Source organism: Stenotrophomonas sp. TWI273, assembly GCF_039674765.1.
Taxonomy (GTDB): domain Bacteria; phylum Pseudomonadota; class Gammaproteobacteria; order Xanthomonadales; family Xanthomonadaceae; genus Stenotrophomonas.
This window is the reverse complement of record NZ_JBDJOA010000001.1, coordinates 229,086-286,756: the sequence shown is the minus strand read 5'-3', so window position 1 is coordinate 286,756 and position 57,671 is coordinate 229,086. Positions and strand designations below refer to the sequence as shown.

The 57,671-nt window shown below is 67.2% G+C and carries 42 protein-coding genes and 1 pseudogene (2 of these 43 cut by a window edge); 32 read left to right on the top strand and 11 right to left on the bottom strand.

From position 1 onward, the window contains the following. From ABE571_RS01095 to ABE571_RS01070, 6 genes are all read left to right on the top strand, one after another. Positions 1-1,980: the 3' portion of a DNA translocase FtsK gene (locus tag ABE571_RS01095; RefSeq protein WP_121036781.1), read on the top strand. Its footprint begins 378 nt before the window's first position; 1,980 of the gene's 2,358 nt are visible here — the last part of the coding sequence; its start codon lies off the left edge, out of view; it ends in the stop codon at positions 1,978-1,980. Between the two features lie 78 nt (positions 1,981-2,058). Then, positions 2,059-4,032 carry a DUF3857 domain-containing protein gene (locus ABE571_RS01090; protein WP_346493118.1) on the top strand — a complete coding sequence of 658 codons (1,974 nt, stop codon included), beginning with the start codon at positions 2,059-2,061 and terminating at the stop codon, positions 4,030-4,032. Between the two features lie 107 nt (positions 4,033-4,139). Next, entirely contained in the window at positions 4,140-4,778 is a 639-nt protein-coding gene (gene lolA, locus ABE571_RS01085) for an outer membrane lipoprotein chaperone LolA (RefSeq protein ID WP_070471577.1), read from the top strand. Positions 4,779-4,899: 121 nt separating this feature from the next. Beyond that, the gene (locus ABE571_RS01080; RefSeq protein WP_313211037.1) at positions 4,900-6,201 is read left to right on the top strand and encodes a replication-associated recombination protein A; all 1,302 of its coding nucleotides are present in this window, start codon (positions 4,900-4,902) and stop codon (positions 6,199-6,201) included. Continuing rightward, positions 6,201-6,599: a fluoride efflux transporter CrcB gene (gene crcB, locus ABE571_RS01075; RefSeq protein ID WP_313211036.1), complete on the top strand. Its 399-nt coding sequence runs from the start codon at positions 6,201-6,203 to the stop codon at positions 6,597-6,599. Before ABE571_RS01080 ends, crcB begins: the two co-directional genes overlap by 1 nt. Before the next feature lie 95 nt (positions 6,600-6,694). Then, positions 6,695-6,967, top strand: a complete 273-nt coding sequence (locus ABE571_RS01070) for a hypothetical protein (protein ID WP_019184750.1) — start codon at positions 6,695-6,697, stop codon at positions 6,965-6,967. On the opposite strand, the gene ABE571_RS01065 is transcribed toward ABE571_RS01070, so the two are convergent. Beyond that, positions 6,960-7,853, bottom strand: coding sequence for a LysR substrate-binding domain-containing protein (locus ABE571_RS01065; protein ID WP_313218297.1), 894 nt, complete (start codon positions 7,851-7,853; stop codon positions 6,960-6,962). The genes ABE571_RS01070 and ABE571_RS01065 overlap by 8 nt on opposite strands. A gap of 51 nt (positions 7,854-7,904) precedes the next feature. Next, complete coding sequence (locus tag ABE571_RS01060) at positions 7,905-8,900, bottom strand: WYL domain-containing protein (RefSeq protein ID WP_346481034.1); 996 nt, start codon at positions 8,898-8,900, stop codon at positions 7,905-7,907. Between the two features lie 114 nt (positions 8,901-9,014). On the opposite strand from ABE571_RS01060, the gene ABE571_RS01055 reads away from it, so the two are divergent. Next, positions 9,015-9,620: a glutathione S-transferase family protein gene (locus tag ABE571_RS01055; RefSeq protein WP_346493036.1), complete on the top strand. Its 606-nt coding sequence runs from the start codon at positions 9,015-9,017 to the stop codon at positions 9,618-9,620. Positions 9,621-9,733: 113 nt separating this feature from the next. Continuing rightward, positions 9,734-11,179, top strand: coding sequence for an amidohydrolase family protein (locus ABE571_RS01050; protein WP_346493035.1), 1,446 nt, complete (start codon positions 9,734-9,736; stop codon positions 11,177-11,179). Between the two features lie 170 nt (positions 11,180-11,349). Here ABE571_RS01050 and ABE571_RS01045 read toward each other — a convergent pair whose 3' ends face one another. Next, positions 11,350-11,955, bottom strand: a complete 606-nt coding sequence (locus ABE571_RS01045) for an NAD(P)H-dependent oxidoreductase (RefSeq protein WP_313211031.1) — start codon at positions 11,953-11,955, stop codon at positions 11,350-11,352. Positions 11,956-12,074: 119 nt separating this feature from the next. Here ABE571_RS01045 and ABE571_RS01040 point away from each other — a divergent pair, with 119 nt between their 5' ends. The 7 genes from ABE571_RS01040 (at position 12,075) to ABE571_RS01010 (ending at position 19,013) form a co-directional block, all read left to right on the top strand. Then, the gene (locus tag ABE571_RS01040; RefSeq protein ID WP_313211030.1) at positions 12,075-12,635 is read left to right on the top strand and encodes a TetR/AcrR family transcriptional regulator; all 561 of its coding nucleotides are present in this window, start codon (positions 12,075-12,077) and stop codon (positions 12,633-12,635) included. Between the two features lie 27 nt (positions 12,636-12,662). Beyond that, positions 12,663-13,496 (top strand): hypothetical protein, encoded by an 834-nt coding sequence (locus tag ABE571_RS01035; protein WP_346493034.1) that lies wholly within the window; start codon positions 12,663-12,665, stop codon positions 13,494-13,496. 82 nt (positions 13,497-13,578) lie between these two features. Then, positions 13,579-14,586: an alpha/beta hydrolase-fold protein gene (locus ABE571_RS01030; RefSeq protein ID WP_313211028.1), complete on the top strand. Its 1,008-nt coding sequence runs from the start codon at positions 13,579-13,581 to the stop codon at positions 14,584-14,586. A gap of 121 nt (positions 14,587-14,707) precedes the next feature. Continuing rightward, positions 14,708-16,090, top strand: coding sequence for an ATP-binding protein (locus ABE571_RS01025; protein ID WP_313218306.1), 1,383 nt, complete (start codon positions 14,708-14,710; stop codon positions 16,088-16,090). 69 nt (positions 16,091-16,159) lie between these two features. Then, positions 16,160-17,194, top strand: coding sequence for an ABC transporter substrate-binding protein (locus ABE571_RS01020; protein WP_313211026.1), 1,035 nt, complete (start codon positions 16,160-16,162; stop codon positions 17,192-17,194). A 20-nt stretch (positions 17,195-17,214) separates the two neighbouring features. After that, entirely contained in the window at positions 17,215-18,249 is a 1,035-nt protein-coding gene (locus tag ABE571_RS01015) for an iron ABC transporter permease (protein ID WP_313219192.1), read from the top strand. Next, positions 18,246-19,013, top strand: a complete 768-nt coding sequence (locus tag ABE571_RS01010) for a heme ABC transporter ATP-binding protein (protein ID WP_313211025.1) — start codon at positions 18,246-18,248, stop codon at positions 19,011-19,013. The genes ABE571_RS01015 and ABE571_RS01010 overlap by 4 nt, the downstream gene beginning before the upstream one ends. Before the next feature lie 30 nt (positions 19,014-19,043). Here the strand turns inward: ABE571_RS01010 and ABE571_RS01005 are convergent, their stop codons facing one another. Then, positions 19,044-21,242 (bottom strand): TonB-dependent siderophore receptor, encoded by a 2,199-nt coding sequence (locus tag ABE571_RS01005; protein WP_346493033.1) that lies wholly within the window; start codon positions 21,240-21,242, stop codon positions 19,044-19,046. 567 nt (positions 21,243-21,809) lie between these two features. On the opposite strand from ABE571_RS01005, the gene fusA reads away from it, so the two are divergent. The 4 genes from fusA (at position 21,810) to ABE571_RS00985 (ending at position 28,407) form a co-directional block, all read left to right on the top strand. Beyond that, positions 21,810-23,852 (top strand): elongation factor G, encoded by a 2,043-nt coding sequence (gene fusA / locus ABE571_RS01000; RefSeq protein WP_346493032.1) that lies wholly within the window; start codon positions 21,810-21,812, stop codon positions 23,850-23,852. 165 nt (positions 23,853-24,017) lie between these two features. Further along, on the top strand, positions 24,018-24,944 hold the full coding sequence (locus ABE571_RS00995; RefSeq protein WP_121036800.1) for a M14 family metallocarboxypeptidase: 927 nt from the start codon (positions 24,018-24,020) through the stop codon (positions 24,942-24,944). A gap of 118 nt (positions 24,945-25,062) precedes the next feature. Continuing rightward, complete coding sequence (locus tag ABE571_RS00990) at positions 25,063-25,620, top strand: ECF-type sigma factor (protein ID WP_313218314.1); 558 nt, start codon at positions 25,063-25,065, stop codon at positions 25,618-25,620. 33 nt (positions 25,621-25,653) lie between these two features. Beyond that, complete coding sequence (locus ABE571_RS00985; RefSeq protein ID WP_346493031.1) at positions 25,654-28,407, top strand: serine/threonine-protein kinase; 2,754 nt, start codon at positions 25,654-25,656, stop codon at positions 28,405-28,407. A 13-nt stretch (positions 28,408-28,420) separates the two neighbouring features. On the opposite strand, the gene ABE571_RS00980 is transcribed toward ABE571_RS00985, so the two are convergent. Continuing rightward, entirely contained in the window at positions 28,421-29,974 is a 1,554-nt protein-coding gene (locus tag ABE571_RS00980; RefSeq protein WP_346493030.1) for a thioredoxin family protein, read from the bottom strand. 306 nt (positions 29,975-30,280) lie between these two features. Here ABE571_RS00980 and ABE571_RS00975 point away from each other — a divergent pair, with 306 nt between their 5' ends. Next, on the top strand, positions 30,281-33,274 hold the full coding sequence (locus tag ABE571_RS00975; RefSeq protein WP_346493029.1) for a TonB-dependent receptor: 2,994 nt from the start codon (positions 30,281-30,283) through the stop codon (positions 33,272-33,274). A gap of 80 nt (positions 33,275-33,354) precedes the next feature. After that, the gene (locus ABE571_RS00970) at positions 33,355-34,050 is read left to right on the top strand and encodes a hypothetical protein (RefSeq protein ID WP_346493028.1); all 696 of its coding nucleotides are present in this window, start codon (positions 33,355-33,357) and stop codon (positions 34,048-34,050) included. Between the two features lie 6 nt (positions 34,051-34,056). Here the strand turns inward: ABE571_RS00970 and ABE571_RS00965 are convergent, their stop codons facing one another. Next, a complete protein-coding gene (locus ABE571_RS00965) occupies positions 34,057-35,454 on the bottom strand; it encodes a sensor histidine kinase (protein WP_346462309.1) in 1,398 nt (465 codons plus the stop codon). Further along, positions 35,447-36,121 (bottom strand): response regulator, encoded by a 675-nt coding sequence (locus ABE571_RS00960; RefSeq protein ID WP_346493027.1) that lies wholly within the window; start codon positions 36,119-36,121, stop codon positions 35,447-35,449. The genes ABE571_RS00965 and ABE571_RS00960 overlap by 8 nt, the downstream gene beginning before the upstream one ends. Positions 36,122-36,183: 62 nt before the next feature. Between ABE571_RS00960 and ABE571_RS00955 the strand changes: the two genes are divergently transcribed. The 4 genes and pseudogenes from ABE571_RS00955 (at position 36,184) to ABE571_RS00940 (ending at position 42,541) form a co-directional block, all read left to right on the top strand. Further along, positions 36,184-37,443, top strand: coding sequence for a TolC family protein (locus tag ABE571_RS00955; RefSeq protein ID WP_346493026.1), 1,260 nt, complete (start codon positions 36,184-36,186; stop codon positions 37,441-37,443). After that, positions 37,440-38,618, top strand: coding sequence for an efflux RND transporter periplasmic adaptor subunit (locus ABE571_RS00950; RefSeq protein WP_346482316.1), 1,179 nt, complete (start codon positions 37,440-37,442; stop codon positions 38,616-38,618). Before ABE571_RS00955 ends, ABE571_RS00950 begins: the two co-directional genes overlap by 4 nt. Beyond that, a pseudogene (locus ABE571_RS00945) lies at positions 38,615-41,718 on the top strand (CusA/CzcA family heavy metal efflux RND transporter). Before ABE571_RS00950 ends, ABE571_RS00945 begins: the two are co-directional and overlap by 4 nt. A 91-nt stretch (positions 41,719-41,809) precedes the next feature. After that, positions 41,810-42,541: a hypothetical protein gene (locus tag ABE571_RS00940; protein ID WP_346493025.1), complete on the top strand. Its 732-nt coding sequence runs from the start codon at positions 41,810-41,812 to the stop codon at positions 42,539-42,541. Positions 42,542-42,562: 21 nt separating this feature from the next. Here the strand turns inward: ABE571_RS00940 and ABE571_RS00935 are convergent, their stop codons facing one another. After that, positions 42,563-43,420 (bottom strand): IclR family transcriptional regulator, encoded by an 858-nt coding sequence (locus ABE571_RS00935; protein WP_346493024.1) that lies wholly within the window; start codon positions 43,418-43,420, stop codon positions 42,563-42,565. Positions 43,421-43,484: 64 nt separating this feature from the next. Then, positions 43,485-44,156 carry a hypothetical protein gene (locus tag ABE571_RS00930; RefSeq protein WP_313211010.1) on the bottom strand — a complete coding sequence of 224 codons (672 nt, stop codon included), beginning with the start codon at positions 44,154-44,156 and terminating at the stop codon, positions 43,485-43,487. A 147-nt stretch (positions 44,157-44,303) separates the two neighbouring features. Here ABE571_RS00930 and ABE571_RS00925 point away from each other — a divergent pair, with 147 nt between their 5' ends. The 7 genes from ABE571_RS00925 to ABE571_RS00895 all read left to right on the top strand — a co-directional run bounded on the left by ABE571_RS00925 (position 44,304) and on the right by ABE571_RS00895 (position 50,827). Further along, positions 44,304-45,566, top strand: a complete 1,263-nt coding sequence (locus tag ABE571_RS00925; RefSeq protein WP_313211009.1) for an MFS transporter — start codon at positions 44,304-44,306, stop codon at positions 45,564-45,566. An 18-nt stretch (positions 45,567-45,584) separates the two neighbouring features. Beyond that, the gene (locus tag ABE571_RS00920) at positions 45,585-45,788 is read left to right on the top strand and encodes a tautomerase family protein (protein WP_346482322.1); all 204 of its coding nucleotides are present in this window, start codon (positions 45,585-45,587) and stop codon (positions 45,786-45,788) included. Continuing rightward, positions 45,785-46,579, top strand: coding sequence for a fumarylacetoacetate hydrolase family protein (locus tag ABE571_RS00915; RefSeq protein WP_346493023.1), 795 nt, complete (start codon positions 45,785-45,787; stop codon positions 46,577-46,579). The genes ABE571_RS00920 and ABE571_RS00915 overlap by 4 nt, the downstream gene beginning before the upstream one ends. A 39-nt stretch (positions 46,580-46,618) precedes the next feature. Then, positions 46,619-47,557, top strand: a complete 939-nt coding sequence (locus tag ABE571_RS00910) for an acetaldehyde dehydrogenase (acetylating) (RefSeq protein ID WP_346493022.1) — start codon at positions 46,619-46,621, stop codon at positions 47,555-47,557. 10 nt (positions 47,558-47,567) lie between these two features. Next, positions 47,568-48,608, top strand: a complete 1,041-nt coding sequence (gene dmpG, locus ABE571_RS00905; RefSeq protein ID WP_346493021.1) for a 4-hydroxy-2-oxovalerate aldolase — start codon at positions 47,568-47,570, stop codon at positions 48,606-48,608. Continuing rightward, the gene (gene dmpH / locus ABE571_RS00900; protein WP_346493020.1) at positions 48,605-49,393 is read left to right on the top strand and encodes a 2-oxo-3-hexenedioate decarboxylase; all 789 of its coding nucleotides are present in this window, start codon (positions 48,605-48,607) and stop codon (positions 49,391-49,393) included. The genes dmpG and dmpH overlap by 4 nt, the downstream gene beginning before the upstream one ends. A 90-nt stretch (positions 49,394-49,483) precedes the next feature. Next, positions 49,484-50,827 carry a DcaP family trimeric outer membrane transporter gene (locus tag ABE571_RS00895; protein ID WP_346493019.1) on the top strand — a complete coding sequence of 448 codons (1,344 nt, stop codon included), beginning with the start codon at positions 49,484-49,486 and terminating at the stop codon, positions 50,825-50,827. A 27-nt stretch (positions 50,828-50,854) separates the two neighbouring features. Here ABE571_RS00895 and ABE571_RS00890 read toward each other — a convergent pair whose 3' ends face one another. Both ABE571_RS00890 and ABE571_RS00885 read right to left on the bottom strand, forming a co-directional pair. Continuing rightward, positions 50,855-51,115 (bottom strand): hypothetical protein, encoded by a 261-nt coding sequence (locus tag ABE571_RS00890; RefSeq protein ID WP_346464960.1) that lies wholly within the window; start codon positions 51,113-51,115, stop codon positions 50,855-50,857. Then, positions 51,112-57,671: the 3' portion of a glucoamylase family protein gene (locus ABE571_RS00885; RefSeq protein ID WP_346493018.1), read on the bottom strand. 2,152 nt of this gene lie beyond the right edge of the window; the window shows 6,560 of its 8,712 coding nt (coding positions 2,153-8,712); its start codon lies beyond the right edge, outside the window; it ends in the stop codon at positions 51,112-51,114. Before ABE571_RS00885 ends, ABE571_RS00890 begins: the two co-directional genes overlap by 4 nt.

Below are 57,671 nucleotides of genomic sequence, written 5' to 3'. Positions count from 1 at the left end.
CTGCGCCTGGTCGGCCTGGTCGGTTTCCTGATCGCCGGCACCGGCTTCCTGCATCTGCGCCTGTTCGTGGCCGATGTAGCCCATGCCGGCGGCATCCTCGGCAAGCTGGTGGGCAGCTCGCTCAGCGTCGGTTTCGGCGCATTGGGCGCCAACCTGTTCGTACTGGTCCTGCTGCTGGCCTCGATCACCCTGGCCACGGGCATCTCCTGGTTCGTGGTGATGGAGAAGATCGGCAACTGGGTGCTGGCGCTGCCGCCGCTGTTCAACAAGAAGAAGGAGCAGGCCACCGAGTGGCAGCAGACCCGCGCGATGCGCGAGGAGCGCCAGGAAGTGCGCAAGGTCGACGCCGAGGTCCGCGCCAAGCGCGAGCCGGTCAAGATCGAGCCGCGCCCGGAGCCGGTGCTGGAGAAGAGCGACCGCGCCAAGCGCGAGACCCAGATTCCCATGTTCCGCGGGGTCAATGGCGATGGTTCGGATGTGCCGCCGCTGGCACTGCTGGACGATCCCAAGCCGCAGCCCAAGGGCTACGACGAGGGCACGCTGGAAACGCTGTCGCGCCAGATCGAGTTCAAGCTCAAGGACTTCCGTATCGATGCGCAGGTGGTGGGTGCCTATCCCGGCCCGGTCATCACCCGCTTCGAAATCGAGCCGGCCCCGGGCATCAAGGTCAGCCAGATCAGTTCGCTGGACAAGGACATCGCGCGCGGGCTGTCAGTCAAATCCGTGCGCGTGGTCGATGTGATTCCGGGCAAGTCGGTGGTGGGTCTGGAGATCCCCAACGTCACCCGCGAGATGATCTATCTCTCCGAGCTGCTGCGCTCCAAGGAATACGACAAGTCCGCCAGCGTACTGACCCTGGCGCTGGGCAAGGACATCGCCGGCCGCCCGACCGTGGCCGATCTGGCGCGCATGCCGCATCTGCTGGTGGCCGGCACCACCGGCTCGGGCAAGTCCGTGGCGGTCAACGCGATGGTGTTGAGCCTGCTGTACAAGGCCTCGCCGAAAGACCTGCGGATGCTGATGATCGACCCGAAGATGCTCGAGCTGAGCGTCTACCAGGGCATCCCGCATCTGCTGGCGCCGGTGGTCACCGACATGAAGGAGGCCGCCAACGGCCTGCGCTGGTGCGTGGCCGAAATGGAGCGGCGCTACAAGCTGATGAGCGCGGTGGGCGTACGCAACCTGGCCGGCTTCAACAAGAAGGTCAAGGATGCCCAGGACGCCGGGCAGCCGATGATGGACCCGCTGTTCAAGCCCAATCCGGAACTCGGCGAGGCCCCGCGCCCGCTGGAGACGCTGCCCTTCATCGTCATCTTCATCGACGAATTCGCCGACATGATGATGATCGTCGGCAAGAAGGTGGAAGAACTGATCGCGCGCTTGGCGCAGAAGGCGCGTGCGGCCGGCATCCATCTGATCCTGGCCACCCAGCGCCCCTCGGTGGACGTGATCACCGGCTTGATCAAGGCCAACATCCCGACCCGCATCGGCTTCCAGGTCAGCTCGAAGATCGATTCGCGCACCATTCTGGATCAGTCCGGCGCGGAAACGCTGCTCGGCCATGGCGACATGCTGTACCTGCCGCCGGGTACCGCGTTGCCGGACCGCGTGCACGGTGCGTTCGTCTCCGATGAGGAAGTGCACCGCGTGGTCGAACATCTCAAGGCCAGCGGCCCGACCGACTACATCACCGGCGTGCTGGACGAAGTGCAGATGATGGGCGATGGCGTCGTGGTCGGCCCCGGTGGCCTGCCCGAGGCGGGCGGCGGTGGCGGCGATGAGTCCGATCCGCTGTACGACGAGGCCCTGCGCATCGTCACCGAAACCCGCCGTGCCTCCATCTCCGGCGTGCAGCGTCGCCTGAAGATCGGCTACAACCGTGCTGCGCGCCTGATTGAAGCGATGGAGGCGGCTGGCGTGGTCAGCCCGCCCGAGCACAATGGCGACCGCAGCGTGCTGGCGCCGCCCCCGCCCAAGTAACGCCGGGCGCGGCCTGGCTGTATGGAACCCGGGCGCTGCCCGGGTGTTGCCGAGCACAAGGAACCTGCAATGAAGCCGATGATCTGGACGATGCTGGGCGCCATGACGCTTGCGCCGGCAGTGGCGTGGGCCGATGCCCAGCCCGTACCGGCACCCGCGACACCCGCGACACCCGTTGCACCGACCACCCCGGGCGGGCAGGGCGGCCCGGCCGCGGGCGCTGAAGCGCAGGCCAGCAACAACTTCAGTTTCGTACGCTATCGTGCCGACTACGTGGTGCGCCCCGATGCGGGCAATACGCAGACCGAAGAGTACGACATCCTGCTCAAGACCAAATCGGCGGTCGAGCAGTTCAGCCAGGTGCGGCTGAGCTACAGCGAGAAGATGGAGACGCTGGAGGTGCTGCAGGCCTACACGTTGACGGCGGACGGCCAGCGCCGCGACGTGCCGGCCGACCGCATCTATACCCAGGAAAGCTATTCCAGCGCGGCCGCGGCGATGTACGCCGACCGCAAGGTGCGCGTGGTGGTCTTCCCGAATCTGGCGCCCGGTACCCGCGTGGTCTACCAGACCCGGCGCACCCAGAACACGCCGTATTTCCCGGGCTACTTCGGCCTGTGGGAAACCTTCAGCGTGTTCACCCAGTACGACGATGCCCGCGTGACCCTGAGTGCGCCTGCCGATCTGCCCATGCAGGTGGAACAGCGTGGCGTGCAGGGCAGCCAGGCGCCGCGTGTGCGCAATGGCATGGCACGCTGGGAATGGACGTACCGGCGCACGGATCCACTGAAGGCGCAGAACTGGTCCGCCGCCGCGTGGGAGTACAGCCCCACCATCATGGCCAGTACGTATCGTGACTGGTCGCAGGTGGCGCAGGCCTATCAGCTCAAAGGTGGCGAGGCCGCCGCGGTCACGCCGCAGATCCAGGCGCTGGCCGACGAGCTCACCCGTGGCATCACCGACCGCCGCGAGCAGGCTGCCGTGCTGTACCGCTGGGTGGCGCAGAACATCCGCTACGTGGCGGTGTACCTGGGCAACGGCGGGCTGGAGCCCAACCCGGCGCAGAGCATCCTCGACAGCCACTACGGCGACTGCAAAGACCATGTCGTGATCCTGGAGGCGTTGTTGGCTGCGCGGGGCATCCAGAGCACGCCGGTGCTGATCGGTGCCGGCGGCGGGCCGACGCTGCCGGCGATTCCGCTGCTGGGCCGTTTCGACCACGCCATCACCTACATCCCCGAGTTCGATCTTTACCTGGACTCGACCGCGCCCTATGCGCGTGTTGGCCAGTTGCCCGAGGGCGATCTCGGTGCGCCGGTGCTGCATACCCGCCAGGCCGTGGTGGCGCGCACCCCGGCCAACGATGCCTCGCGCAACGGCACCGGGATCGAGGCGGCGTTCCGGTTCGATGCGGCGGGCAATCTGTCTGGCCAGACCGTGCTGCACCCCAGCGGCGTGACCGAAATTGGCATGCGCGGCGCCTTCGCGCGGCTCAACGCGCAGAACCGGGCGCGTGCCGAAGAATCGATGATGGCCGCGTCCGGCTTCGACGGCAGTGGCGCACTGACACTGCTGGGCGACCCGCAGGACCTGACCCGGCCGTTCAACTTCCGCTATGACTTCCAGGCCAGCGACTACGTCGATTTCGGCGCGGTCGGCGGGATGGGGGTGCCTGACGCACCGGGGAGCCAATCGTTCCGCGACCTGTACGCCAGCACATCGGCGCCGGACAATGCCACGCCGTTCTACTGCAACGACAGTCTGCGCGATGAGCGCTACCAGCTGACCTTCCCGGCCAACGTGCCGATCGTGGCGATTCCGCGCAGCCAGCACTTCGCCAACGCGGCCGGTGAGTATCAGGTGGAGTGGACGCGCGACGGGCAGGTGATCACCGCGCGACATCGACTGCACCAGCGCGCCGTGCGCGGGGCCGATGCGCTGTGCCTGCCGCAGGACTATGCCGCCTTCCGCGAGCTGTACCAGCAGGTCCGGCGCGGGTTCCGTGGGCAGGTGGTGTACGGGGATCTGAAGACGGTGCAGGCTGGCCCGTGAGGGCGCTGGATGGATCTGGTTTCCAGCGCATAATGTGTCCCTGATCGCCCATTCAGGATTGAATGGGCACACTGCCTCCCATCCTTCCCATTCGCCTGGATACCCGCATGCACACCACTTTCCGCCGCTCCCTGCTTGCTGCCACCCTGGTTGTCGCCAGTGTCGGTTCGGCGTCGGCCTGGGCGGGCGCCCGTGATGAGCTCAACCGCTTCACCCAGGGTCTGAAGGGCCTGGACGGGCAGTTCAGCCAGCAGGTGTTCGACAGCAAGGGCAAGGTCAAGGAAACCACCAGCGGCCGTGTTGCGTTGTCCGCGCCGCGCCTGTTCCGCTGGGAGTACATCAAGCCGCACGAACAGTTGATCGTGGCCGATGGCAAGAAGGTCTGGGTGTATGAGCCGGACCTGGAGCAGGCCAGCGTGCGCCCGCAGGGCCAGGAAGAGCAGAACAGCCCGCTGACCGCCCTGATCAATCCGGCGCTGCTGGACAAGCAGTACGACGTCAGCGAAGAGGCGGCCGTGCGTGATGGCCTGCAGTGGCTGGCGCTGAGCCCGAAGCGTGATACCGATACCGCCTTCCAGTACGCCGCACTGGGCTTCAATGGCCAGGGCCTGGCCCGCATGGAAGTCGTGGATGCGGTTGGCCAGCGCACGGTGATCAGCTTCACTGGCTGGAAGCGCAACCCGAGCTTCGCCTCGGGCACCTTCAGCTTCACCCCGGCCAAGGGTGTGGACGTCATCGGCGAATGACGGTGTAGTGCCGGCCGCTGGCCGGCATGCCCGCTGCAATCTGCCGCGATACACTAGACACGTGGCCAGAAACCGAACGACTTTCAATGGGCCCGATCTGCTGACCGTGGATCGGGACAACATGCGTCCGCTCGCCGAGCGGATGCGCCCGCAGACGCTGGACGAGATGGTGGGCCAGAAGCGCCTGCTCGCACCGGGCAGCGCGCTGCGCCGGGCGGTCGAGTCCGGCCATGTGCACTCGATGATCCTGTGGGGCCCGCCAGGCTGCGGCAAGACCACGCTGTCGCTGCTGCTGGCGCATTACGCCGATGCCGAGTTCCGCGCGATCTCCGCCGTGCTGTCCGGCCTGCCGGAGGTGCGCCAGGTGCTGGCCGAGGCCGCGCAGCGCTTCGCCGAGGGGCGCCGCACGGTGCTGTTCGTGGACGAGGTGCACCGCTTCAACAAGGCCCAGCAGGATGCGTTCCTGCCGCACATCGAGCGCGGCACGATCGTGTTCGTGGGCGCCACGACCGAAAACCCCTCGTTCGAACTGAACTCGGCGCTGCTGTCGCGCTGCCGCGTGCACGTACTGGAGTCGGTGTCGCCAAGTGACATCGTCGAGGCGCTGGAACGTGCGCTGCAGGACACCGAGCGCGGTCTGGGCGCGGAGCATCTGCAGGTGGCACCCGAGGCGTTGCTGGAGATCGCAACCGCAGCCGATGGTGACGTGCGCCGTGGACTGACGCTGTTGGAGATCGCGGCCGAACTGGCCAGCGGCGACGGCGGGCGGATCAGTCCGGAGATGCTGGTGCAGGTGCTGGCCGATCGCACCCGTCGTTTCGACAAGGGCGGCGAGCAGTTCTACGACCAGATCTCGGCGCTGCACAAATCCGTGCGCAGCTCCAACCCCGATGCCGCGCTGTACTGGCTGACCCGCATGCTCGATGGCGGCTGCGATCCGTCGTACCTGGCAAGGCGCCTGACCCGGATGGCGATCGAGGACATCGGCCTGGCCGATCCGCGCGCGCAGTCGATGGCGTTGGAGGCGTGGGATATCTATGAACGCCTGGGCAGCCCGGAGGGCGAGCTCGCCTTCGCGCAACTCGTGCTTTATCTGGCCAGTACCGCCAAATCAAACGCCGGCTACGCCGCCTTCAACAAGGCCAAGCAGGAAGTGCGCGAGACCGGTACCCAGGAGGTTCCGCTGCACCTGCGCAACGCGCCGACCAAGCTGATGAAGGAGCTGGGCTACGGCAAGACCTATCAGTACGATCACGACGCGGACGGGGGAATTGCGCTGGATCAGACCGGCTTCCCCGATGCGATGGGTGAGCGCGTGTATTACGAACCGGTGCCGCGCGGGCTGGAGATCAAGCTGAAAGAGAAGCTGGACCGCCTGCGTGCGGCGCGGGCACAGGCGCGGGCAGAGAAAGGCGCTGACTGATGGAAGGCCTGGGCCTGTGGTGGCAGCAGCTTGGGCTGGTGATGGCCGGTGGCGCACTGGGCGCGGCGCTGCGTTTCATGATCGGCGATGCGATGCTGCGCCAGTTCGGGACTGGCTTCCCGTGGGGCACGCTGACGGTGAACCTGGTCGGCGCGTTCGTGGCGGGTTACGTGATGATCTGGCTGCAGAGTCGGGGCACGGCCGCAGTGTACTGGCGCGCCTTTCTGATCGTGGGGATCGTGGGCGGGCTGACCACGTTCTCCTCGATGATGCTCGAGTCGCTGGTGTTCACCCGTACCGATCGCAGCCTGATGGTGCCGCTGTACCTCGGGGTGAGCCTGGTCGGCGGGATGCTGCTGGTGTGGGCGGGCGCGCGCGTGGCAGAGGCGTGGCGCTGACGCTTGCGTCGCAAATGCAGAAATCCACGGAAAACGCTGGATTAAAGTGATGTCTCACGATATCGTGCGCGCCCCCGTTTGCATCCTCGTCCGTCATGCGCGATGAACAAGACCCCGGAACACTGGAACTGACGCTGCCGCGCAAGCGCGGCCGTCCGCCCACGTTCGGCTACGCGATGACCGATGCGCAGCGTGCGGCCCGCTACCGTGCGCGCCGCGCCGGCCAGGCCGGTCACGCCGATGTGCGCAACTGCAGCGACATGGTGCTGCTGGACAAGATCCGTGCCTCGATCACCAGCAAGGACCCGGAGCTGACCGGTTTCCTGGTGCACGTGCTCTGGCAGCGCTACCCGCTGCAGCTCAAGTAGGCGCGCCCGCCCGCTCCTGGTTGAGCAGCTTGGCCAAGCGCAGTGCCAGCGCCTTGACCAGCGGGTCGGCGGTGGCGCGATGGAGCAGGGCGATCTCGAACGTATCGATCGGCGGCAGGCCCTGTTCGGCGCCGAGCACGGTGTGATCGCGACTCAGGGCGCGTGCCGGCAGCAGGCTGATGCCCATGCCATCGGCTACCGCGCCCTGGATGCCACTCAGGCTGGAGCTGGTGAAGCTGATCCGCCAGCGGCGGCCGAGTGCTTCGATGGCATCGATGATGTCGTCGCGATACAGCCCGCGCGGCGGGAAGGTGACCAATGGCACCGGATCCAGGCCGATGCAGCCATTGCGGGCACTGTCGATCCAGACCATGGTCTCCGGCCAGCAGGCAACGGCGGCGCGGCTGTTGCGGCGCTGCTTGACCAGGATCAGATCCAGTTCGCCGTGATCGTAGCCATTGGCCAGGTCGCGGCTGAGGCCGCTGGTGACTTCGAGCTTGACCTGGGGGTGCTCGCGGTTGAAGGCGCCCAGCAGCTGGGTGGTCGCGGCGCTGACGAAATCCTCCGGCACGCCCAAGCGCACCGTGACGGCCACCGTGGTGCCGGCCAGCGCTTCCAGCAGCTGATCGTTGAGCGCCAGCAGCTGACGCGCGTGGCCCAGGACGAGCTGCCCGGCATCGGTGGGGTGCACGTCGCGGTTGCCGCGCACCAGCAGTGGATGGCCCGCCATCTCCTCCAGCCGGCGGATCTTCTGGCTGATGGTGGATTGGGTGGAGTGCAGGCGTGCGGCGGCGGTGGTGAAGCTGGCGCAATCGGCCACCATCACCATCGCGCGCAGCAGATCAAGATCGAACAGGGTGCGATTCGGTTTTTCACTGGCGGTCATGCTGCCATTGTGGAGCGCAATGGCAGCGGCCGCCATGGCAATGCAGGGCGGCTAATCGCCCGTGGGCATCGGCTCGGCATCGGCAGGGCGCTGCGTCAGGCTGCGGGCCACCCGTTCGGCGGTCTGGCGAAGTCGCTCGATGAGCGCTGGTGGTCCCAGTACCTCGAACTCCAGGTCCATGGCCAGCAGCCAATAGATCACCGAGCCAAGCGGGTTGGCGCCGCAGCGCAGCAGGCAACGCCCCGCATCCACGACCTCCAGTACGCCAGTCGATGCGGGAATCTGCTGACGCAGGGCAGCCAAGGGCGCGTGCAGGATGATCCGCGCCTCGTCGGGGTACTGCCCGAGCGACAGTGCCTGGGCGACCCACCGGCGCAGATCGCCTTCGCCGGGCCCGGCGCGCGGCGCGAAATGCGCGCCCACCACGGGCGTGCTGGTGATGCGATCGATGCGGAAGGTGCGCCAGTCGTCGCGTGCAGGATCCCAGGCGACCAGATACCAACGCCGGTCCGTGTGCACCACGCCTTGGGGCTCCACCTGGCGTGAGCTTGGCTGGCCATCGCGGTCGATGTACTCGAAGGCCAGTTGCAGCTGGTCGCGGCAGGCGGCAGCCAGAGTGGTCAGCCGGCCGGCATCGACCAGCGGGCCGATCTGGTCCGTCGGCAGGATCGCCGAGCGCAGCGCGTCCAACCGGGGGCGCAGGCGCGGGGGCATGGCCTGCTCAAGTTTGACCAGCGCGGTGATCGCGGTCTGCTCGATGCCGCTGATCGTGCCGGTCACGGCCGTCCGCAATGCGATCGCTGCTGCGAGGGCTTCCTCATCGTCCAGCAGAAGCGGGGGCAGGGCGCGGCCCGGGCGGAAGGCGTAGCCGCCGGCGACACCGGTGCTGGCGTGGATGGGATAGCCCAGCTGGCGCAGCCGGTCGATGTCGCGGCGGAGCGTGCGTGGATGGATGCCCATGCGCTCGGCCAGCATGCCGCCGCCCCAATGCGGGCGCGATTGCAGCAGGGACAGCAGGCTCAGCAGGCGGGCGGAGGCGGTCAGCATCGAGAAAGCGTAGCAGCCATTGCGGGCGGGTTCTGTCCGCAAAGGCCGTTAGCCTTGAGGCCACGGTGCAGGACCACTTCGGTCGCACCCCTGACCACCCTCAAGGAGTTCCAGATGTCCCTCGTCTTCTATTGGCACCCGATGTCCAGCGCCACCCCGATCGCCTGCGCCCTGGCCGAACTGGCCGTCCCTCATGAGCGGGTCAGGATCGACATCCGCGCCGGCGAGCAGCGCACGGCCGACTACCTGGCCATCAATCCCAACGGCAAGGTGCCGTGCCTGGTGGTGGATGGCACGCCGATGTTCGAAGCCCTGGCGATCCACCTGTGGCTGGGCGAGCACTTCGGCGTGGCCAAGGGTCTGTGGCCGCACGACGGTACGCCGGCGCGCCTGGAGGCGATGTCCTGGTGCACCTGGGCGTATGTCACCTATGGCGCGGTGATCGGTCGCGTGTGGCTGGCCACCTCGGACGATGCGCTGCGCGATGCCGACCATGCCGCCGCCGCAATCCGCACCGCCACCGCGCTGCTGGACCTGCTGCAGGCGCGCCTGTCGCAGCAGCCTTGGATGCTCGGTGAGGCCTACTCGCTGGTGGATCTGGTGGTTGGCCAGGTGGTCGGCTATGGCACGTATCTGGGCGCTGCGGTGGAGGCGCACCCGGCGGTGGCGGCCTGGCTGCAACAGGTGCAGGCGCGGCCGGCGATGCAGGGCACGGTCTGAGCGGGGCACTGTGTATCGGGAATGTGCATGACGCGCATTCCAAAATTTAACTGGTGAATGGACCGGGCCCGACCGTAAGGTGGCCCGGTTCTCCATTTTCCGGTGCACTGCCCATGTCCCTGCGTCTTGCCCTTCCCGTGCTGCTTGCACTGGCCCCTTCCGCGTTCGCGGCCGAGCAGGCCGATCTGATGATCCGGCATGTCACCGTGATCGATGTCGAGCACGCTACCACCGTGGCGGACCAGACCGTGGTGGTGCGGGGCCAGGACATCGTTGCGATGGGCAGCGATCGGGCCATGCGCAAGGCCTGGCAGGCCAGGCAGCAGGTGGACGGCAAGGGCCGCTACCTGATTCCGGGTTTGTGGGACATGCACGTGCACTTCGGGGGCGGCCCGGATCTGATCGAAGAGAACAAGGCGCTGCTGCCGCTGTACATCGCCCATGGCATCACCACCATCCGTGACGCGTCCGGCGATCTGCCCGAGCAGGTGCTGCAGTGGCGCGGCGAGATCGCCAGCGGCCAGTTGGCCGGCCCGCAGTTGTTCACCTCGGGTGCCAAGATCGAAGGCATCAAGCCGGTCTGGAAAGGCACCATCGAAGTCGGTTCGCAGGCGGATCTGGATGCGGCGTTCGTGCGCCTCAAGCGCGACCGCGTCGATTTCGTCAAGATCACCGACAGCACGCTGACGCCTGAGTTGTTCCTGGCCGCGGTACGTGGCGCGCGCGCCAACGGGTTGCGTGCGTCCGGGCATATCCCGATGGCACTGACCGTCCAGCAGGCCGTCGATGCCGGCATCAGCTCCATCGAGCATCTGGACTATGCCTACAAGGCCGGCGTCAAGGACGAGGCCGCCATTGCGGCGGACTTCGCGGCCAAGCGCATCGATCGCGCGCAGGCCAACGCACGATTGGATGCGGGCTTCGACCGTGACACCGCCATGGCCGCCTATCGCGGTTTCGCAGCGAAGGGGGTGTTCGTGACGCCGACCCTCAATGGCGGGCGCATCCTGGACTTCCTGGACCAGGACGACCATCGCGACGATCCCTATCTGGCCTACATCGGCCCAAAGCTGCAGGCCACCTACGCCTGGCGCGTCGAGCGTGCGGCCAAGGCCACGCCGGCACAGATCCAGGCGCGGCATCAGGAGTACCACCAGGTCGCCGCGGTGCTGCCGATGCTGCAGCAGGCCGGGGTCACGATCATGGCCGGCACCGATGCGGGCTTCCTCAACTCGTTCAACTACCCCGGCATCGGCCTGCATGACGAACTGTCACTGTTCGTCAAGGAAGGGCTGACCCCAGCGCAGGCACTCTCGGCGGCCACGCGCGCGGGCCCGGCCTGGTTCGGCACGCTGGATCGTTACGGTGCGGTCGCGCCGGGCAAGGCGGCCGATCTGGTGTTGCTGGAGCGCAATCCGCTGGAAGACATCGAGGCCACACGCAGCATCCAGTACGTGGTGCTGCGTGGCCAAGGCTATGACCGCAAGGCGCTGGATGCGCTGCTGGCCCAGACCAGGGCGAAGGTCGCGGCCTGGAAGGCGGAAGAAACGAAGGAGTAATGGAGGCGAGCGCGCTCACCGGCGTGGTGGGCGCGCTCCGGCCTGGACAATGCGCCGGGCTGCGGCAATGTCAGCGAGGTGCAGTTGACGGTGCGGCCGTCGGCAAAGCGCGCGGTCGCGCTGCCATCGGCGAGCGTGGTCTGCTGCACCTGCCGTTGCACCGGATCGGCTCAGTGGGCTGCCGCGCCGGGCGTGATGGCAATGCGCTGCCCCAGCGCATGCGCCGTCTGCAGATGGGTCTGTGCATCGCCCGCATCTGTTTCCAGCAGCAGCGTGGAGGACAGCACCGGCGCGCCGCAGTAGTCGAAGATGCCGGTGTCGATCTGGGTCTTCATCGCCTCGGTATAGCCGCGCTTGTGCCACGTGCGCTCATCGGCGCCACCCAGGCCGACCAGGTGGACAGGCAGGTGCCCGAGTTTCTTGAGTACGCCCTGGCCGCTGCTGTCGTCGTAGGCCCAGCCACCGGTAAAGACCCGGTCGATCCAGCCCTTCATCAGCGCCGGCATGCTCCACCAGTAGACCGGAAACACAAGGACCAGCGCGTCAGCCCGGTCCAGGCGGGCCTGTTCGGCCAGAACATCGGCGGGAAAGGGCGCCTGACGATGATGGCCCTTCAGGTCGTCCTGGGTGAAGCGGGGGTCGAAGCCCTCTGCAGTCAGGTCGGCCAGTTCGATTGTCGCGCCGGCGGTTTCGGCGATGCCGTCGGCAATGCGGCGGGCGACGGCGTGGGTCAGCCCGTCGGGGTCGGGATGGGAGGTGACGATCAAGGTGTGCATGGGATTCCAGAAAGAGGCGGAGGCTGTATACTTTTGGTAAGTTACGACTCGTAAGTTACGATTGGTATATAGCAATGTCAAGTCCGCACGATCCTGGCTCTGCCACCCCTCGTCGCCGGATGAGCCGCGACGACCGCCTGCGCCAGTTGCTGGAGGTGGCCTGGCGTCTGATTCGCGAGGAGGGTACTGACGCACTGACGTTGGGGCGCCTTGCCGAGCAGGCCGGGGTGACCAAGCCGGTGGTGTATGACCATTTCGGCACCCGCGCCGGACTGTTGGCGGCGCTGTACCAGGATTTCGATGCGCGCCAGGGCGTGGTGATGGACGCGCGGTTTGCCGACAGCGGTTCGACGCTTGCGGAGAAGGCGCAGGTCATCGCCGATGCCTACGTGGCCTGTGTGATGAAGCAGGGGCGTGAGATTCCCGGCGTGATCGCCGCGCTGGCCGGCTCGCCCGAGCTGGCGCGCATCAAGCGCGAGTACGACGTGGTGTTTCTCGAGCAGTGCCGCGCGCTGCTCTCACCGTTTGCACCGGCCGGCGCGCTGCCCTTGGCAGGCCTATGGGGCATGCTCGGCGCGGCCGAAGGGCTCTCGTATGCGGCGACGACGGGCGACATCACCCCTGAGCAGGCCGTGCGCGAACTGGCGGCGACGATCGCCGCGATGGTTGCGCGCGGCTGAGCGTTCTACCGTCTGTTTGGCAGTGTCATGCGCGGCGCCACCGAGGATCGGGCGCGTATGATGTCCCGCCTTGTTGGACTGGATGCCATGCGCGTTTTCCTGCCTGTTCTTGTACTTGCTGCCGCGATCGGTGCGACGTTGCCTGCGACCGCTGCGACCGCTGCGACCGCTGCGACGGTTTCGTTGAATGCGCGCCTGGAGGCGGCCTCGAGTGTGCAGGTCAACCAGGTGCCGGTGAGCGGCGCATCACTGATCGGGCGTGTGCAGCAGTTCCGCAACGGCGACAGCCTGATCAGCCTCGGCGACGGTGAGGGTCAGCCGGTCGTGCTGACCCTGTGCAAGGGCAAAGCACATCTGAATCTCGAGGCGAGCTGGCCGGGCGCGCCCGCGGCGAAGACCCAGGAAGAGAAGCAGATGCGCGCATACGGCATGTACATGGCGGTGATGGGCGGGATGGCGATGGTGCAGGGGATCACGGGTGATGCCCTGGCGCTGCCGGCCGAAGGACAGACATCGACAGCGCAGCGCGAGACGTCCTGGGCCTATGGCAAGGAGCTGTACGCGGTAGCGGTGACTCATGTGGCCGGCGGCGAGATCCGGATCAAGATGACCAAGACGGAGAACACCACCCGGACGCCGTCCTCCGGTCCGGATGACATCGTCAATACCGATGGTGACAAGGCAGCACGCCTGGCCGAACTGGACCCGGTAGGGACATCGCGCGAACTGGTGATCGCTGCGGCGCCCATGGCGGAGGGCGTGCCGGACGCGATGTCGTTGCAGGGCTGGATGTCCGCCAGTGGCAAGGGCGGCGCGACGGTAGGTGCGGCGCGCAAGGCCTCGGGCGATTGCGCGCGCTGAACCGGGTGGCGCAACGTCAGTGATACCCATTCTCATTTGAGTTACACTGGCGCGATAGCACCGTCCCTCGCTCCGGGTAGTCATGATTGTTTCGTCGTCGCTGATCTCTTCCGTATCGCCGTGGTTGCGCACGCTGGGCGTAGCGACCGCCATCGGCATGGCGGCGTTGTCGCCCGCTTCGGCGCAGCAGCGCAATCCCGAGCAGAAGGTCGGTGAGACGGTGCTGGATCAGCCGGCGCAGAGCTATCGCTTTGAACACTTCGTGCTCGACAGCCCCGACAAGGCCCGCCGCTGGCGGGTGAATGTCGGTGTGCCGGCCAAGGCCTCGGCCACGCCGGCACCGGTGCTGTACATGCTCGATGGCAACGCCGCGGCGATGGTGCTCGACCAGGCGATGCTTGCCGATCTGGCTGCGCATGCCGCGCCGGTGCTGGTGTTCATCGGCTACGACAACGATCTGCGCATCGATTCCCAGGCGCGCACACGCGACTACACGGCGTGGATCGATACCGCCGACGACGAGAATGGCACGTCGCAGTCCAGCGGTGGCGGTGCGTATGCGTTCCTGGATCTGATCGAGCGCCGGATCAAGCCGGAAGTGCAGCGCCGTGCCCGCATCGATCTGCAGCAGCAGTCGCTGTGGGGCCATTCGCTGGGCGGCCTGTTCGTGGTCAGCACGCTGTATACCCGGCCGGCCGCGTTCCAGCATTACGTGTCGGCCAGCCCGTCACTGTGGTGGAGCCAAGGCGCCCCGCTGGGCGACATGGAGCGCCAGTTCATCGCCAACGCCCAGGGCCAGCCGGCACAGGTCACGGTGATGCTGGGTGGCGACGAGCGCACCGGCAACCGGGGCGTGCGTGACATGACCAATCCGCGCGTGGTCGCGCATCTGCGCCGCATTGGTGGCGCCACGCCCGATGCAGCGCAGCAGCTGGCCGCCCGCCTGGCCAAGGTGCCGGGCCTGACCGTGCAGTACCGCGAATTCCCCGGCCTTGGCCATGGGCCGATGCTGCCGGCATCGCTCAAGGCGACGCTGAGCCAGTTGTATGGCATCACCGATCGCAGCGGCACACCCGCGCCGGCCCCCTGATTTTTCGTTACCCAGGCAGTTCCGTGGCCCTGTGCCACCGCCGCAACGGACCGCGGCCACGCCAAGGCAAGCACTGTGACAACGCGCCAACCGGCGCGCCCCCAACAGAAGGAGTCTGCTGATGTACACCCTGAAAACCCTCCCGCGCGTCGCCACCCTGGCCCTCGCGCTGTCGCTGGCCAGCCCGACCGTGTTCGCCCAGCCGGTGTTCGATGCGCCGGCCAACGGCTTCCGTGGTGAAGTCGTCAGCCGCGGCCAGAACGTGGTGCCGGGCAGCGACGCCGAGGTGATCGGCCGCCAGTTCGTGCCGGGCCAGCAGGTCACCCTGCTGCGCGGTGAGACGGTACTCAATGCCACGCCGTACGTGGTCGATGCCGAGGGCAACTTCAAGGGCAACGTCGCGATTCCGGCCGATGCCGTGCCCGGTCAGCAGCCGGTGATCGTGCGCGCCAGCCAGCCGTCCGCGGCCACGGTGCTGTCGCTGCGCGTCTCGCCGAACCTGCCGCTGAGCGGCCAGCAGAACTTCAGCCAGACCTCGGCCAAGCTGGTCCAGGGCCTGTACCAGTCCGCGTACAGCGCGGCCAGCAACGCGGTGTTCGTCACCGCTGCCGTCGGTCGCCCGCCGGTCACCCAGTCGCAGCTGCTCAAGCTGGACCCGAAGACCCTCAAGGTCACGGCCAGGATCACCCCGGCTGAAGTGCCCGGCGGCAAGGGCGGTGCAGTGTTCGCGGTGTACGGCGTGGGCGTGGATGATGCCAACGGCAACGTGTGGGTCACCAATACCCGCCAGGACACCGTGGCCGTGTATCGCCAGAAGGACCTGTCGCTGGTGCGCCAGTTCGATGTGGGTGCGGTGCCGCATGCCCGCGACATCGTGGTCGACGGGCGTCATGGCAAGGTGTTCGCCTCGGCCGCCGGCGAAGATCATCTCTCGGTATTCGATGCCCGCACCCTGCAGCCGCTGGAGTCGATCACTCTGGCCTCGGGCGTGGACGACAAGAAGTTCGTCCCGATGAGCCTGGTGCTGGATGAAGCGGCCGGCAAGCTGTTCACCGTCAGCATCGGCACGCCGGAAGCGGCGGTGATCGACACCACCACCGGCAAGGTGGAGAAGGTGATCGATCTGGGCAACGCGATCAGCGCCTCCGGCGTGGCCTATGACGCCTCGGCCGGTCGCCTGTACGTGGCCTCGCAGGGCACCGACAACCTGCTGATCGTCGATGTCGCCAGCGGCAAGGTGCTGCACGACGTGCCGGTCGGCGCGGGTGCGCTGAACGTGGCCTTCGAGCCGGTGTCCAAGCTGGCCTATGTGACCAACCGCGGTGCCGGTACGGTGACGGTGGTCGATGGCAACGGCAAGGTGGTGGGCAACCTGGATGGCGGCACCTTCCCGAACCATGTGCGTGAAGATGGCAAGGGCAACGTGTTTGCCGTCAACAAGTCGCGTGATGCCCAGGATCCCAAGGGCGACCGCATCACCCGCATCAGCACCCGCGCGAACTGAATTTCGCGCAGTGCGTTGCACTGGCGGCGGGGCGATCAGCCCCGCCGTTCTGATGAAAGAGGAACTGCCATGAAGTCGATTGTTGTCCGCCGCAGCCTGCTGGCGTTGTCCCTGGTCGCCGTGATTGCCGGGTGCTCGAAAGAGCCTGCCGCGCCGGCTGCCGATACCGCCGCCGCATCGGCCGCGCAGCCCGCCGAAGCGCTGCCGGCGGGCTGGCAGCGTGTGGTGGGTGTGGACGTACCCGACATTGAAGGCGCCACGCAGCAGTTGCCGGCACAGGTCACCTCCGATGACGGTGTGGCCACCACGGTGACCGATACCTCCAGGATCATTGCCGGTGGCGATGACATCATCGCCGTGCTCGAAGCGCTCGGCCTGGACGAGCAGGTGTACGCCGCGCCGCTGCGCTCGGCCACTGAATCCGGCCGCAAGGCCCCCAAACAATTTCTGTTCAACCGCACCACCGGTGTGGAGGGCGTGTTGAGCCTGCAGGGCACCCTGTTCCTGGGCAACAGCCTGCGCCGCCATTCCGATCTGGCCGCCAAGCTGCGCGGTGCAGGCGAAGCGGCGGTGATCGTCGACGATCTGCAGCCGGCCGCGGACAAGGTGCGCAAGGTCGCCGCCGCCGTCGGCATGGCCGAGCAGGGTGAAGCACTGGCTACGAAAGTGCAGTCGCAGCTGGATGCGGCCAAGGCCAGTGGTGCCGCGTTGGCATGGCACCCGCGCGTGATCCACGTGTCCGCGACCGGTGCCGGCGGCGCGCCGACGGTGGCGGGCTCGGACAGCGCCTCGGGCAAGCTGATCACGCTCGCCGGTGGCATCAACATCGGCGACGAAGCCGGTGTGGCCAATTATTCCGCGCTGAGCAACGAAGGCGTGGTGGCTGCGGCGCCCGATGTGATTCTGGTGACCGAGAACGATCTGGCCCTGTTCGGTGGCCAGGCCGGGCTGTGGCGCGCCTATCCAACGCTCCGGCAGACGCCGGCCGGTGCGGCCAACCGCGTGTGGGTGATGCCGGATGTGGAGTTGAAGTCCGCCAGCGTCGCCTCAGGCAGTGGCGCGGTGGCGCTGGCCGCGGCATTTGCAACCGTGCCACGCCCGTGAGTGCTTGAGGCATGGCGGTGTTGAGTCCTGCGCGCCGGCGCGGCGCGACCGTGTTGATCTGGGCTGCGGTGGGGTTGCTGATCGCAGTCATCGCCTCGTTCGCGGTGGGCCCGTTGCGGCTGCCGCCGATGGAGGTGCTGCAGGCGATCGGCGTGAAGCTGGGGCTGGCCGATCCGGCCAGCGTCAGTACCCGCGATCTGGCAGTGGTCTGGCAGCTGCGCATTCCGCGTGCCTTGCTGGGCGCGATGGTGGGCGCCGCACTGGCGATGGCCGGCGCGAGCCTGCAGGGGTTGTTCGGTAATCCCTTGGCCGACCCCGGCATTGTCGGCGTGACCCAGGGCGCTGCCTTGGGTGCGGTCTCGGCGATCGTGCTCGGTGCCGGCGCCTTCGGTGCGTGGACGCTGCCGCTGGCGGCGTTCGCCGGTGCCGGTGGCGCGATCACATTGACGTATCTGTTGGCGCGGCCGGGGCAGGGCACCGGCACGGCGACATTGCTGCTGGTCGGCATTGCGATCGCGGCGTTCTGCTCGGCGATGATCGGGTTCCTGACCTACATCGCGAGCGAGAGCGAGCTGCAATCGCTGGTGTTCTGGCAGATGGGTTCGTTGGCCCAGGCCGACTGGATGGATGTGGTCGCGGTGGCGCCCGTGTTCGTGCTGGGCACGATCGCGCTGCTGCGTCTGGCCACGCCCTTGGACATGCTCGCGCTCGGTGAGCGCCAGGCCCAGCATCTCGGGCTGGATGTGAAGCGCACGCGGCTCAAGTTGATTGCCTTCAGCGCGCTCCTGGTCGGTGCCGCCGTTGCCTTCGCCGGCTCGATCGGTTTCGTCGGCCTGGTCGTGCCGCACGTCGTGCGCCTGCTGGTCGGCCCCGGCCATCGCTGGCTGCTGCCGGTCTCGGGCGTTGCCGGTGCGCTGTTGATCGTGGTCGCCGATACCGCCGCACGCACGCTGGATCCGCCGTCGGAGATTCCGCTGGGCCTGTTCTCGGCCGCGCTGGGTGCGCCGTTCTTCCTGTGGCTGGTGATGCGTCAGCGCCACCGGAGCGGCGCATGAGCGCGCTGCTGCAGTTGCAGTCGGTGCAGTTGAGCCGCGGCGCACGACGCATTCTGGATGACATCACGCTGGATTTCGTGCCGGGCACGGTCACCGCGCTGGTCGGGCCGAACGGCGCGGGCAAGTCGACGTTGCTGGCGGTGGCCGCGGGCGATCTGGAGGCGGATCAGGGCAGGGTGCTGCTGCGTGGGCAGGCGCTGCCGGACTGGAAAGCCAAGCCGCTGGCACGCGAGCGCGCGGTCATGCCGCAGGAGCACGCGGTGCGGTTCGCCTTCCGTGTGCATGAAGTGGTGGCGATGGGGCGGCTGCCGCATCCGCCGGATCCGGTCAAAGACGCCGCCTGCATCGCCGATGCGCTGGCGCGGGCGGACCTGCATGCGTTGATCGAGCGGGAAGTGGAGCATCTGTCCGGTGGCGAGGCCGCGCGCACGACCTTTGCCCGCGTCCTGACCCAGGACACCCCGTTGCTGCTGCTGGATGAGCCGACGGCCGCCCTGGATCTGCGTCATCAGGAGCGCACCCTGCGCGCGGTGCGCGAACTGGCCGATGCCGGCGCCTGTGTGATCGTGGTGCTGCATGATCTGAATCTGGCCGCCGCGTATGCGGACCGGATCGTGTTGCTGGAGCAGGGCCGCGTGGCGGCCGATGGCACGCCGACCGAGGTCCTGACGCGGGAACACATCGAGCGTGTCTACCAGCAGCCGGTGCTGGTGCTGCGGCATCCGCAGCGCGATGTCCCGTTGGTGGTGGTGACCGACGCGTAGCGCCGGGCGTTACCCCGGCGCCGCCACCCTTTACCAGCCGAAGCGCGCCGTCGCCATCACGGTGCGGCCGCTGCCGTAGTAGCACGACGACACGCCGGTACAGGTGGATACGAAACGCTTGTCGGCCAGGTTGCTGGCGTTCAAGGCCAGCTGCACGCGGGTGCTGCCGAACTGCCCGAGGTCGTATCGGATCGCAGCATCGAACAAGGTGTACGACGGGATCAGATACAGGTTGGCGCTGTCGCCGTAGCTCTTGCCGTTGTAGCGCGCCCCGGCGGCCAGGCTCAGGCCCTGCAGGGCGCCGCCCTGGACGGTGTAATCCGCCCAGAACGAGGCGCTGTAGTCGGGCACCATGATCAGTTCCTTGCCCTTGTACTGATCGCTGCGGGTCATCTCCGAGTCCATCCAGGTGGCTGCGCCGATCAGGCTGAAGCCCTGCGTGGGAGTGATGCGGCCTTCCAGCTCAACGCCGCGGATGCGGCCTTCGCCGTCCTGGATCGAGCACCGCGCGTTGCCGGTGTTGCCGCAGCTCATGTGGCTCAGGTCGGGATCCTGGGTGACCAGGTTTTCCTGGCGCAGGTCGTAGGCAGCGAGCGTGATCAGGCCGTCGATGCTGGCCGGCTGGTATTTGACGCCGGCCTCCCACTGCTTGCCATAGACCGGATCGAACGCGCGCCGATCAAAACTCTGCAGCGCGCTCGCGGTGGAGGGCTGGAAGGATTCTGCGTAGCTGACATAGGGCGTGAAGCCGCTGTCGAACACGTACAGCAGGCCGGCATTGCCTGAGAACGCCTCGCTCTTGATCACGCTGCGCGGCTGCAGCACCGTCGCACCCGTCACCAGGTTGCGGGTGGTGCTGGAGGAATCATCCTTGGTCCAGTCATACCGGCCGCCGAGGGTCAGGCGCCATCGGCCAAGCGCCAGCTGGTCCTGCAGGTACAGCCCGCTCTGGCGGTTGATGCCTTCGGTGGGGCTCAGCGAGGTGACGCGCGGCGTATACCCGCTGTAGACCGGGTTGAAGATGTCGATCGGTGCCGGGTTGCTCATCGCGCCGCGCACGCCTTCCCAATCGGCCTTCTGCCAATCCCAGCCCAGCAGCAGGGTGTGGTCGACCGCGCCGGTGGCGAAGCGTGCCTGCAGCCGCGTGTCCAGGGTATCGCCATCGGAATCGCCGGTGCCGTAGGTGGCGCGGCGCTTCTGGGTACGGCCATCGGCGTTGAGCGCACCATCGGTGACCACGCCGCGGTACAGCGAATCCACATGCGTGCGTCGCGCGCTCTGGCTCAGGGTGAGGTGATCATTGAACTGGTGCTCGAACAGCCATCCTGCGGTCCACATCGTGCGGTCGAACGTGTTCCAGCTCGGCTCGCCGATGAAGGTGGTGTTCTTCATGTGGCCATACGGCGTGGCGTTGAGCGTGCCGGCCATCGGCAGGAACTGGTAGGTCGAACCGCCGTCATCCTTCTGGTACAGGCCGAGCAGGGTGATGCGGGTGCGCTCGGCCATCTGCCAGGTGTAGCTGGGCGCCAGGAACCAGTGCTTCTGTGCGGTGTGCTTGATCTGGGTGTCGCCGTCGCGATACAGGCCGACCAGGCGGAACAGGTGGTCGTTGTCGGCCGTGCCGGCGCCGACGTCGAACGCCGCGTTGTACTGCCCATTGGCATCCACACCCACGCGCAGCTGCTGCTCCTGATCCGGCGTCGGCGTCTTGCTCACCTGGTTGACCATGCCGCCCGGGGCGACCTGGCCGTACATCACCGCCGACGGGCCCTTGAGCACTTCTACCCGCTCCAGGTTCCAGCTGTCGAACATGCTGCGGTTCCACTGCGTGCCCTGCGGCGCGCGCATGCCGTCCAGGGTGACGTTGTTCGCCCAGCTGCCGGCATCGAAGCCACGGATGCGGAAGTCATCCACGCGGTTGTCGATGCCCGAGCTCTCCAGGCTGACACCGGCGACATAGCGCATCGCATCGTTGAGCGACTGCACACCGCGCGCATCCAGTTCCGCCCGCTCGATCACCGATACCGATTGCGTGGTCTCGGCCAGCGTGGTGTTGGTTTTGGTCGCGCCGCTGATGCTGTTGGCAGCGCGGTAGGCATTGACGCGCACCACGTCCAGATCGGTGGCGGTCTGGGCGTAGGCGGCGGGGACCAATGCGGTGGCCAGGCAGGCGAGGGCCAGCAGGTTGGGGCGCAACCGGCGCGGAGGCAGGGGCAGGGAGCAGGGCATGGGCAACAACTCGAGAACGCGGAGGAAGGGGGCGCTGGCGTGCCGTCTCGTGGTCGTACGGCGTCAGTCTTGCGGGGGTCGCCGTAGGCGACGCATGGGCCACCATTTTAAGGATTTCCGGTGTATACGCAATTGCGACCCATTCGCATATCTGCGACCGGCTCGATTTGATTGTGCCAATTTAAGGTTGCATGTTCGACATTGATGCTCAGTGTTGCGCTGGTGGTTCGAATAAAGACTTGTAGCCGGCCATCAGAGGTCTACAATGCCGGCTACACCCCAGGTGACCCACATGACTTCGATGCCGCTTCTGACGTTTTTTACCCTGACCCGCGATGTCGCGGCACGGGCGCGTCTGCCAATCGGAGTGCGAGGCTGCTGACCGGAACACCGGTCACCCTGGACCCCACGCAGAGCGCCCACCGGGCGCTCTTTTCGTTTCCACGTAGCAGAACTGTCTGAAGGAGAACGTGCCATGCACCAGATCGCCGAGCCCCAAACCTGGCCGCACGCCCGTTAGCCAACGGCGGCGTGCGGCTCCCCGATGTTGGCAGCGAGACCTATCCCATGAACACCCATACCCAGACCCTTACCCTCCGGCGCAACCTCGGCATCATTGCCCACATCGACGCCGGCAAAACCACCCTCACCGAGCGGCTGTTGTGGAAAACCGGCGAGATCCATCGCGTCGGTGAGGTGCATGACGGCGCGGCGACCACCGATTTCTCGGCGATCGAACGCGAGCGTGGCATCACCATCGGCGCGGCCGCCGTGCAGGCCCATTGGGCACCGCGCGACCAGCCGATCCATCACCTGACCCTGATCGACACCCCCGGCCACATCGATTTCGCGATCGAAGTGGAACGTTCCCTGCGCGTGCTTGATGGCGCGGTCGCGGTGTTCTCCGCGGTGGACGGGGTGCAGCCCCAGTCCGAATCGGTCTGGCGCCAGGCGCGTCGCCACGGTGTGCCGCTGATTGCCTTCGCCAACAAGATGGACCGCACCGGGGCGTCCTTCGAACGCGTGCTGACCCAGCTGCGCGAGAAGCTGCGTGCCACGCCGTGGGCGCTCGGCGTGCCGATCGGGACGGAAAGCCAGTTCAACGGCTGGGTGGACCTGGTCGACCGCAGCACCGTGCATTGGGATGACAAGGGCACTGCCTTGCGTCATGCCTGGACGACCGATGAGGCTGCCCAGTGGATGCCGCAGCGCGAGGCGCTGATCGAGGCCGTGGCCGATGCCGACGACGTGCTGGCCCAGGCGTGGCTGGAAGGCGTGCCAATCGACAACGCACAGCTGCGCGCGGCGATCCGTCGCGGCACCCTGGCCGGTGCGGGCGTCCCGGTGCTGGCCGGCGCCGCGTTCAAGAGCAAGGGCGTTGAGACGCTGCTGGATGCGGTGGTCGACTATCTGCCCTCGCCATTGGATCGCCCGGCGGTGGTGGCCACCGAGAACGGCAACGACGTGCTGCTGCCACCGGACCCGGATGGCCCGCTTGCGGCGCTGCTGTTCAAGATCACGCACCAGAACCACGGTGCGCTGAGCTTCGTGCGGGTGTACTCGGGCACGCTGAAGGTGGGTGATGCACTGGCCAGTTCACAGCATCCGCAGGGGCGGCGTGTCAGTCGCCTGGTGCGGGTGCAGGCCGACCAGACCCACGACATCAAGCAGGCCGTGGCCGGTGACATCGTCGCGGTGCTGGGCTGGAAGGATGCGGTCAGTGGTGAAACGCTGAGTGCGCCCTCGCGCCCGCTGCTGCTCGATACGATCCAGGCGCAGCATGCGGTGCTGGCATGGCGGTTGACGGCGGAGAAGGCCTCGGACCTGATCCGCGTCAGCCAAGGGTTGGCCAGCCTGGCGCAGGAGGATCCGTCGTTCCGTGTCGACACCGATGCGGACAGCGGTGAAACCCTGATCTGGGGCATGGGCGAGCTGCATCTGGAGGTGATGGTCGAGCGTCTGCGCACGGAGTGGGGCGTCGCCATCCGCACCGGCGAGCCGCGCGTGGCCTACCAGGAAACCCCGAAGCGCGCGGTACAGCGGGTGGAGGGCAAGGTCGCCAAGCAGACCGGCGGCCAGGGCCAGTTCGCCCAGGTGCTGATCGATGTGACGCCGCGCGAGGATGGCGAGGTGACCTTCGTCGACCGCACCGTCGGCGGTGCGATCCCGCGCGGGTTCGTCAACGCGGTGGAGAAGGGCGTTCGCGCGGCATTGGGCGAAGGCCCGCTGGGCCATCCGGTGGTCGGTATCGAGGTGACGCTGGTCGATGGCCAGACCCATGTCAAGGACTCCTCGGACATGGCCTTCCACCGCGCTGGCAGTGAGGCGGTGAAAGCCGCGCTGGCCGAGGCGGGCACGCAGCTGCTGGAGCCGGTGATGGAGATCGCCATCCACGCGCCGTCGGCGAACGTCGGCGATGTGGTGGGCGACCTCAACCGCCGCAGCGGGCGGGTGGCCTCGATCGAGGACCAGGATGGGCAGGCGGAAGTGCTCGGCTATGCACCGCTGGCGCGACTGGGTGGCTACACCACCTCGCTGCGTTCGCTGACCCAAGGGCGCGCGTCCAGCGACATGCGCTTGAATGGGTATGAGGCGGCGCAGACGGCCTGACCGTCGATGTGGAACGAGAAGAGGGCCGGGCAACCGGTCCTCTTTTTCCGTGTCAGCGTTGGTAGTCCGCACAGCGCCGGATGCCCGCCCGCAGCTAGAATGTCTGCCGCAATGTCGCACGCAGCCAACGGCCGCAGCGACCGGATTTCTCCTTGGAGTACGGCCATGAGCAACACGCATTTTTATCCGATCGGCACCCCCGGCCAGCCGTGGGGCGATGCCGAACGGGCCCAGTGGCGCGCCAATCAGCAGCGCCAGCGCAGCTACCACGACGATGTGGTGGCCGCGCTCGAGCGCCTGGGCGAGCGTTTCGATGTGGTGCAGTACGGCCAGCTGGACTACGCGCCGGATCATTACCCGCTGTTTGCGGTGGTCAGCCATGCGTGGGATCCGGCACTGCCGACCGCGCTGGTGACCGGCGGCGTGCATGGCTATGAAACCAGCGGCGTGCATGGCGCGCTGCAGTTCCTGGATCAGCATGCCGAGGCGTATGCGGGCCGTATCAATCTGATCGTCGCGCCCTGCGTCAGCCCGTGGGGCTATGAGCGCATCCAGCGCTGGAATCCCGATGCGATCGATCCCAACCGCAGCTTCCGCGGTGAGGGCCAGATCGAAGAAGCGGCCTCGTTGATGCGCTGGATGGCCGCGCGTGGCGATGATCTGCTGGTGCACCTGGACCTGCATGAAACGACCGACAGCGATCTGCATGAGTTCGATCCGGCGCGCTGCGCCCGCGATGGCATCGCCCTGGTGCCGGACATCATTCCCGATGGCTTCTACGTGATCGGCAACAGCGAAGATCCGCAGCCGGCGTTCCAGCAGGCGTTGATCGCCGCGGTGGAGAAGATCACGCACATCGCCCCCGCCGACGCCAATGGCGAGCTGATCGGCATGCCGCTGCAGTCACCGGGCGTGGTCTGGGGCGAATCGCGTTCGATCGGCGCCTGCGCCGGGTTCACCGACGCGCTGTACGCCACCACCACCGAGGTGTACCCGGACAGCCCGCGGACCTCGCCGCAGGAATGCAACGATGCGCAGGTCGCGGCGGTATGCGCTGGCCTGGACTTCGCCCTGGCCCATCCGCGCGCCTGATCGCCCCCCCGTTCCCGCCCCCCCCGGCGCGCTGGTGCCAAGGCGCCCGTGCGCTATCATCGGCCATCAGGGACGGGGGCGTCTGGCCGGAGAGGCTGGCGTCTTGGGAGCGGGGATGATGAGTGGCGATGTGACGCAGTGGCTGCACCGGTGGCGGCGCGGGGATCCGCAGGCGCAGGCGCATCTGTTCGATCTGATCTATCCCGCGCTGCGCGAGATGGCAGCAGCCCGTATCGGCCAGCGCCATGCCGACGTGACCCTGCGGCCGACCGCGTTGATGCATGAAGCGCTGTTGCGGGTGATGGGCTCGGACGTGGAGTTCGTGGATCGCGCGCACTTCCTCGCGCTGGCGGCCTTGAAGATGCGCGCGGTGCTGGTGGATTTTGCGCGCAGTGGCGCGGCAGCCAAGCGCGGGGCCGGGGCGTGGAACCTGACCTTGTCGCATGCTGATCAGGACGTGCCCTATGCGCCGACCTGCGACTACGAGGTCCTGGCGCTGCACCAGGCGTTGAACCAGCTCGCCGGGCACGATGAGCGCGCCGCACGTGCGGTGGAATACATGTATTTCGGCGGGATGGACCGCCAGGAAATCGCGGTCGTGCTGGAGGTGTCGGTGCCGACGGTCGACCGCGATCTGCGCTTTGCGAAGGCTTGGCTCAATCAGCGCCTGGCCTGATCGGGGGCGTTATCGTGACAGGGGGATGGGGCAATGACCGATGACCGCTGGCAGCAGCTGCGCACGATGTTCGATGCGGCGTGCGAACTGCCGCCGACCGCGTGGCGCACCGAGCTGGGGCGGATGACCAACGATCCGGCCCTGCTGGATGAGGTGATCGAGCTGCTGGAAGCGCAGACCATGGCGCTGGACAGCGCGCAGCGCCCCCTGCGCGAGTTGATTGTCCAGCTTGCCGAGCCGGATGTGCAGGTGGGTGAACGGATCGGTCCGTGGCGGCTCACCCGGCGCGTGGCCAGTGGCGGCATGGGAGCGGTGTTCCTCGCCGAGCGCGCCGATGAGACCTACCAGCAACGGGTGGCGATCAAGTTGCTTCGCGGCGTGGCGACGACCGAGATCAGCCAGCGCCTGGCCGCCGAGCGGCAGATGCTGGCCGGGCTGGAGCACCCCAACATCGCCCGGTTGTACGACGGTGGCAGCACCCCTTCCGGCCAACCCTATCTGGTGATGGAGTACGTGGACGGCGAGCCACTGGACCGCGCCTGCTGTGACCGTCCGCTCGATCTTTCCCAGCGCCTGCAGCTGTTCGTTCGGATCTGCCGTACGGTGCAGGCCGCGCACGCACGCCTGGTCGTGCACTGCGATCTCAAGCCCAGCAATATCCTGGTGCGCGCGGACAACGAGCCGGTGCTGCTGGATTTCGGCATCGCACGCTGGCTGGACAGCGCAGCCGAGTCCCGCGCCGACCGTTTCTACACGCCGGTCTACGCCAGCCCTGAACTGATTGCGGGCGAGCCGGTGGGTGTCACCACCGACGTGTACAGCCTCGGTGTGATCCTGGTCGAGATGCTGGCCGATCGCCGGCTTGGCCATGATGGGCAGCCGGCGGGTGCCGCGGTTCCGTTGCCCAGCCGCTGGGCGCGGCCATCGTGCGCGTGGCGAAAGCACCTGGAGGGGGACCTCGATGCGATCGCGGCCAAGGCCAGCGCACGTGACCCGGCCCAGCGCTATGGCTCGGTGGAGGCGCTGGCGGATGACATCGAGCGCTGGCGGACGCATCACCCGGTGCGGGCGCGTGGCGGCCGAGCGGGCTACCGCACGCACCGGTGGCTGCGTCGGCACTGGCAGGCGGCCGGCGTGGCCGTCGCGGTGACGGCCATGGCGGGCGGCTTCGTCTGGCGATTGAGCGAATCCAGTGCGCGCGCTCAGGAAGAAGCGGCGATCGCCGAGCAGGTCAGCGAGTTCCTGGTCGCCGCCTTCGATGCCGCCGATCCGCGCGAGCGCGGTGCACGCGGCACCGAAGATGTCAGTGCACGCGCAGTGCTCGATGCCAGCGCGGCGCAGGTCGATGCGGAGCTGGCCGATTCGCCGGCGTTGCGGGCGCGCCTGCAGAGCGTGCTGGGGCGCGCGTACCAGAACATCGGCCTGCCCAAGCAGGCCGAGACGCTGCTGCGCAGCGCGGCTGAAGGCCTGGCATCGCCGTCGGTCGATCGCGCGCGCCTGGCGGCGCAGACCTACAGCGATCTGTCGGTGGAGATGAGCAACGGCAAGCGGGGCGAAGAAGGCCTGAAGTACGCCGAACGTGCGCTGCAGCTGCTTGATCGCGAAGACGATGCACGCACGCGCGCACATGTGCTGAACTCGCTGGGCCTGGCCTACAGCCAGCTGGAGCGCTATCCCGAGAGCGAGGCGGCGTTCCAGCAGTCGCTGGCAATGCGCAGCACCGTCCGCGAGCCGGGCACGGAAGGCGGCACCGCCACGGTGATGCAGAACATGGGGCTGATGTACCGCAACCGCGGTGAGCTGGACAAGTCCGAGCAGCTGCTGCGCGACTCGCTGGAGATCAAACGGCGCCGCAGTGAGACCAGTGCCGATTACCAGCACGGACTGCACGCACTGGCCATGACCCTGCAGGAAGGCGGCAAGCCGAACGAGGCTGCACCGCTGCTGCTGCAGTCGCGCGATCTCAGCCTGCAGCTGTATGGACAGGACAGTTCCCGCACGGCCCTGGCGTACTGCGAGTTGGCCTTGCTGCACATGGATCTCGGTCGTTACACGGAGAGTGCGGAGGGCTTTGATACCTGTCTGCGCATCAGTGCGCTCACCAGTGGCGAAGACAGCATCGACCACGCGATCAACCTCAACAACTACGCCAACCTGGAAGAAGCCCGTGGCGATATGGGCAAGGCGGAGCAGCTGTACCGGCGCTCGCTGGCGATCCGCCGCCAGGTCCTGGGGCCGGACAAGCCTTCCAGCCTGCGGGCAGAGATGAACCTGGCGCGGCTGCTGATGCGCAGCGGTCGTGCCGACCAGGCCGGCCCGCTGATCCAGCGCGTGTTGCCGATCTGGCAGCGGATCAGCCCGGCCGACGCGCCGGATCTGCGCATTTCGCACCTGGGCGAGATCGAGTGGCTGATCCACCGCGGGCAATCGGCGCAGGCAGAGCAGGCGCTGCTGGCGATGGCGCCGATCGTACCGTCGATGTCGCCGCCGTTGCAGCTGCGCTACCAGCAGATGCAGGCCGAAGCGGCGCTGCGTGCCGGGCAGGCCGCCTTGGCGGCGACGCGCTGGCGCGCGGTGCTGGAGGGCAATGTTGCGTTGTTCGGGGCAGAAGCGCCGTCCGTGGCACGCTACCGCGTACCGCTGGCCGAGGCGCTGCAGGCCAACGGCGAGCGGGAGGCTGCGCGCCGGCAGATCGCGCAGGCCAAGCCACTGCTGGAGGCAGAGCTGGTGCCCGGCGCACCCTATCTGCAGCGACTGCATGCGCTGGAGGAGCGCCTCAAGGGTTAGGCGACGCCCCGCATCAGCTTTTCAGCCACCCCTCGCAGCCCACGCTTCCGTCGTCCGAGGTGGCCGCCTTTGCGCACGTTGCGGTCATCCGCGCCTGCAGCCGGGTGAGGCTCTCCGCGCCGTGATGCTCGCGGCTCCACGCCTGCAATGCGGTACCGAGCCGTTCGAAGCGCTGGCGGGTGCGCTGGTGGTAGCCGGCCGGCTGCACGGCGAGATCGGCGATCACCTCGCCCGTGGCGGTCTCGATCGCCGCCGCATCATCCGGGCTCAGGCGCAGCAGGCCCTCCACGTACAGCACGCCCCACTGCACGCGGGTGGCCGGCCCCTGTGCGCCCTGGTAGGCCTTGTGCAGCCAGGCGATGGCCGAAGCCTTGTCGCCGCGTTCTTCGGCAAGGTCGGCCAATTCAGGCATGTAGTAGTACGGCGTCTCACTCCGATCAAGCTCGGCGAGCAGCAGTTTCTCTGCCGCAGCGTCGTCGTCGATCTGGCGCAGCACGTACACCGCGGTGCTGATCGTCGCTTGGCGCTCGTGCAGCGTGGTCGCGGCCGCATCGGCGGCGGCGACGCGTTGCGCCGCCTTTGTCTTCAGCGCGGCCGGAATGGGCTGGTCGGGGTGCTGCTCGCGCTGCAGGGCGAGTTCGGTGATCACCGTGCCCAGCCGCGCATCGGCCTTGTCGCCGAGTGCGTGGTCGGCGGCATCCAGCGCCTTGAGCAGCTGCACTCCCAGCTGCTGCGCCTGTTCCGGCGTGGCACTGGCCAGCGCCACCAGGGCAGGGCCTTGGTAGCCCAGCAGGTCACGATTGGCCCGGACCTCCGCGGGTGCTGCAAGAACGGCATCGAGCAGGGTGCGGGTGCGGGTGCGTTGCGCCGGTGTGGGTGTCTTGTCCGGCTTGCCGGCGCCGAGCGCCAGTAACGCGAACCGCCGCTGCAGCGCAGGCTCGGGCGCCGCCGTGGCCAGTTGCTGCAGCAATGACGCTGCAGCACGTTCACCGGCGAGGCGATTGGCATCCACTTCCCAGCCGTAATCGCCGAGCACGCGCCAGTCGTCGGCGCTGACGTCCCCGGGTGTGCTCAGGGCGTGCTGCAGCACCTCGCTGACGGCCGTGCGGCGGCCGGCGGCCAGGGTAAGTGCGCGGGTCAGCGCTTCACTGTCGTTGCCACCGGCCAGGCGGGTGAGCTCGTTGCGCTCGGGGTCGAGCACGATCAGCGTCGGGTAGCCGCGCACGCCGAAGCGCTCGCCCCAGGCCTGCGCGCCTTCTTCGTCGCCATCCAGATAGACGGGCACGTACTGCCGGGTCAGCGCGATGAAGGCCGGATCCTTGAACAGCGTGGCCTTGAGCTGGTTGCAGGGCGGGCACCACACCGCGCCCCAGTACAGCAGCACCGGTTTGCCGCTGTCGCGCGCCTCGGCGAAGGCGTCGTCCACGTCGCCGTGGCGCCAGGCAATTTCCGCAGGCGCCTGCCCGGTCGCAGCAGGCGTGGCGGTGGCAGCGGGGGAGGGGGCAGGGGTGCAGGCAGGTAGCAGGGTGACCACACCCAGCAGACCAAGGGACAGAGCAAGGCGCATTGAGGAATCCAGAAGGGGAGGCAGGGCAGGAGGCGTGCCTGATTGTAGGAAGCGTGGGCAGCTCCGGCCGCATCCCCTTGATTCGGATTGCTCATGACGGCAGGCCTTGCCGTGATAAGGCGCGTGCAGCCAGCCTGCGCGCTTCGCCTGCGTAGCGTTGCCATGCCGCTCGCGCGGCGACGAATGTCATGGTTTGGTCGCACGCGATATCGCCATCGGCGAACACGACATAACGTCTGCGCATTTCTGCATTGGGGCAGGAGCGGGATTAATGAAATCGTTTCCCCCACTACCGATTGCCCCACGATGACAATAGCTCGTTCTTCCCTGCGCCCGCACCTGCTGGCAGTGGCGGTGTTGCTCGCCACCGCATCTCCCTTGGTACATGCACAGTCCACCACCGGCGCGATCGCCGGTCAGGCGCCTCCATCGGCGCAGCGCATGTTCGTTCGCAGCGACACCGGTCTTACCCGTGAAGTGACGGTGGACGCGCGCGGTCGTTACACCATCCCCCAGCTGCCGCTTGGTCGTTACTCGGTGGAGGCGCGTGATGCCGACGGCAACGTGCTGCAGACCCGGCAGAACGTCGCGCTCACTGTCGGCACCAGCACCGAGGTCTCCTTCGCCGAGGTCACCCGGCTGGATGGCGTCCAGGTCAGCGCCGACCGCGCCGCGGCGGCCATCGATGTCAGCAGCGTGGATTCGCGCACCGTGATCACGGCCGAGCAGCTGCAACGGCTGCCGCTGGGCCGCTCGGCCGAGGCCATTGCCCAGCTCGCGCCCGGCGTGATCGGCAACAGCGGCAACGGCACGTATGCCGGCCCGACCGGCGCCCAGCTGGTGAGCTTCGGCGGTTCGTCTGCCGCAGAGAACGCGTACTACATCAACGGCTTCAACAGCACCGACCCACTGCGCGGCCTGGGCGGCCTGACATTGCCCTACGGCAGCATCGACCAGCAGGAAATCTATACCGGCGGCTACAGCGCCAAGTACGGCCGGTCCGATGGCGGCGTGATCAATGCGGTCGGCAAGCGCGGCACCAACGCGTGGCACTTCGGTGGCCAGGCGACCTGGGAACCGGCGTCAGCGCGTTCGGACAAAGATGACGTGCGGTATCCGGGTGACGGTGCGCTGTATGCGCCGGAGAGCAAGGACCGCGAGTGGGTCAGCACGCAGAGCATCTACGCTGGGGGCCCGCTGATCGAAGACCGGCTGTTCTTCTTTGGCTCCTACGAGCTGGAGCGCCGCGAGGGCACCGACGTCAAGAATGTCGAGTCCACCAATGCGTATTCCAATTACGAGTACGAGCGCCCGCGCTGGTACGCCAAGGTGGATTGGAACATCACCGACAACCACCTACTCGAAGTGACCGGCGCCTCCAGTCGCAACGTCTTCCGGGGCGACATCTTCGCCTACGACTACGACACGCTCACCCGTGGCGCCCAGCGCGGCAAGGAAGACACCACCAAGACCGGTGGCGACCTGTGGACGGCCAAGTACACCGGGTACCTCACCGATCGGCTCACTGTCAGCGCGCAGTACGGCGAAATGCGCACGGATGACTACATCGGCAACCCGGCCTACGACGGCAGCCTGACGTACCTCAACAGCCCCACGCTGCAGAACCCGGCGCTGACCGGTGGTGTGCCGATCACCAATGCGCAGACCACCTCGCTGCTGGTCAACCCGGACCGGGGCAACCGCAGCAACAACCTGCGGCTGGATGCCAACTATGTGTGGGGCGACCACAGCATCACCGTCGGCATCGACAACCAGAACGCCCGTGCCTTGAACCGTGGCTCGGTCGCCTCGGCCGATGGCTACTACTGGATCTACGGGCAGTCCAACCCGAACGTGCCGATCAACACCGGCCTGGGCGTGCCGGCCACCGGCGGCATCCGCAATGGCGAAGACGGCTACTACGTGCGGCAGTACATCTACAGTGCGCTGGCCTCGGTGCGTGCGTCGCAGCGGGCGCAGTACATCGAAGACAACTGGCAGGTGACCGATCGCCTGCTGCTCAACCTCGGCCTGCGCCTGGATCAGTTCACCAACTTCAACCGCGATGGCGATGCCTACATCAAGCAGACCAGCGGTCAGTGGGCGCCACGTCTTGGCTTCAGCTGGGACGTCGATGGCGATGGGCGGTTCAAGGTGTTCGGCAACGTGGGGCGCTACTACCTCGCACTGCCGCTGAACCCGGCCTTCAATGCGGCGGGTGCGACGCTTGCCACCTCGACGTACTACACCTACGGCGGCATCGACAGCAACGGCTACCCGACCGACCTCACCCAGTTCTCCGGCGCGGTGTCGGCCAACAACAACTACGGCCTGCTGCCGGATGCGAAGACGGTGGCCACCTCCGGCATCGAGCCGTCCTACCAGGACGAGTTCATCCTCGGCTTCAGCAAGGCACTGGGCCAGAACTGGGTGTACGGGGCCAAGGCGACCTACCGCGTGCTGCGCAGCGGCGTGGACGACTACTGCGATATCGATGCGGTGCTCGGCAAGGCCAGCAGCCTGGGCTACAACGTGACCAAGGACAGCAACCCGGTCAGCTGCTGGCTGATCAACCCCGGGCGCGCCAACACCTTCAATCTGGTCGACACCGGCGGCAATTACGTGACCGTCCCGCTGAGCAACGCGGAAATGGGCTTCCCGCGGTTCAAGCGTAACTACTACGCGGTGAACCTCTCGCTGGAGCATCCGTTTGATGGCCGCTGGTATGCCCGCGGCGACTACACCTGGTCGCGCAGCTACGGCACCACCGAAGGGCAGCTGCTCTCCGGCATCGGCCAGACCGCCGTGTCCACTACCCAGGCATGGGATTACGCCCAGCTGATGGAGCACACCAACGGACCGCAGAGCAACGATCACACCCATCAGTTCAAGCTGCACGGCTATTACCAGCTGACGCCGGAGTGGCTGCTCTCGGCCAATCTCAAGGTGCTCTCCGGCTCGCCGTTCAGTGCGCTGGGCTCGTATGGGCCGGACTACGAAGACCCTTCCGGCTATGGCATCGCGTATCACTTCTACAACGGGCAGCCGGCGCCTCCGGGCAGCCAGGGGCGCCTGCCGTGGCTGAAGCAGCTGGACCTGGGGGTGTCCTACCGCCCCGCGGTGGCCGAGGGGCGGCTGGGCTTCAATCTGGATGTCTTCAACGTGTTCGACAGTCAGGTGGCGCTGTGGAAGTCGCCGTACTCCGAGCTGGATCCGGGCCAGCCCGATCCGCTGTATGGCGCAGCGACCATCCGGCAGGCGCCGCGATCGCTGCGGGTCAGCGTGAGCTATGACTACTGAGCGGTGCCTCGCGAGCGGCGGTATGGCATGACGTTCACGGATCGCGAGGCAGTCTGGGGCAATTGTCAGGGGAGCCCCTTATGCAAAAGCAGATCCGGAACAACGCAGGGTGGATGGCGGTCGGTTTGACGGCCCTGCTGTGTGCCTGTTCGCCGCAGGGCGAAGGCGGTGCCACAGCCGTGGTGCAGCCCAGCGGTGCGGACCCGGGGGCGGCGAAGGCCGCTGATCCGGGTCCCGCCGCGGCCACGGCCGGGCGCCCGTCACCGGTGTATCAGGACGCGGCGCCCGGCATAGCGGTTGGCCCGGTCGTCGGTACCCGGGTCGCCCGCGATTTCCAGCGCGATTACCTGGCGTCCCCGACCTGGAAGCTGTTCGCGCCGCCGGACAGCGTGGGCATGCCCTTGGTGGCGCTGGTGCTGGAAGGCTCGGATCGGGTCACTGCCGGGGAGTTGCGGATCGGACGCAGCGACAACGCCGCATCGGTCCGCACCTGCCTGGATACGCCAGCAGAAGCGAGCGGTCCTGCCGCCTCGGCACCGGTGGATATCGGCGGCGTCCCGTTCACGCACTTCACCGTGGGCGATGCGGCGATGAGCCACTACGTGTCGGCCGAGAGCTATCGTGCGGTTCACCACGGCAGGTGCTATGCGATCGACCTGGTCGTGGCTGGCACGCGCCCGGAGGTCTACGATCCGCCACGCACGCCGCCGTTTACGCAGCAGGAGGCCGCGACACGGCTGGCCGACGCACTCACGGCGGTGTACTGGGTGCCGTGAAGGCGGTCACCCGCGTTGCTCAGGGAAGGCGAGCATGACCTTGGCGCCGCCCAGTGGCGACGTGCCGATGGACAGCGTGGCGCCGTGCCTGCCGGCGATCTCGGCGACGATCGCCAGGCCCAGCCCGCAACCATCGCCGCTGGCGTCCCCCCGCCAGAAGCGTTCGGTGACGCGGCCGCGCAGCGTGGGATCGATGCCGGGGCCGTTGTCATTGACGCTGATACGGATCTCGCCCTGGATCGTTTCCACGCTCACCGTGATCACGCCTTCAAGCGCGCCGTAACGCATCGCGTTGTCGACCAGGTTGCTGATCGCTTCGCGCAACAACTGCGGTTCTCCGATCAGCATCACACCGGCATCCGGCCCTTCGTACCCCAGGTCGACGCCTGCGATCACGGCGCCATCCATGAGGCGCTCCAGTGCTTCGCGCGCCAGCTCGGCAATGTCCACCGGCCGCATCGCCAGCATCGCGCCGGCGCTGTCTTCGGAACGGCTCAAGATGAGCAGTTGATGGGTGAGGTGGCGCAGGCGCGTCAGCCCCCGCAGCAGGCCTGCCAGTGCGTCCCGCTGTGCGGCCGGATCCTGTTCGCGCAGCGCGCTCTCCAGCTCGATCTGCAGCCCGGCCAGCGGTGTGCGCAACTGGTGTGCCGCGTTGCTGATGAAGCGCTGCTGGGCATCCTGCATCGCCGAAAGCCGGCTCACGAGCTGGTTGAAGGCATCCACGGCGGGCCAAAGCTCACGCGGCGCGGCGTCCTGTGGATCCAGGGGCATCAACGCATCAAGCGGAGCACTGGCCAGCCGCCGTGCGGCACCGTTGGTATGCCGCGCTGCGGCGCCGGTACCTGACCAGGCCAGCCACGCGGCAAGCAGCAGGATCGTGCCCTGCAGCGGAATGCTCGCCAGCAGCAGGCGATGCTCCAATCGAAGGCGTTTGGTACGGGTCTCGGCCACGCGGATCACAATCGGGGTGGCCGAACCCGGCGGGGTCATCGCGACCTGCACGACGCGCACGTCGCGGCCATCGATCAGCGCGTCATAGTAGCTGCGCGCCGGGCTGTCATCGGCGTCCTCGGCCAGCGCGGCGGTGGCCCTCGGCAGCGCGCCGGTACCGTAGAGTCGCGTGCCATCGGCGCGGGTCACGTCGCCATATATCCGATCCACCGTGTCCCAGGTGAACATGCGCGAGACGGCGGGGGAAATCTCCATGTGGACGGTCTCGCCGCGCACCTCGATCAACTGTGCCAGCGACATCGCCGAATCCAGCAGCCAGCGGTCGTACACCTGTTCGGCGTAGTGCCGCGCCAACACGAACGAGCCGACCGCACTGGCCAGCAGCAGCACCAGCAGTGGCAGCCACAGGCGCCGCAGCAGGACGCCGCGCAGGCTGTACGGCGCCTCAGCCATCACTGGCCTCCAGGCGGTAGCCAAGACCACGGAGCATACGGATGCCGACTTTGGCATCGGCCAGTTGCAGCTTGCGGCGCAGGCGGCTGATGTGGACTTCGATCACCGACAGGCTGGCCTCGTGATCCCAGCTGTAGACCGCATCGAACAGGCGCTGCTTGGCCACGATGCGCCCCGGCTGCTGCAGCAGGATCTCCATCAGGGCCAGCTCGCGTGCAGTAAGTTCCAGCGGTTGATCGCCAACACGCAGTTCGCGGGTGCCGGTATCCAGGCGCAGGGCGCCCAGCTGGCGCAGGGCAGGGGCCGTGGACTGGCGACGGGCGAGCGCACGCAGGCGCGCTTCGAGTTCGCCGAGGGCGAAGGGCTTGGCGAGGTAGTCATCGCCGCCACTATCCAACCCGCGGATACGGTCCTCCACGCCATCGCGTGCGGTGAGAATCAGTACGGGGACGGAAAAGCCCTCCTGCCGTAACCGAGCCAGCAGATCCAATCCATCGATGTCGGGCAGGGAAAGATCCAGCACCACCAGGTCGTAGCTGACGCTGGCCAGCGCCGACGGCGCGGCCAGGCCACGGGCGAGATGATCGCAGGCATGACCGGTGCGGGTGAGTGCGCGCACCAGGCCATCGGCCAGCGCGGCATCGTCTTCAATCAGCAGAATGCGCATTGCAAGGTTGACGCAAGGTTCGGGAAAGTTTGACGAAAGCGCTGCACCTTACCGTGTCGGCAATGAATACCACCACCCGCTGTGCCGCCCTGATGGCCGCACTTCTGATTGCGCCGGGCACCGCTTCGGCACTGACGCTGGCCCAGGCGGAACAGGCCATGGCAGCGCATAACCCGGATCTGCTCGCGGCAGCGATCGCGCTGCGCGGCACGCAGGGCGATGCCGTGAGTGCATCGCGACGCCCCAGCCCGGAGCTGAGCGTGGGCACCTCCAAGATCAGCCGGCAGGAGGGCATCGGCCCGGGCCGATGGAAAGACAAGCGCGTGGATTCCACCCTCGGCCTGGGTTGGACCTGGGAGCGTGGTGGCAAGCGCGGTTGGCGCATGCGTCAGGCCGACGCCTTGGTCGAGGCGGCCAACCTCAGCCTGCTCGACGGGCGACGCCAACAGCAGGTGGCGCTCACCGAGGCGTACTTCGGGTTGAAGGCTGCGCAGGAACTGCAACGGATCGCGGCGGAGGACCGCCGTGCGTCGGCGGAGAGCCTGGCTGCAGCGGACAAGCAGGTGGCGACCGGCGCCCTGGCCCCGATCGAGCGCGCACGGTTGGCGGTGGATGACCTCAAGGTGGCCGATGCCGCCCGTGAGGCCGAGCGTGGCCTTCGCGAGGCACGCCATGTGCTTGCGCTGCTGCTGGGCAACGACATCGATGCTGCGCTCAGCGCCGACGATGCGTGGCCGCGCGCGGGCGCGACCGCGACACCCGCGACACCCGCACCGACCGCGTTGGAGGAGCGCGTTGATCTGCGTGCCGCCGAGGCGCGGGTGATCGCGGCGGACGCAGCACGTGCACTGGCCCGCAGTGAACGCCGGCGTGATGTGCAGTTCGGCCTCGAAGCCGAGCGCGAGCCAGCCGATATCGGCGGGGTGACCTGGGGCGTCTCGATGAGCGTGCCGCTGGGCGGTGCCAAGCGCTGGCGGGGCGAGCAGCAGCGAGCGGAGGCGGACTACGACGCCGCTGTCCTGGAACGGCAGCAGTTGCGGCGCGCAGCGACCGCCGAACTGGATCAGTTGCAGCACGCACTGGCCGCCGCCGCACAGCGCCGCACCGAGTACGAACAGCTGCAGGGACCGGCGGCAAGGCAGAGCCTGGACGGCCTGGAACTGGCCTATCGCCGAGGTGCCGCCACGTTGACGGATCTGCTGGATGCAAGGCGCAGCTGGCGCGAGTTCGAATCCGATCTGATCGATGCGCGGTTGGCGCATGCCTCCGCCCTGGCGCGCTGGAATGCCGCCGTTACGGCTTCCGAAGGACACCCCCGATGATGTATTCCCGCACCGCCGGCTCGGCCCGGCTGCTTTCGTTGCTCGTGGCCGCCGTGCTGGCCGGTGGCTGCGCGCGCGATGCCGGACCTGTGGCCGTGCCGGCTCCGACGGTCGACGGCGCCACCATCCGCTTCGCTGCCGACAGCCCGCAACTGAAGGTGTTGCGAAGCGAAGCCGTGACCGATGGCTCGGCCTCGGTCCTGCAGCTGCCGGCGCGCATCACCTGGGATGACACGCGTTCCAGCCAGCTGCGCTCACCGCTGCCGGGCCAGGTGGCCCGTATCGAGGCGGCGCCCGGCGAGAAGATCAAGGCGGGGCAGGTGCTGGCGTGGGTGACCTCGCCTGAGTTCGGGCAGGTGCAGGCCGAGGGCGCCCGTGGCGCCGCCGAGCTTCGCCAGGCACGCAACGAACTGGCCCGCGTCCGCGAACTGCATGAGGCCGGCGTCGCCTCGGGGCGCGAACTGGACGAAGCCGAATCCGCACTGGCGGCCAACGAGGCCGAGCATGCCCGTCTGCGGGCGCTGACCCGCGGTTTCGGCAGCAGCCGCAGCATCGACCAGCGCATGCCGCTGCGTTCGCCCATCGACGGCATCCTGGTCGAGCGCCGGATGAGCCCGGGCATGAACGTGTCGCCGGATGCCGAGCTGCCGTTGGCGGTGGTGAGCGATCCGGACCGCCTATGGTTGATCGTCGATGTTCCCGAGGCGCTTGCGGGTCGCCTCAAGCCCGGGATGGCCGTGAGCCTCACGCCCGGCCAAGGCGAGGCAGCGCACGCCGTACTCGGCCATGTGGATGACTACATCGACACCGAGCGCCACGTGGTGCAGGCGCGTGCCGAGCTGGACAACCGTGAGCGACGCTTCAAAGCGGGTCAGTACGTACGGGCTGCGATCACGGTGCCGATGGACGGGGGCGTATCGCTGCCGGAGGGGGCGGTGCTGCTGCTCGGGCGCGAGCAGGTGGTGTTCGTCGACGAGGGCAAGGGCCGGTTCGCGCGGCGATCCGTGCAGGCCGAGGAGTTGGGCCAAGGGCGCTTGTGGGTGGGCCAGGGGCTGGCCGCTGGCGCGCGCGTGGTCGTGGACGGTGGTCTGCTGCTGCAGCAGGTGCTCGACCAGAACGTTGGCAGCGCTGACGCACCCGCCGGTGGTGCGGCGGCCGCCAAGGCTGCCCCATGATCGATCGTCTGATTGCGTACTGCCTGCGTCAGCCGTTGATGGTGATGCTGGCGCTGCTGATCTTCATCGGCGCCTCGTTCGCCGCGTTCCGCGAGTTGCCGGTAGAAGCCTTCCCGGACGTCTCCGATACCCAGGTCACCGTGGTGACGCTGCACCCGGGGCGCGCGGCCGAAGAGGTTGAGCGCGAAGTCACGATGCCGCTGGAGGTGGCGCTGTCCGGCATCCCGCACTCGGTGCGCGTGTTCTCGCACACCCAGTTCGGGCTGTCGATGATCATCCTGACCTTCGACGACGGTGCCGACGACTATTTCGCGCGCGCCCAGGTGATGGAGCGCCTGCAGGGCGTGGATCTGCCCGACGGCGTGCAGCCGGAGATGGAGGCGATGAGTTCGGCGGTGGGCGAAATCTACCGCTATGTCCTCCACGCACCACACATGAGCTCCACCGAGCTGCGCACCGTGCAGGAATGGGTCATGGAGCGGCGCCTGCGTACCGTGCCGGGCGTGGCCGACGTGGTCAGTTTTGGCGGCTATGCGCGGACCTTCCAGGTGGAGCCGGACCTGGGCAAGCTGCGTGACCGCGGGATCAGCCTGGAGGAATTTGCCGAGGCGCTGGAGCGGGGCAGTGCGAACGCCGGCGGCGGCTATGTGGAGCGTGGGCAGCAGCAGTATCTGATCCGCGGGGTTGGGCTGATGCGTTCGCCGGCCGACATCGGCACCGTTGTCGTGGGAGAGCGGCAAGGCACCCCCGTGCTGGTGCGCGACCTGGCCCGCATCGTCGATACCGGCCTGCCGCGACAGGGCCTGGTTGGCCAGGATGAGAACGACGACGCCGTGTTCGGCATGGTGCTGATGCGCAAGGGCGAGAACCCGTCCCTGGTGCTGGATGCCTTGCATGCGCGCGTGGCCGAGATCGAGGCCGATCACCTGCCGGATGGCGTCACGCTTGAACCGTTCTACGACCGCTCCTGGCTGGTCGCGACCACCCTGAAGACCGTCTTCCGCAACCTGGTGGAGGGTGCGGTGCTGGTGTTCCTGGTGCTGTGGCTGTTCCTCTACAGCGCCCGTGCGGCGTTGATCGTGGCAGCGATGATGCCGCTGGCCTTGCTTCGACCTTCCTCGGCCTGCACCTGTGGGGCGTGCCGGCCAATCTGCTCTCACTGGGCGCGATGGACTTCGGCATCATCATCGATGGTGCGGTGATCGTGACCGAGCATATCGTCTCGCGCATGTCGAAGATGCCGCCCGGCAGCACCCGGCGCGAGCGCATGGCGACGGTGTTGTCGGCTGCGTCGGAGGTGGGGCGGCCGACCTTCTTCTCGATGCTGATCATCATTGCCGCGCACATCCCGATCTTCACCCTGCAGCGCCAGGAAGGCCGGATGTTCGCCCCCATGGCCTATTCGGTGACGTCGGCGCTGATCGGCGCACTGATCCTTGCCCTGACCGTGGTGCCGCTGCTGTGCTTCTGGTGGCTGCGGCGCGAGCGGCTGAAGGGCGAGAACCCGGTGATGAACCGGCTGGTCGGCTGGTACCGCCCGTGGCTGGAGGGGGCGATGGCGCGGCCCCGTGCGGTGGTGCTTGCGGCAGTGGCCATGCTGGTGGTGACGCTGGCATTGGGCACGCGGTTGGGCTCGGAATTCCTGCCCGAACTGGACGAAGGCTCGATCTGGCTGACCGCCACACTCGACCCCAGCACCAGCCTGGCCGAGGCGCAGGCCCAGTCCCGGCGCATCCGTGACCTGGTGCGGACGTTGCCCGAGGTTTCGACGGTGGTGGCCAAGCTCGGTCGCCCCGAGGATGGCTCCGATGCCAAGGGCGCCAACCAGATCGAAGCGCTGGTGGCGCTCAAGCCCGAATCCGAATGGACCCGGAAGATCGACAAGCGCGAGCTGGTGGCGCAGATGCAGCGCATGCTGGAAGCGCGTATTCCCGGCCCCGAGTTCTCGATCTCCCAGCCGGTGCGCGACAACATCCTGGAAAGCATTTCCCAAATCAAGGGCCAGGTGGTGATCAAGGTCAGCGGCGAAGATCTGGACGTGCTGACCGGCCAGGCCCAGGCGATCCTGGCGCAGGTCAGAGGCGTGGAGGGCGTGGAGAGTGCTTTCATCGACCGCGACGGCAGCCTGCCGCAGCTGCGCATCGATATCGATCGTGATCGCGCAGCGCGCTACGGCCTCAACGTGCAGGATATCGATGCCGTGATCGAGACCGCCATCGGCGGCCGCGAGGTCGGCCAGCTGTGGGAGGGCGAGCGCCAGTTCCCGATCAGCCTGCGCCTGTCCGATGCCGACCGCGATCTGCAGCGCCTGCGCACCGTGCCGGTGGGTACGGCCTCAGGCCAGACGGTGACACTGGGAGATGTGGCGGACTTCAACATGGCCAGCGGTGCGATCAACATCTCGCGTGAGAACGCCCAGCGCGTCAAAGCCGTGAGCATCTTCATCGCCGGGCGCGACATGGGCAGCGTCGTTGCCGATATGCGCAAGCAGGTGGATGCCACCATCCAATTGCCAGAAGGCTACCGCATCGACTGGTCCGGCGAGTTCGAGAATCAGCAGCGCGCCATGGCCCGCCTGGGCTGGGTGGTACCGCTGTCGGTGCTGATCATCTTCGTGCTGCTGTTTGATGCCTTCAAGGACGTCACCAGCGCCGCGCTGATCCTGGCCAACGTTCCGCTGGCGATGATCGGCGGCATCCTGGCGTTGCTGCTGACCGGGATTCCGCTGTCGGTGTCGGCGGCGATCGGCTTCATTGCCTTGTTTGGGCAAGCGGTACTCAACGGCGTGATCATGTTGACGCGATTCGGCCAGCTGCGCGAGCAGGGCATGGCGCTCTACGACGCCGTGGTGCAGGGCGCACTGCAGCGCCTGCGGACGGTGCTGATGACGGCGCTGTTGGCGATGTTCGGCTTGCTGCCGATGGCGACGTCGCATGCGATTGGGGCTGAGACCCAGAAGCCGCTGGCGGTGGTGGTGATTGGCGGGCTGTTGTCGGCGATGTTGCTGACCTTGCTGGTGCTGCCGACGCTGTACTACTGGGTGCATCGTCGACGGGAGCAGCGGCGGGGTGGGGCGGCGATGGAGGCCGAAGCGGTGTAGGTGACGAATGGCCGGGCAGTGTGGGGAGGAGCCATTGCCCGGCCGGTGGCGCTATGATCGGCCATCGCAGGGGAAGCGGAGCAGATCAGGAATGGAGATGATGGCGGAGGCCACGGCAGCTGGGGTACCGGAAGCTGCGGCAGCAGCTGAAACGGCCGGTCCTGAGCCAGTGCTCAGCTTCTCGTGGCTGCACGACAACGTCGCTGCCTACGTGGCCCGCAGCCGTTACCCGAAGCCGTCCCGCTTGGAACGTGCATCGCTCTGGATTGGCTTGGGCGCAGCTGGCCTGGGCCTGCTGGCCGGTGCGCTCAGCCCCCGTGTCATCGCGGAAGCGCCGGCGGCCATGACGCTTTCCATCTGTCTGGGTGTGGAACTGGCCGGCTTTCTGCTGCACCTGCTTCTCACGGCGAAGCGTGAGCTCCCCCAGGCGCTCAAGTTGCGACGCACGCATGCCGTGGACATGGATTTCAATTTCGCCTACTGGCGATATCTGGTGGGTGAGCTTCGAACGTTCCCGCGCGCGCAGTGTGAGGAAATGCTTCGCTTCTCAACTGGCTTGCGTCAGCGCATGAACGAGCGCATGGGGCTGGTGTTCGGTGGCATGCAGCATCTTGGGATATTCCCGGTGCTGGTGGCGCTCTATCTACAGTTCCGCAACTGGACGTGGGGCGATTGGGCCGCCGCCTTCGACGTGAATCCTGTTGCGGGCCTGATCATCTGGATGATGGTGGTGCTGTACGTGGCGGGCTGGATGCTTATCGGGTTGCGAACTCGATTGGACACCTACGTCAGCCTGCTTGAAACCGCGCTTCAGAGGGAGTGATGCATTCATCCAGGCGCGTTTTCAATCTTGTAATCGTGTGTCGTGTCCCATCAGTTCAGAGATTTTCCGTGATGCGTCCAGCAACGCCTGGACGTGTGCTGGCTCTGGCGTTCCGGGCAGGTAGTGGATCGAGCCGATGATCGCCACCGTTCCGAACAGCTCCCCGTTGGCCTGCAGGAGCGGCGCAGCCAGCGCGTTGACACCGATATAGAGCTCTTCAGGTGCGTCGGCCCAGCCTCGGCGGCGCACCAGCTCGATCTCGGCACGCAATCGATCCGGGTCGGTGATCGTGCGAGGCGTGCAGGACTGCAGTGGTTGGTCGAGGAACTGCTGGCTAACGCCTTGCGGAGCGAACGCCAGTACCACCTTGCCCTGGGCGACGGTGTTCAGATGGAACCGCGTCCCAGGCCGGAGGCTGATCTCCACCGGCGCGGTTCCGCGCAGGAAGTCGATCACCACCACCTCATTGTCCGAGTAGGTGGCAATGACAACCGTCTGCCCAACCTGGTCGCGCAGGCGCTCAAGCACCGGCTTGGCCAGCGACATCACGTCGAAACGGCTGGTGCAGGCACGCCCCAGCAGGAACATCTGCCAGCCGACCCGATACTGGTTCGTGCGCGGGTCCTGGCCGACATAGCCGTGCTCGCGCAGCATGCTCAAATGGCGGTGGATGCGGGCCTTGGGCATGCCGAGCATTTCAGCAAGACGCGTGACGCCCAGTCCCGCAGGGGCCGCGGCCAGTGCCTCGATCACTTTCAGCGAGACAATGGCGGTGGGAAGCCCTTGTTCAGCGCTCAGCTCCGCCGCGCCCGATTCGATGACGTCCACGCCTTCGCTGGCATTGATTTCCTTGAGGGCACTGGGCGTATGACGGGGCATGGGAACCTTCTGGCGAACGTGAGGGACGTGAGGCAGGCGCTAGATTACCTCACGGTAAGCAGGGTCATGGCAGGTTGATGTATCGCTCTGCGAAAACGCGGTACTGCTGAACCTTCTTGGCTGCGGCGTCGGCGGCATGAACATAGCGGATGGAACTGCGGCCTTTGACCTGACGAGGAAGCAGGAAGCAGCGGATGAATGTTGTCGATTCGCGCTCCGTGGTGGGAGCCAGTACCGGTGCGTGGCCCAGTTCGAACCACGCCTCCCCGGCGGGATAGGCATGCGTTTCGCCGAGCGTCTCGATACGGATTTCGCCATTCAGGCAGATGCGGATACCCGGTCCTTGATGCACGTGGGTAAGTGCCACTCCGGCCGGCGGGAACTCGACGCGATCGCAGCGCATGAGCCAGCTGAAACGCGGATCCAACGTTACTGGCGCCTCCAGTTTCAAGAGGGTTGTGGCCGCAGGCGCCGAGGGCAGGTCGCCGGTACCAGGCTGTCCAGCACCGGTGAGTTCCCAGCGCCACAGCACCGTTTCCTCGGTGCCATTGATCAGGGTGAGTTCGTCCTGCGCCACAGAAGCGTGGCCTTCGCCGAGCCACTGCCCCTGGTCGTGCGCGTCGACGGCCAGTCCACCTGACCGCACGTACACCGCACGCGGCAGAGCCGGCAGGTGGATCGGCGGACAGCCTGCCGGCAGGCGGTCTTCGTAGAGGCGCAGGATGAGATCGGACATGGCGTAATCCTTTGGAAGTGTGGGCGTATCGTACAGCGATACTCGTGTATCGTATATGTTCCGTTTCTCAAAAATGTGGTCTATAGTCGCCCTTCGGTATCGATTGCCGATACATCACAACCGCCAAAAATTCCGGAGGGGGAACAAATGGCCAGTAGTACGTCCACGTCGCCATCAGGCGACGCCGGCAACAAGCGCTGGTGGCAAGGCGCCACCCAGCAGCAGTGGGGCACCTTCCGGTCGGCCTATCTCGGCTGGGCGCTGGACATCATGGATCTGATGCTGTTTGCCATGGTCATCAAGCACGTCAGTGCCGACCTGGGGTTCGACAAGTCCGACGCGGGGATGGTGATGTCCGCCACCCTGCTGGCTACCGCCGCCGGCGGGCTGCTGTTCGGGTTCCTGGCCGACCGCATGGGGCGCGCCAAGTCGATGATCCTCAGCATCATCTGTTACTCGATCGGCACTGCGTTGTGCGGGCTCTCCGACACGCTTGGCCAGCTGATGCTGTTCCGGGTCATCGTCGGCCTGGGTGTCGGCGGGGAATGGTCGGCCGGTTCGGCGCTGGTCAGCGAAACCTGGCCAGCCCAGCACCGCGGCAAGGTGATGGCGTGGATCCAGAGCGCGTTCGCGGCAGGCTATGCGGCGGCGGCCATCGTCGCGGCTGTGGTGGTGCCGATGTACGGCTGGCGCTGGGTGTTCGCGGTCGGCCTGCTGCCGGCACTGCTGGCCTTCTACGTGCGCCGTCACGTCAAGGAGCCGGAGATCTGGGTCAACCAGACCAGACGGTTGAGCTTCACTGAGACATTGGGCGCGTTGTTCAGTGTCCATCGGCGCAACACGCTGATCGGCCTGGCGTTCACCACGGCAGCCATGTGCGGCTACTGGGGCCTCTTCACCTGGATCCCGACTTACCTGGCCACGCCGGTCGCCGAGGGCGGTCCGGGATTGGACCTGGTCAAGTCCACGGTGTGGATCGTGATCATGCAGGTGGGTGCGGCGCTGGGCTACGTCACCTTTGGTTACATCGCCGATCGGCTGGGGCGCAAGAAGGCGTTCCTGATCTTCTTCGCTGGCTCGGCGCTGTCGGTGCCGTTGTTCGTGATGATCCACACGCCGGGGCTGTTGATGGCATTCGGCATCGTGGTGGCCTATTTCGGCACTGGCTTCTACAGCGGGTTCGCTCCCACCTTCGCGGAAATGTTCCCGACGTCCATCCGCGCCACCGCGCAGGGCTTCGTCTACAACGGCGGCCGTGCCATCGCCGCGATCGCACCGGCGCTGATCGGCTACCTGGCCAACCAGCATGGCGTGGGCAGCGGCTTGCTCGCTACCGCCGGCTTCTTCGCGCTGGCCGGTCTGATCGTGCTGCTGTTCCTGCCTGAAACCAAGGGCGCGGAACTGACTTGATTCACCCTGGAGACTGACATGCCAATCATCCAAGTAACCCTGGTGCAGGGGCGCGACGAACAGAAGGTGCAGGCCTTCATCCGCGCGGTAGCCCGCGCTGCACATGAGCAGCTGGGCGCGCCGATGCAGACCATCCGCGTGATGGTCAATGAAGTGCCACCGCAGCGCTTCGCGGTGGGCGATCTACTCAAGAGCGATTCCCCGACCGGGGCATCCGCATGAGCGCCGTCCTGATCCCGGCCGACATCGCCGAGCAGGCCGCGCAGCTGTACCGTGCGCTGCGTGAAGGCGCGCCCCTGGACCCGCTCAGCGAGCGCATTGCCGGGCTGCGTATCGAGGACGCCTACGCGATCTCCAGCAACCTGCTCGCCCGGCGCGTGGCCGACGGTGAGCGCGTGGTGGGCAAGAAGATCGGCGCAACGAGCGCGGCAGTGCAGCGCATGCTCAAGGTGGACCAGCCGGATTTTGGCTTCCTCACCGACCGCATGGAAGTGCGCAACGGCGGCACGCTGTCGCTTGATGGTCTGATCGCACCCCGTGCGGAGGGCGAGATCGCCTTCCACCTCAAGCGCGACCTGTGCGGGCCTGGCATTACCCATCACGAAGTGATCGCGGCTACCGAAGCGGTTTCGGTGTGTTTTGAGATCGTCGATTCGCGCATTCGGGACTGGAAGATCGGCATCACCGACACCGTGGCCGACAACGCCTCCGCTGCCGCTTTCGTCCTGGGTGACCTGCGCGTGCCACCCAAGGGCCTGGACCTGGGAACGCTGGGCATGGTGGTGGAAAAAAACGGCGAGCTCGTCGCGACCGGCGCCGGCGCGGCTGCGCTGGGGTCGCCGATCAACTGCGTGGTGTGGCTGGCCAATACGCTCGGCCGCCTGGGCACCTCGCTGAAGGCGGGCGAGGTGATCCTTTCCGGTGCCCTGGTGCCACTCATCCCGGTGCAGCGCGGCGACCACATGCGCGTACGCATGGGCGCCCTGGGCAGCGCGGACGTGCGCTTTGCCTGATCCCGCTTCATCCCCCAAGTATCCCCACAGGAGTGCGGTATGACCCTGAAAGTCGCCATCATCGGTCCCGGCAACATCGGCACCGATCTGATGATCAAAGTAATGCGCAACGGCAGGCACCTGGAAATGGGCGCGCTGGTGGGTATCGACCCCGCCTCCGACGGCCTGGCCCGTGCGGCCCGGCTCGGCGTCCCGACCATCGCCACCGGCGTGGAAGGGCTGATCGCATCGGAGGTGTTTGCCGACATCGACATCGTTTTCGATGCCACGTCCGCGTCGGCGCATGTCCGCAATGATGCGTTGCTGCGCCAGGCGCGGCAGTCGATCCGGGTCATCGACCTGACCCCTGCGGCCATCGGGCCGTACTGCGTGCCGACGGTCAACCTGGAGGCCAACCTGGACGCGGTGAACGTCAACATGGTCACCTGCGGTGGGCAGGCCACCATCCCAATGGTGGCCGCCGTCGCCTCGGTGGCCAAGGTGCACTACGCCGAGATCGTGGCGTCCATTGCCAGCCGGTCGGCAGGCCCGGGAACCCGCGCCAACATCGATGAGTTCACCGAAACCACCTCGCGCGCCATCGAGAGCGTCGGTGGCGCCCGCACCGGCAAGGCGATCATCGTGCTGAATCCGGCCGATCCGCCGCTGCTGATGCGCGACACCGTGTATGTGTTGTCCGAGGCCGTCGATACGGCGAAGGTCGAAGCCGCGGTGAGCGAGATGGTGGCGAGGGTGGCGGCGTATGTGCCTGGGTATCGTCTCAAGCAGCAGGTCCAGTTCGACGTCATCGACGAACCGCTCAACGTCCCCGGCATCGGCCCCACCACGGGCTTGAAGACCTCCATCTTCCTGGAAGTGGAGGGCGCTGCTCACTACCTGCCAGCGTACGCCGGCAACCTCGACATCATGACCTCGGCGGCACTGGCCACTGCCGAGCGCATGGCCGCATCGCTGCTGGCCCAGCCGGCAGGCGCCTGAGGAGACGCTCATGACCCAACGCAAACTCTACATTTCCGATGTCACCCTGCGCGATGGTTCGCATGCGGTGCGTCACCAGTACAGCCTCCCGCAGGTGCGCGCCATTGCAGGCGCACTGGACAAGGCGCGCGTGGACTCGATCGAAGTGGCCCACGGTGACGGCCTGCAAGGCGCCTCGTTCAACTACGGCTTCGGCGCGCACAGCGACCTGGAATGGATCGAAGCAGCGGCCGACTCGGTCAGCCATGCGCGCATCGCCACGCTGCTGCTGCCCGGGATCGGCACCGTACACGACCTGAAGAACGCCTACTCTGCGGGCGCGCGGATCGTGCGTGTGGCCACCCACTGCACCGAGGCGGACATCTCGCGCCAGCACCTTGAGGCGGCCAACGCCCTGGGGATGGATGCGGTCGGCTTCCTCATGATGAGCCATATGATCGCCCCTGCCGCCCTTGCCGAGCAGGCACTGCTGATGGAGAGCTACGGCGCGTCCTGTGTGTACGTGGTCGATTCCGGTGGCGCGCTGGGCATGAATGATGTGCGTGATCGGGTGCAGGCGCTGCGCCAGGCCTTGAGGCCCGATACCGAGATCGGCATCCATGCTCATCACAACCTGTCGCTGGGCGTGGCCAACTCCATCGTCGCGGCAGAATCCGGTGCGATCCGGATCGATGCGAGCCTGGCAGGCATGGGTGCCGGTGCCGGCAATGCACCGCTTGAGGTGTTCATTGCAGCGGCCGAGCGCCTGGGCTGGGCGCATGGCTGCGACCTTTACGCCCTGATGGACGCGGCCGATGACATCGTGCGACCGCTGCAGGACCGCCCGGTGCGCGTGGACCGTGAAACGTTGGCGCTTGGCTATGCCGGCGTCTATTCCAGCTTCCTGCGCCACGCCGAGGCCGCTTCGCAGCGCTTTGGCATCAATACCGTCGACATCCTGGTTGAACTGGGCAAGCGCCGCATGGTCGGCGGCCAGGAAGACATGATTGTCGACGTCGCCCTGGACATGCTGCGCCGCCGTGATGCGACCGTAGTAAAGGAACCCGCATGAGCCTTGATAACGAAACCCTTGATCGTTGCGCCCGCCTGCTGCGCGACGCCGAACGCGACGTGCGTGACGTCGGCAAACTGACCGACAGCCATCCCGGGCTCGATGTGGCTGACGCCTATCGGATCCAGCAACGCCTGTGTGCGCTGAAGCAGGCCGAAGGGGTGCGCATCGTGGGCATGAAGATGGGCCTGACCTCCCATGCGAAGATGCAGCAGATGGGCGTGGACACGCCCATTTACGGTTTCCTTGGGAGCGATAACGTCGTCGATGATGGCGCGGCAGTGGACACCAGCGTGCTGATCCATCCCAAGGTAGAGGCCGAGATCGCCTTCGTGATGCGCGATGCACTGCGTGGCCCAAGGTGCACCGCCAGTGATGTGCTCACTGCGACGGACTACGTGGTGCCAGCCATCGAGCTGATCGACTCGCGCTACGAAAACTTCCGGTTCGACCTGCCCAGCGTCATCGCAGACAACACCTCGGCGTCGCGCTATGTCCTGGGTTCGCGCCCGACGGACCCGGCCAAGCTCGATCTGCAGACGCTGGGGGTGGTGATGGAGAAGAACGGCCAGGTCGCCGAGGTGGGAGCCGGTGCGGCCGTGCTCGGCGACCCTGCCGCTGCAGTGGCCATGCTGGTCAACATGTTGTCCGAGCATGGCCAGCCACTGGAAGCGGGCGCGGTCGTGCTGTCCGGCGCAATCACCGCGGCGATTGCCGTGCAGGCGGGCGACAACGTCCTGGTCCGCGGCGACGGCATCGGTACCGTCGCCATGCGCTTCATCTAGAACGCTCCACCCCGTTCGTCAACGCCGCACGGCCTGTTCACCCAGGCCGTGTCGGCATCGCTATGCCCTGGGAGGGGAATCATGGTTGGAATGAAGAGGAGAACAGCGGCCTCGGTGCCGTTGTGGCTGGCGTTGTCCGCACTACCGCACACGGCGCTGGCGCAGGCCGTGGATACCGCCACGCTGGAGGCGCGTATGGCCGAGCTGGAAGCAGAGATGCAGCAGATGCGAGGGTTGTTGCAGCAGTACCAACAGCGCGATGCCAAAGCGGCCGAGAACACCCCGACGGTGGCGGTTGCAACGCCGCCCGCGCAAGCGTCAACGCCAATCCTGCCCGGGGCGATGCCCGGCACCCGCTTCACGGCAGGCGGCTTCATCAAACTCGATGCCATGACCACGCGGACCAGCGACGGCGCCATTGCCGATGGCTCGGCCGGCCGTCTGTTCTACTTCCCGGCCGCTACCCCGGTCGCCGCGGATGGAAACGGCAAGAGCGCCAGCTACACCGACGTGCATGCCCAGTTCTCCAGGTTCTGGTTGGGCGCCGACACCGTTACCGAACGTGGCGACACGCTCAAGGCCTACATTGAGGCAGACATGTTTGGCGGCGGCAACAACGCCTTCGCCGGCAACGAAGTGATCACCAATACCTACGCGCTGACCCTGCGCCATGCCTATGTCAGTTGGAACCACTGGCTGGCTGGCCAGACCTGGTCCAACTTCCAGGACGTAGCGGCACTGCCGGACACGGTGGACTTCACCGGTCCGTCCGAGGGCACCATCTTCAACCGTCAGGCGCAGCTTCGCTACACGCGTGGCCCGTGGTCGTTCTCGTTGGAAAATCCGCAGACGACAGTGGCGACCTACCGGGGCAACGGCACCCGCCTCAACAGTGGCGATGACACCGTGCCAGACATCACCGCCCGCTGGGCGCAGCGCGGTGGCTGGGGCCACTTCACGGTGGCGGCCATGGTGCGCAACCTGCGTTACGACGGCCGAACCGACACCGGGATTGCGGCAAGCCTGTCCGGGCGCGTCAATGTAGGCAGCAATGACGACCTGCGCTACATGGTCAGCGGCGGGCAGGGCATTGGTCGCTACCTGGGCTTCGCACTCGGTGCCGACAGTGTGCTGGACGCCGAAGGGGAGCTGCATTCCCAGGATGGCTACGGCGGCTTCGTCGCGTGGCGTCACGCGTTCTCACCCAAGCTGCGCGGCAACTTCGTCTACTCCGGTGCCTGGTTGGACAACGATGCGCAATGGACTGGCTCGCTGGTCACCGAGCGCGCGCAGTCCTGGCGCGTCAACCTGATCTACTCGCCCTTCCCGAAGCTGGACCTCGGCGCAGAGCTGAGCCACGCCCAGCGCCGCCTGGAGAATGGAGAGGCCGGCGATCTGAACCGGCTGCACACGCACGTGAAGTACAGCTTCTGATCCTGAGCACGCACGGGGGATCCGTTGTCACGCACCCGGCTTCCCCGGCGGCAGGGTGTCGCCTCGTTCGTGCCAGGATGGGAGTTCCAGCGCATGGTGTTCGAGCATGGCCTGTATAGACGCACGCGCATGGTCCCTCTCCGCGTTCGCGCATTGGTCAAGAATCTCACCAGTCAGCTGTTCAAACTGCGGCCAGAATTGCGCTGGGTGGCGCACGCGCGCCACCCAGTGGTCCAGCTTGTCGCCCAGCGCATCAAGCTGCACCTGTATGTCGGGACGAACGCTCATCCCGGAGGTGCACCCAGATCAAGCGCGACACGGTAGTAATGGCCGTCGTCGCGGAGCAGGACGGTCAGGTCCGGCTGCAGGACGTCATCCACATGCAGCGTCGGCTGACCCTGCGCAGTGCGGGTCACCACGAACTCGTACAGGCTGCGCCCGAAGCGGTAGCTCAGTTCGAAGGACGGCCAATGATCGGGCAGGCAAGGTTCAAGCGAAAGACGATCACCGTCGCGACGGATGCCGAGCAGGGATTCCACCAGCAGGCGATACATCCAACCGGCCGACCCGGTGTACCACGTCCAGCCGCCTCGCCCGACGTGCGGTGACACGGCATAGACATCGGCGGCCAACACATAGGGTTCGACGCGGTAGGTCTGGACCGCCTCGGCGTCCAGTGTGTGGTTGAGGGGGTTGATCATGCCGGCCAGCTCCCAGGCACGCACTGCATCGCCCTGCTGTGCGAATGCCATCGCCGCCCACACCGCCGCGTGGGTGTACTGGCCGCCATTCTCGCGCACGCCCGGTACGTAACCCCGAATGTAGCCGGGGTCCTCCGTGGTCTGGTCGAAGGGCGGGTCGAGGAGCTGGATCAGTTTGGCGTCCTTTCGCACCAGATGCGTGTACAGCGAATCCAGTGCTTGGCTGGCACGCTCAGGCGCAGCAACGCCTGACAGCACCGACCAGCTCTGGGAGATCGAATCGATGCGGCACTCCTGATTCTGTGACGAGCCCAACATGGCGCCGTTGTCGAACCAGGCACGGCGATACCACGCGCCGTCCCAGGCATGCTGTTCCAGGTTCTGGCGCAGGCGTTCGGCCTGTTCTTCGCACCATTGCGCACGGGCGGCATCGCCACGCGCGTTGGCCAGCCCGATGAAGCGGCGAAGCGTGTCATGCAGGAAGAACCCGAGCCACACACTTTCACCGCGCTGCTGGTCGCCGACGCGGTTCATGCCATCGTTCCAATCGCCGCTCCCCATCAACGGAAGCCCGCGTTCGCCGAGCAACCGGCACCCGCGTTCCAGCGCGACGACGCAGTGTGCATAGAGTGTGCCGCGCTGTGCCGAAAGGGTGGGCATGTCGTAGTAGCCTTCCTCCTCCGGCGTCACCGCGCGACCCTCGATGTAGCCAACCACTTCGTCCAGCACGCTGGCGTCGCCGGTGACCTCCAGGTAGCGGCATGCGCCCTGGGGCAGCCACAGATAGTCGTCCGAGCAGCGGGTGCGCACGCCGCGACCTTGCGGCGGGTGCCACCAGTGCATCACATCGCCTTCGGTGAACTGGTGTGCCGCGCAGAGCAGCAGGTGTTCGCGGGTCAGGTCCGGGCGCGCGTGTACGAGGGCGAGCGCGTCCTGCAGCTGGTCACGGAAGCCGAACGCGCCGCCGGATTGATAGTAGCCACTGCGTGCCAGGTAGCGGCAGCCCAGGGTCTGGTAGACCAGCCAGCCATTGGCCAGTGCGTCGAACGCCGGGTCCGGCGTGCGGACCTGCACCGTGGCCAGTACATTGCGCCAGTGGATCCGCACGGCATCCAACGCATCGATGGCTTCCTGATTGCCCTGGCGGCTTCGTGCCAACGCCAGCGTTTCCTCGCGGTCGCGCCCCGCGCCAAGGCGGAACGTGGTTTCACTGCGGTCGCCCGGCGCCAGCTCCAGCGGCACCTGGATCGCCGCGCAGGGATCCATGCCCGCACCGGCCCGTGCATCCAGACGCTCGCGACGCAGCGCCGCAGGTGCGTGCAGGCCACCGTTGCGGCCGATGAACTCCAGGCGGTCACAGGTCCAGCCGCAGCCCTCGGCATCGGTGTCGAAGAAGGCCATCCGGCCGCCGAACTCGGTGCTGTAGCTGTTGCGCGCCAGCAGCGCCCCGGTCTGCGGGTCGCGTTCGGTGACCACGTGCATGCGCGACTTCGGGCGCAGGTCACCCATGACCCATTCCACGTAGCCGATGGCCGACAGGCGCCGTGGCCGGCCCGAGAGGTTGTGCAAGCGCAGGACCGAGAACTTCAGCGGTGCGGTGACATCGACGAAGACCCACAACTCGCTGGCGATGCCGTCTTCGATATGCTCGTAGACCGTGTAGCCAAAGCCGTGGCGGGTACGGTACGCCCCGGTGCCCCGGCATGGCAGCGGCATCGGCGACCAGACACGGCCGGTGTCCTCATCGCGCACGTAGAAGGCTTCGCCGCCGGTATCGGACACCGGATCGTTGAGCCAGGGCGTCAAGCGGAATTCGTGTGCGTTTTCAAACCAGGTATAGCCCGGTGCACTTTCGCTGACGACCGTGCCCAGGCGGGCGTTCGCGATCACGTTCGCCCACGGGGCCGGGGTCGGGGCACCTTCGCGCACCACCACCACGTACTCGCGGCCATCCTCGCTGAAACTGCCGGTGCCGTTGTCGAATCGGCCGGCGCCGCGGTACGGAAGGAACGGCCACGGGTCGTCCACCTCTTCGTCGTGCTCAACGCCCGGGGGCAGGCCGGGTTCGGGCCCCGGGTCGGCGACGACGGGCAGCCCGGGCGTCTCTTCCATCGCCAGGGCCAGCTCCTGCTGCTCCGCCTGCGGCACCAGGGCCGGAATCCGTCGCACAGGCAGCGGCTGGCGCCCCACCTGCGCCGCCAGCGTGCCGTCCTCGTCGCTGAGCACCACCCGTGCCACGGCCTGCAGCAGAACGCGGTCCTCGTGGCTCATGTTCTGCACCGGCCGCACGAAAATGCCGCCGGGGCGATCGAGCAGGCCCGTCTCCGAACTGGCGGCCACCATCCCCAGGATCTGGTCCTGCAGTTCCTGCCGATAGCCGGCCTTGCTGTCGTTCCAGATCACCAGATCGGTGTTGAGTCCCTTCTGGCGCCAATACGCGTGCGCCTGCACCAGCTGCCTGACCAGTTCCACGTTCTCCGCGTCGGTGACCTTGAGCAGCACGATGGGCAGGTCGCCGGAGATGGCATGGCCCCACAGCCCGGATTGTCCGCGCTGGTTCTGCTGCAGGACGGCGTCGCCCGCGCGCAGCAGCGGATTGGCATACAGCACGTGGCTGGCCAGGCGCTCGTACAGCGAGGCCTCGGCCTGGCTGGCGTTGATCTGCCGGCGCACCACCTGACTGTGTGTCCAGGACAGGTCGAAGACGCGGTCTGCCAGGCGGCGATCCCGGTACTTGTCGACCATCGCCTCGCACCCGGTGCGGTCGGCGCCGATGCCAAACACCATGTCCAGCTGCACGGTCTGCTCGGGCTCCAGCACCACCCGCACGCGGATGGCCACGATCGGATCAAGCACCGAGCCGTCCGTGCCGGAGAGGTCGATATCGGTGGTCAACGCCTGCGGCGTCCGCGGCGTGTTGCCACGCCCAAGGAAGCGCGCACGGTCGGTTTCGTAGGAGATCGACACCACCTCGGCGTCATGCACCGCGACCAGATGGAACATCCACGGTGGCACTTCGTCGTGCGAACGGGGCCGGCGCGTGCAGAGCACGGCCTGCTTGGCGGCCAGGATCTCGCTCTGCACGAAGAGGTTGCTGAAGGCCGGATGCGCATCGTCGGACGCTGCGGGCGCCAGCACCACTTCGGCATAGGTGGTGATTTCCACCGTGCGCTGGCGACGGCCGCGGTTGGTCAGGCGCAGGCGCCTGAGCTCGATGTCGTCCTCGGCGGAGATGGCGACCTGCAGATGACTCTCGCAGCCGCGGCGGGCACCCCGGAACTCTGCCTTGGCGTCGGAGAAGATCGCCTCGTAATGGTCCAGCGCCACGCAGGTGGGCTGGTAGGCGGCAGACCAGAACTCGCCGCTGTCCACGTCGCGCAGGTAGCAGAACGACCCCCAGGCATCGGTGGTGCCGTCTTCGCGCCAGCGGGTGAGCGACAGGTCACCGTGGCGGCTGTAGCCGCCGCCGGCATGGGTCAGCATGCCGTGGTAGCGGCCGTTGGAAAGCAGCTGCACTTCAGGGCGCGGGCCCGCCGGGTCGCGCAGGACGCGCAGGGAGGTCTCGTGCTCGGCCATGGCCGAGTGCTCGCCCAGGGCTTCGACCTCATGCGGATGGAAGACGCCGATGCGCGGGATGCGTTCCTGCAGCAGCAGCAAGGTGGCCTGGAACTCGGTATCGGCAACGAAACGGCGCTGCATCGGCTGGTCGCGCAACAGGTAATCCAGCGACAGCAGGCCCATGCCCTGGTGGTGGGCCATGAACGAACGCAGCAGAACGTGATCCTGCCCCGGCGGCACCCGGGCGGGGGTGTAGTCGATTGCTTCGTACATGCCAAAGCGCCCGGAGAACCCGAGACCTTCGAGTGCCTGGAGGTTCTGGCACGCCGCCTCCGGCGCCACCATCAGCGCCATCATGCTGGCATAGGGCGCGATCACCCGATCCTGGCCCAGGCCGCGTTTGAGACCCAACCCCGGCACGCCGAACGCACGGTACTGGTAGTTCAGGCGGGCATCGACAGCGTTGTAGCCGGACTCGGACACACCCCACGGCAGGTTCAAGCTACGGCCGTAGACGATCTGCGCCTCGACCGCATGTCGCGCGGTCTGATCGAGCAGCGTATCCGGATAGCTGGGCATCACCAGCTGCGGCATGAGGTACTCGAACATCGAGCCACTCCATGACAACAGCGTCGGCGTGCCGTTGACCTCGGTGAGCATCCGCCCGAGCGCGAACCAGCTCTCCTGTGACAACTGGCCCTGGGCGATGGCGACGAAGGCGCACAGCCGCGCTTCGGACGCCAGCAGGTCGTAGAAGCTGTTGTCGAGGCGGTGGTCGTCGACGTTGTAGCCGATCGAGAGCAGGTTGCGGGTACGGTAGAACAGGAACCCGTACTCCATCAGCGAGAACTGCCCGGCGCGGTGTGCCAACGCCTGCAGCTGCTCGATGCGCGCGCGCGCGTCCGCACCGGCGGAACCGGGCAGGGCGGCCAGCTGGCGCAGGCTGGGTACCGGCGCCTCCACGTCCGCGCTGGCATCGGCAGGGAGGTCGGCGAGTATCGCGTGGGCGGCATGGCATTCGGCAGCGAAGAGGGCCGGCCAGTGCAGCGCACCTTCCTCGGGCGACTCCGGTGCCGGCCACTGCGCCAGCACGGCGTCGGCCAGAGCGGCCAGCTCCTGCAACCGGGCGAGCAGCTGTGCCGTCCCCCGTGGATGGTCGGTACGCGCAGATGCCAGGCGCTGGCGAAGGTGGTTGAGCGCCTCGCCCAGGAGTGCGTCAGCGGGGCGATGGCGCTGCCGTTCCTCTTCCAGCACACCGAGCGTATCGGCCAGGCCATCGAAGGTATGTGGCGCCAGCACCGGCGCGTCCACCAGCGCGAGCAGGCCTTGGCGCAGCGTCAGCAGGTGGCCGGCCAGGTTGCCGCTGTCCACGGTGGAGACGTAGCGCGGCTGCAGCGGCGCCAGGGTTTCGGTGTCGTACCAGTTCAGGAAGTGGCCGCGATGGCGCGGCAGCTGGTCCAGCGTATCGAAGGTGAGGGCGGTACGTTCCGCGACCGCGCCCAGCTGGAGCCAGCCGAAATCCCACGCGGACAGATTGGCCAGCAGGGACAGGCCGATGTTGGTCGGCGAGGTGCGCCGCGCCACCACCAGCGTCGGGTGCTCCTGGATATTGTCCGGCGGCAGCCAGTGATCCTGCTCGCGCACCCACGCCTGGAAGAACGACCAGGTGCGCCGCGCCAGCCGGCCCAGGAATGCCCGCTGGGTCACGGACAGTTCGGCCACGCTTGCGGCCGGCGGCCGGCCCAGCCACGCCATCAATGCGGGCGCGAAGGTCCACGCCAACAGCAGGGGCAGGGCGACAGGCAGTGCCTGCGGAGCCACGCTGGCCACGACCGCCGCCAGCGCAACCGCCAGCACCGACGCCGGCGCCATCACCCGCCATTCCGCGCCGCGGTCGCTACCGAGGCGGCGCTCGACTTCGCTGGAGGGGTTCCATTGCAGCAGATGGCGGCGGGTGACGGTCATGCGCCAGAGCGTGCGCAGCACCGCGCCACCGGCGAGCAACGCTTCGTAGGGCAGACACGCGACCTGGGTGGCCGCGCGCAGCAACGACTGCAGCGTGCCGCGCCCGACCATGATGTAGTGCGCTTCCAGCGGCGTGTCGTCCGGAACGCTCAGCGCATCGCGCAGCATGCCGATCAGCGGCGGCGCGAACCACAGCGCCAGCACCCATGCCGTCCACGCAGCCGGGCGTTCGGCATACAGCCAACCCGCCACCAGCAAGGCCAAGGCGGCGATCGGCACCAGGCTCCGGCGCAGGTTGTCCAGCAACTTGCCGCGCGACAGCAGGCTGAGCCGGTTGCGTTCCCATCCCGATCCCGGGCGCGGTGTCCACGGCATCAACCAGGGCAACAGCTGCCAGTCGCCGCGGATCCAGCGCGCACGGCGCTTGGCATCGGCGGCGTAGCGTTCGGGGTAGTCCTCGTACAGGCGCACATCGCTGACCAGGCCAGCACGGGCATAGCAGCCTTCCAGCAGGTCGTGGCTGAGGATGCGGTTCTCGGGCAGGCGGCCCTCGAGCGCATGCTCGAACGCTTCGACGTCATAGATGCCCTTGCCCACGAACGAGCCTTCGTCGAACAGGT

Excerpts from the sequence above, each read along its gene's own strand:
- ABE571_RS01025 (WP_313218306.1), top strand. The coding sequence starts at position 14,708 with ATGTACACCCTGAAAACCCTCCCGCGCGTCGCCACCCTGGCCCTCGCG.
- ABE571_RS01055 (WP_346493036.1), top strand. The coding sequence starts at position 9,015 with ATGTCCCTCGTCTTCTATTGGCACCCGATGTCCAGCGCCACCCCGATC.
- dmpG (WP_346493021.1), top strand. The coding sequence starts at position 47,568 with ATGACCCAACGCAAACTCTACATTTCCGATGTCACCCTGCGCGATGGT.
- ABE571_RS00980 (WP_346493030.1), bottom strand. The coding sequence starts at position 29,974 with ATGCGCCTTGCTCTGTCCCTTGGTCTGCTGGGTGTGGTCACCCTGCTA.
- ABE571_RS01030 (WP_313211028.1), top strand. The coding sequence starts at position 13,579 with ATGATTGTTTCGTCGTCGCTGATCTCTTCCGTATCGCCGTGGTTGCGC.
- ABE571_RS00955 (WP_346493026.1), top strand. The coding sequence starts at position 36,184 with ATGAATACCACCACCCGCTGTGCCGCCCTGATGGCCGCACTTCTGATT.
- ABE571_RS01065 (WP_313218297.1), bottom strand. The coding sequence starts at position 7,853 with ATGACCGCCAGTGAAAAACCGAATCGCACCCTGTTCGATCTTGATCTG.
- ABE571_RS00925 (WP_313211009.1), top strand. The coding sequence starts at position 44,304 with ATGGCCAGTAGTACGTCCACGTCGCCATCAGGCGACGCCGGCAACAAG.
- ABE571_RS00970 (WP_346493028.1), top strand. The coding sequence starts at position 33,355 with ATGCAAAAGCAGATCCGGAACAACGCAGGGTGGATGGCGGTCGGTTTG.
- dmpH (WP_346493020.1), top strand. The coding sequence starts at position 48,605 with ATGAGCCTTGATAACGAAACCCTTGATCGTTGCGCCCGCCTGCTGCGC.
- ABE571_RS01060 (WP_346481034.1), bottom strand. The coding sequence starts at position 8,900 with ATGCTGACCGCCTCCGCCCGCCTGCTGAGCCTGCTGTCCCTGCTGCAA.
- ABE571_RS00915 (WP_346493023.1), top strand. The coding sequence starts at position 45,785 with ATGAGCGCCGTCCTGATCCCGGCCGACATCGCCGAGCAGGCCGCGCAG.
- ABE571_RS01005 (WP_346493033.1), bottom strand. The coding sequence starts at position 21,242 with ATGCCCTGCTCCCTGCCCCTGCCTCCGCGCCGGTTGCGCCCCAACCTG.
- ABE571_RS01035 (WP_346493034.1), top strand. The coding sequence starts at position 12,663 with ATGCGCGGCGCCACCGAGGATCGGGCGCGTATGATGTCCCGCCTTGTT.
- ABE571_RS00975 (WP_346493029.1), top strand. The coding sequence starts at position 30,281 with ATGACAATAGCTCGTTCTTCCCTGCGCCCGCACCTGCTGGCAGTGGCG.
- lolA (WP_070471577.1), top strand. The coding sequence starts at position 4,140 with ATGCACACCACTTTCCGCCGCTCCCTGCTTGCTGCCACCCTGGTTGTC.
- ABE571_RS00950 (WP_346482316.1), top strand. The coding sequence starts at position 37,440 with ATGATGTATTCCCGCACCGCCGGCTCGGCCCGGCTGCTTTCGTTGCTC.
- ABE571_RS01010 (WP_313211025.1), top strand. The coding sequence starts at position 18,246 with ATGAGCGCGCTGCTGCAGTTGCAGTCGGTGCAGTTGAGCCGCGGCGCA.
- ABE571_RS00910 (WP_346493022.1), top strand. The coding sequence starts at position 46,619 with ATGACCCTGAAAGTCGCCATCATCGGTCCCGGCAACATCGGCACCGAT.
- ABE571_RS00930 (WP_313211010.1), bottom strand. The coding sequence starts at position 44,156 with ATGTCCGATCTCATCCTGCGCCTCTACGAAGACCGCCTGCCGGCAGGC.
- ABE571_RS01070 (WP_019184750.1), top strand. The coding sequence starts at position 6,695 with ATGCGCGATGAACAAGACCCCGGAACACTGGAACTGACGCTGCCGCGC.
- ABE571_RS00920 (WP_346482322.1), top strand. The coding sequence starts at position 45,585 with ATGCCAATCATCCAAGTAACCCTGGTGCAGGGGCGCGACGAACAGAAG.
- ABE571_RS00965 (WP_346462309.1), bottom strand. The coding sequence starts at position 35,454 with ATGGCTGAGGCGCCGTACAGCCTGCGCGGCGTCCTGCTGCGGCGCCTG.
- fusA (WP_346493032.1), top strand. The coding sequence starts at position 21,810 with ATGAACACCCATACCCAGACCCTTACCCTCCGGCGCAACCTCGGCATC.
- ABE571_RS00890 (WP_346464960.1), bottom strand. The coding sequence starts at position 51,115 with ATGAGCGTTCGTCCCGACATACAGGTGCAGCTTGATGCGCTGGGCGAC.
- ABE571_RS01045 (WP_313211031.1), bottom strand. The coding sequence starts at position 11,955 with ATGCACACCTTGATCGTCACCTCCCATCCCGACCCCGACGGGCTGACC.
- crcB (WP_313211036.1), top strand. The coding sequence starts at position 6,201 with ATGGAAGGCCTGGGCCTGTGGTGGCAGCAGCTTGGGCTGGTGATGGCC.
- ABE571_RS00935 (WP_346493024.1), bottom strand. The coding sequence starts at position 43,420 with ATGCCCCGTCATACGCCCAGTGCCCTCAAGGAAATCAATGCCAGCGAA.
- ABE571_RS00985 (WP_346493031.1), top strand. The coding sequence starts at position 25,654 with ATGACCGATGACCGCTGGCAGCAGCTGCGCACGATGTTCGATGCGGCG.
- ABE571_RS01020 (WP_313211026.1), top strand. The coding sequence starts at position 16,160 with ATGAAGTCGATTGTTGTCCGCCGCAGCCTGCTGGCGTTGTCCCTGGTC.
- ABE571_RS00995 (WP_121036800.1), top strand. The coding sequence starts at position 24,018 with ATGAGCAACACGCATTTTTATCCGATCGGCACCCCCGGCCAGCCGTGG.
- ABE571_RS01080 (WP_313211037.1), top strand. The coding sequence starts at position 4,900 with ATGCGTCCGCTCGCCGAGCGGATGCGCCCGCAGACGCTGGACGAGATG.
- ABE571_RS01040 (WP_313211030.1), top strand. The coding sequence starts at position 12,075 with ATGAGCCGCGACGACCGCCTGCGCCAGTTGCTGGAGGTGGCCTGGCGT.
- ABE571_RS00895 (WP_346493019.1), top strand. The coding sequence starts at position 49,484 with ATGAAGAGGAGAACAGCGGCCTCGGTGCCGTTGTGGCTGGCGTTGTCC.
- ABE571_RS00990 (WP_313218314.1), top strand. The coding sequence starts at position 25,063 with ATGAGTGGCGATGTGACGCAGTGGCTGCACCGGTGGCGGCGCGGGGAT.
- ABE571_RS01090 (WP_346493118.1), top strand. The coding sequence starts at position 2,059 with ATGATCTGGACGATGCTGGGCGCCATGACGCTTGCGCCGGCAGTGGCG.
- ABE571_RS01050 (WP_346493035.1), top strand. The coding sequence starts at position 9,734 with ATGTCCCTGCGTCTTGCCCTTCCCGTGCTGCTTGCACTGGCCCCTTCC.
- ABE571_RS00940 (WP_346493025.1), top strand. The coding sequence starts at position 41,810 with ATGGAGATGATGGCGGAGGCCACGGCAGCTGGGGTACCGGAAGCTGCG.
- ABE571_RS00960 (WP_346493027.1), bottom strand. The coding sequence starts at position 36,121 with ATGCGCATTCTGCTGATTGAAGACGATGCCGCGCTGGCCGATGGCCTG.